Annotated in this window: 54 protein-coding genes and 4 tRNA genes (2 of these 58 cut by a window edge); 32 read left to right on the top strand and 26 right to left on the bottom strand. The window is 42.0% G+C overall.

Annotation, left to right across the window (positions count from 1 at the left end):
- A protein-coding gene (locus tag RMY64_RS10855) for an aspartate-semialdehyde dehydrogenase (RefSeq protein WP_322669675.1) crosses the window boundary here: on the bottom strand, positions 1-134 show its 5' portion. The gene continues 904 nt to the left of window position 1, outside the view; the window shows 134 of its 1,038 coding nt (coding positions 1-134); it begins with the start codon at positions 132-134; its stop codon lies off the left edge, out of view.
- Positions 135-1,008: 874 nt separating this feature from the next.
- Between RMY64_RS10855 and tig the strand changes: the two genes are divergently transcribed.
- The 4 genes from tig (at position 1,009) to RMY64_RS10835 (ending at position 5,858) form a co-directional block, all read left to right on the top strand.
- Entirely contained in the window at positions 1,009-2,448 is a 1,440-nt protein-coding gene (gene tig / locus RMY64_RS10850) for a trigger factor (RefSeq protein WP_322700019.1), read from the top strand.
- Between the two features lie 343 nt (positions 2,449-2,791).
- Complete coding sequence (gene clpP, locus RMY64_RS10845; RefSeq protein ID WP_104905916.1) at positions 2,792-3,490, top strand: ATP-dependent Clp endopeptidase proteolytic subunit ClpP; 699 nt, start codon at positions 2,792-2,794, stop codon at positions 3,488-3,490.
- A gap of 9 nt (positions 3,491-3,499) precedes the next feature.
- Positions 3,500-4,840 (top strand): ATP-dependent protease ATP-binding subunit ClpX, encoded by a 1,341-nt coding sequence (gene clpX / locus RMY64_RS10840; RefSeq protein ID WP_322669673.1) that lies wholly within the window; start codon positions 3,500-3,502, stop codon positions 4,838-4,840.
- A 97-nt stretch (positions 4,841-4,937) separates the two neighbouring features.
- Positions 4,938-5,858 (top strand): alpha/beta hydrolase, encoded by a 921-nt coding sequence (locus tag RMY64_RS10835; protein WP_322700018.1) that lies wholly within the window; start codon positions 4,938-4,940, stop codon positions 5,856-5,858.
- Positions 5,859-5,872: 14 nt separating this feature from the next.
- On the opposite strand, the gene RMY64_RS10830 is transcribed toward RMY64_RS10835, so the two are convergent.
- Both RMY64_RS10830 and RMY64_RS10825 read right to left on the bottom strand, forming a co-directional pair.
- A complete protein-coding gene (locus RMY64_RS10830) occupies positions 5,873-7,072 on the bottom strand; it encodes an FAD-dependent monooxygenase (RefSeq protein WP_322700039.1) in 1,200 nt (399 codons plus the stop codon).
- Positions 7,073-7,126: 54 nt separating this feature from the next.
- Positions 7,127-8,110 carry a GntR family transcriptional regulator gene (locus RMY64_RS10825; RefSeq protein ID WP_322687641.1) on the bottom strand — a complete coding sequence of 328 codons (984 nt, stop codon included), beginning with the start codon at positions 8,108-8,110 and terminating at the stop codon, positions 7,127-7,129.
- A gap of 285 nt (positions 8,111-8,395) precedes the next feature.
- Here RMY64_RS10825 and RMY64_RS10820 point away from each other — a divergent pair, with 285 nt between their 5' ends.
- The 3 genes from RMY64_RS10820 (at position 8,396) to RMY64_RS10810 (ending at position 11,816) form a co-directional block, all read left to right on the top strand.
- Complete coding sequence (locus tag RMY64_RS10820) at positions 8,396-9,136, top strand: dienelactone hydrolase family protein (RefSeq protein WP_322700017.1); 741 nt, start codon at positions 8,396-8,398, stop codon at positions 9,134-9,136.
- Positions 9,137-9,264: 128 nt separating this feature from the next.
- Entirely contained in the window at positions 9,265-10,167 is a 903-nt protein-coding gene (locus RMY64_RS10815) for a S1 RNA-binding domain-containing protein (protein ID WP_322700016.1), read from the top strand.
- A gap of 560 nt (positions 10,168-10,727) precedes the next feature.
- Positions 10,728-11,816, top strand: a complete 1,089-nt coding sequence (locus RMY64_RS10810) for a fatty acid desaturase family protein (RefSeq protein ID WP_322669670.1) — start codon at positions 10,728-10,730, stop codon at positions 11,814-11,816.
- A gap of 300 nt (positions 11,817-12,116) precedes the next feature.
- Here the strand turns inward: RMY64_RS10810 and RMY64_RS10805 are convergent, their stop codons facing one another.
- Positions 12,117-12,305, bottom strand: a complete 189-nt coding sequence (locus tag RMY64_RS10805) for a hypothetical protein (protein WP_322669669.1) — start codon at positions 12,303-12,305, stop codon at positions 12,117-12,119.
- A gap of 129 nt (positions 12,306-12,434) precedes the next feature.
- On the opposite strand from RMY64_RS10805, the gene RMY64_RS10800 reads away from it, so the two are divergent.
- The 3 genes from RMY64_RS10800 (at position 12,435) to RMY64_RS10790 (ending at position 15,408) form a co-directional block, all read left to right on the top strand.
- Positions 12,435-12,812: a hypothetical protein gene (locus tag RMY64_RS10800; RefSeq protein WP_322669668.1), complete on the top strand. Its 378-nt coding sequence runs from the start codon at positions 12,435-12,437 to the stop codon at positions 12,810-12,812.
- Positions 12,813-12,960: 148 nt separating this feature from the next.
- Positions 12,961-13,836, top strand: a complete 876-nt coding sequence (locus tag RMY64_RS10795; protein ID WP_322669667.1) for an SDR family oxidoreductase — start codon at positions 12,961-12,963, stop codon at positions 13,834-13,836.
- Positions 13,837-13,899: 63 nt separating this feature from the next.
- Positions 13,900-15,408: an HlyD family efflux transporter periplasmic adaptor subunit gene (locus RMY64_RS10790; RefSeq protein ID WP_322700015.1), complete on the top strand. Its 1,509-nt coding sequence runs from the start codon at positions 13,900-13,902 to the stop codon at positions 15,406-15,408.
- A 273-nt stretch (positions 15,409-15,681) separates the two neighbouring features.
- On the opposite strand, the gene RMY64_RS10785 is transcribed toward RMY64_RS10790, so the two are convergent.
- From RMY64_RS10785 to RMY64_RS10770, 4 genes are all read right to left on the bottom strand, one after another.
- Complete coding sequence (locus RMY64_RS10785; RefSeq protein WP_322669665.1) at positions 15,682-17,316, bottom strand: S8 family peptidase; 1,635 nt, start codon at positions 17,314-17,316, stop codon at positions 15,682-15,684.
- Positions 17,317-17,760: 444 nt separating this feature from the next.
- Entirely contained in the window at positions 17,761-20,463 is a 2,703-nt protein-coding gene (locus tag RMY64_RS10780) for a type I secretion system permease/ATPase (RefSeq protein ID WP_322669664.1), read from the bottom strand.
- Positions 20,412-21,194: a peptidylprolyl isomerase gene (locus RMY64_RS10775; RefSeq protein WP_099102542.1), complete on the bottom strand. Its 783-nt coding sequence runs from the start codon at positions 21,192-21,194 to the stop codon at positions 20,412-20,414. The genes RMY64_RS10780 and RMY64_RS10775 overlap by 52 nt, the downstream gene beginning before the upstream one ends.
- 288 nt (positions 21,195-21,482) lie before the next feature.
- On the bottom strand, positions 21,483-22,304 hold the full coding sequence (locus RMY64_RS10770; RefSeq protein WP_322669663.1) for a TIGR00297 family protein: 822 nt from the start codon (positions 22,302-22,304) through the stop codon (positions 21,483-21,485).
- Between the two features lie 402 nt (positions 22,305-22,706).
- Between RMY64_RS10770 and RMY64_RS10765 the strand changes: the two genes are divergently transcribed.
- A complete protein-coding gene (locus tag RMY64_RS10765; RefSeq protein ID WP_322669662.1) occupies positions 22,707-23,138 on the top strand; it encodes a VOC family protein in 432 nt (143 codons plus the stop codon).
- 56 nt (positions 23,139-23,194) lie between these two features.
- Here the strand turns inward: RMY64_RS10765 and RMY64_RS10760 are convergent, their stop codons facing one another.
- Positions 23,195-23,830: a triacylglycerol lipase gene (locus RMY64_RS10760; protein ID WP_322669661.1), complete on the bottom strand. Its 636-nt coding sequence runs from the start codon at positions 23,828-23,830 to the stop codon at positions 23,195-23,197.
- A gap of 510 nt (positions 23,831-24,340) precedes the next feature.
- On the opposite strand from RMY64_RS10760, the gene RMY64_RS10755 reads away from it, so the two are divergent.
- On the top strand, positions 24,341-24,904 hold the full coding sequence (locus RMY64_RS10755; RefSeq protein WP_322669660.1) for a hypothetical protein: 564 nt from the start codon (positions 24,341-24,343) through the stop codon (positions 24,902-24,904).
- 34 nt (positions 24,905-24,938) lie between these two features.
- On the opposite strand, the gene RMY64_RS10750 is transcribed toward RMY64_RS10755, so the two are convergent.
- The 5 genes from RMY64_RS10750 to RMY64_RS10730 all read right to left on the bottom strand — a co-directional run bounded on the left by RMY64_RS10750 (position 24,939) and on the right by RMY64_RS10730 (position 31,967).
- Complete coding sequence (locus RMY64_RS10750) at positions 24,939-27,257, bottom strand: VIT domain-containing protein (protein ID WP_322669659.1); 2,319 nt, start codon at positions 27,255-27,257, stop codon at positions 24,939-24,941.
- 86 nt (positions 27,258-27,343) lie between these two features.
- A complete protein-coding gene (locus RMY64_RS10745; protein WP_322669658.1) occupies positions 27,344-28,408 on the bottom strand; it encodes a tetratricopeptide repeat protein in 1,065 nt (354 codons plus the stop codon).
- Positions 28,409-28,476: 68 nt separating this feature from the next.
- Positions 28,477-29,184, bottom strand: a complete 708-nt coding sequence (locus RMY64_RS10740) for a 16S rRNA (uracil(1498)-N(3))-methyltransferase (protein WP_322669855.1) — start codon at positions 29,182-29,184, stop codon at positions 28,477-28,479.
- Positions 29,185-29,271: 87 nt separating this feature from the next.
- Positions 29,272-31,188 (bottom strand): sulfite reductase, ferredoxin dependent, encoded by a 1,917-nt coding sequence (gene sir, locus RMY64_RS10735; protein WP_322687633.1) that lies wholly within the window; start codon positions 31,186-31,188, stop codon positions 29,272-29,274.
- Positions 31,189-31,427: 239 nt separating this feature from the next.
- Positions 31,428-31,967: an outer membrane beta-barrel protein gene (locus RMY64_RS10730; RefSeq protein WP_322669656.1), complete on the bottom strand. Its 540-nt coding sequence runs from the start codon at positions 31,965-31,967 to the stop codon at positions 31,428-31,430.
- A gap of 391 nt (positions 31,968-32,358) precedes the next feature.
- On the opposite strand from RMY64_RS10730, the gene RMY64_RS10725 reads away from it, so the two are divergent.
- Entirely contained in the window at positions 32,359-33,300 is a 942-nt protein-coding gene (locus RMY64_RS10725; RefSeq protein WP_322669655.1) for an ADP-ribosylglycohydrolase family protein, read from the top strand.
- 75 nt (positions 33,301-33,375) lie between these two features.
- Here the strand turns inward: RMY64_RS10725 and RMY64_RS10720 are convergent, their stop codons facing one another.
- From RMY64_RS10720 to RMY64_RS10710, 3 genes are all read right to left on the bottom strand, one after another.
- Positions 33,376-34,383 carry a transposase gene (locus RMY64_RS10720; protein ID WP_322669654.1) on the bottom strand — a complete coding sequence of 336 codons (1,008 nt, stop codon included), beginning with the start codon at positions 34,381-34,383 and terminating at the stop codon, positions 33,376-33,378.
- 21 nt (positions 34,384-34,404) lie between these two features.
- A complete protein-coding gene (locus tag RMY64_RS10715; RefSeq protein WP_322669653.1) occupies positions 34,405-35,256 on the bottom strand; it encodes a hypothetical protein in 852 nt (283 codons plus the stop codon).
- A 140-nt stretch (positions 35,257-35,396) separates the two neighbouring features.
- Positions 35,397-36,056 carry an Npun_F0813 family protein gene (locus tag RMY64_RS10710; RefSeq protein ID WP_322669652.1) on the bottom strand — a complete coding sequence of 220 codons (660 nt, stop codon included), beginning with the start codon at positions 36,054-36,056 and terminating at the stop codon, positions 35,397-35,399.
- Positions 36,057-36,414: 358 nt separating this feature from the next.
- Between RMY64_RS10710 and RMY64_RS10705 the strand changes: the two genes are divergently transcribed.
- The 10 genes from RMY64_RS10705 to RMY64_RS10660 all read left to right on the top strand — a co-directional run bounded on the left by RMY64_RS10705 (position 36,415) and on the right by RMY64_RS10660 (position 43,775).
- Positions 36,415-36,487 (top strand) — tRNA-Arg (locus RMY64_RS10705).
- A 68-nt stretch (positions 36,488-36,555) separates the two neighbouring features.
- Positions 36,556-37,236 carry a group I intron-associated PD-(D/E)XK endonuclease gene (locus RMY64_RS10700; protein WP_322669651.1) on the top strand — a complete coding sequence of 227 codons (681 nt, stop codon included), beginning with the start codon at positions 36,556-36,558 and terminating at the stop codon, positions 37,234-37,236.
- A gap of 33 nt (positions 37,237-37,269) precedes the next feature.
- Entirely contained in the window at positions 37,270-37,848 is a 579-nt protein-coding gene (locus tag RMY64_RS10695) for a hypothetical protein (protein WP_322669650.1), read from the top strand.
- A gap of 374 nt (positions 37,849-38,222) precedes the next feature.
- Complete coding sequence (locus RMY64_RS10690) at positions 38,223-39,335, top strand: site-specific integrase (RefSeq protein WP_322700014.1); 1,113 nt, start codon at positions 38,223-38,225, stop codon at positions 39,333-39,335.
- A 232-nt stretch (positions 39,336-39,567) separates the two neighbouring features.
- A complete protein-coding gene (locus tag RMY64_RS10685; RefSeq protein WP_322700013.1) occupies positions 39,568-40,569 on the top strand; it encodes a site-specific integrase in 1,002 nt (333 codons plus the stop codon).
- 139 nt (positions 40,570-40,708) lie between these two features.
- Positions 40,709-40,861, top strand: coding sequence for a hypothetical protein (locus RMY64_RS10680; RefSeq protein ID WP_322700012.1), 153 nt, complete (start codon positions 40,709-40,711; stop codon positions 40,859-40,861).
- An 85-nt stretch (positions 40,862-40,946) separates the two neighbouring features.
- Positions 40,947-41,255, top strand: a complete 309-nt coding sequence (locus RMY64_RS10675; RefSeq protein WP_322700011.1) for a hypothetical protein — start codon at positions 40,947-40,949, stop codon at positions 41,253-41,255.
- A 222-nt stretch (positions 41,256-41,477) separates the two neighbouring features.
- Positions 41,478-41,723, top strand: coding sequence for a CopG family transcriptional regulator (locus RMY64_RS10670; RefSeq protein WP_322700010.1), 246 nt, complete (start codon positions 41,478-41,480; stop codon positions 41,721-41,723).
- 256 nt (positions 41,724-41,979) lie between these two features.
- Positions 41,980-42,129: a plasmid mobilization protein gene (locus tag RMY64_RS10665; protein ID WP_322700009.1), complete on the top strand. Its 150-nt coding sequence runs from the start codon at positions 41,980-41,982 to the stop codon at positions 42,127-42,129.
- Between the two features lie 83 nt (positions 42,130-42,212).
- Entirely contained in the window at positions 42,213-43,775 is a 1,563-nt protein-coding gene (locus RMY64_RS10660) for a VapE domain-containing protein (RefSeq protein ID WP_322700008.1), read from the top strand.
- Positions 43,776-44,747: 972 nt separating this feature from the next.
- Here the strand turns inward: RMY64_RS10660 and RMY64_RS10655 are convergent.
- On the bottom strand, positions 44,748-45,383 hold the full coding sequence (locus RMY64_RS10655) for a hypothetical protein (protein WP_322700007.1): 636 nt from the start codon (positions 45,381-45,383) through the stop codon (positions 44,748-44,750).
- Positions 45,384-45,508: 125 nt separating this feature from the next.
- Here RMY64_RS10655 and RMY64_RS10650 point away from each other — a divergent pair, with 125 nt between their 5' ends.
- Both RMY64_RS10650 and RMY64_RS10645 read left to right on the top strand, forming a co-directional pair.
- Positions 45,509-45,760 (top strand): hypothetical protein, encoded by a 252-nt coding sequence (locus RMY64_RS10650; RefSeq protein ID WP_322700006.1) that lies wholly within the window; start codon positions 45,509-45,511, stop codon positions 45,758-45,760.
- A complete protein-coding gene (locus tag RMY64_RS10645; RefSeq protein ID WP_322700005.1) occupies positions 45,753-46,262 on the top strand; it encodes a hypothetical protein in 510 nt (169 codons plus the stop codon). Before RMY64_RS10650 ends, RMY64_RS10645 begins: the two co-directional genes overlap by 8 nt.
- A gap of 128 nt (positions 46,263-46,390) precedes the next feature.
- Here the strand turns inward: RMY64_RS10645 and RMY64_RS10640 are convergent, their stop codons facing one another.
- A complete protein-coding gene (locus tag RMY64_RS10640) occupies positions 46,391-46,612 on the bottom strand; it encodes a hypothetical protein (protein ID WP_322700004.1) in 222 nt (73 codons plus the stop codon).
- Positions 46,613-46,618: 6 nt separating this feature from the next.
- Positions 46,619-47,950: a hypothetical protein gene (locus RMY64_RS10635; RefSeq protein WP_322700003.1), complete on the bottom strand. Its 1,332-nt coding sequence runs from the start codon at positions 47,948-47,950 to the stop codon at positions 46,619-46,621.
- A 76-nt stretch (positions 47,951-48,026) separates the two neighbouring features.
- Between RMY64_RS10635 and RMY64_RS10630 the strand changes: the two genes are divergently transcribed.
- Both RMY64_RS10630 and RMY64_RS10625 read left to right on the top strand, forming a co-directional pair.
- Positions 48,027-48,251, top strand: coding sequence for a hypothetical protein (locus RMY64_RS10630; RefSeq protein WP_322700002.1), 225 nt, complete (start codon positions 48,027-48,029; stop codon positions 48,249-48,251).
- 305 nt (positions 48,252-48,556) lie between these two features.
- Positions 48,557-49,465: a hypothetical protein gene (locus tag RMY64_RS10625; protein ID WP_322700001.1), complete on the top strand. Its 909-nt coding sequence runs from the start codon at positions 48,557-48,559 to the stop codon at positions 49,463-49,465.
- A gap of 307 nt (positions 49,466-49,772) precedes the next feature.
- Here RMY64_RS10625 and RMY64_RS10620 read toward each other — a convergent pair.
- From RMY64_RS10620 to nadA, 3 genes are all read right to left on the bottom strand, one after another.
- Positions 49,773-49,844 (bottom strand) — tRNA-Thr (locus RMY64_RS10620).
- An 87-nt stretch (positions 49,845-49,931) separates the two neighbouring features.
- Positions 49,932-50,017 (bottom strand) — tRNA-Tyr (locus tag RMY64_RS10615).
- A 126-nt stretch (positions 50,018-50,143) separates the two neighbouring features.
- Positions 50,144-51,115 carry a quinolinate synthase NadA gene (gene nadA / locus RMY64_RS10610; protein WP_322700000.1) on the bottom strand — a complete coding sequence of 324 codons (972 nt, stop codon included), beginning with the start codon at positions 51,113-51,115 and terminating at the stop codon, positions 50,144-50,146.
- A gap of 149 nt (positions 51,116-51,264) precedes the next feature.
- Here nadA and RMY64_RS10605 point away from each other — a divergent pair, with 149 nt between their 5' ends.
- Positions 51,265-52,185: a TIGR04168 family protein gene (locus tag RMY64_RS10605; protein WP_322699999.1), complete on the top strand. Its 921-nt coding sequence runs from the start codon at positions 51,265-51,267 to the stop codon at positions 52,183-52,185.
- Positions 52,186-52,316: 131 nt separating this feature from the next.
- A tRNA-Ser gene (locus RMY64_RS10600) sits at positions 52,317-52,401 on the top strand.
- A gap of 20 nt (positions 52,402-52,421) precedes the next feature.
- On the opposite strand, the gene RMY64_RS10595 is transcribed toward RMY64_RS10600, so the two are convergent.
- Positions 52,422-53,846: a hypothetical protein gene (locus RMY64_RS10595; RefSeq protein WP_322699998.1), complete on the bottom strand. Its 1,425-nt coding sequence runs from the start codon at positions 53,844-53,846 to the stop codon at positions 52,422-52,424.
- A gap of 134 nt (positions 53,847-53,980) precedes the next feature.
- Positions 53,981-54,982, bottom strand: coding sequence for a hypothetical protein (locus RMY64_RS10590; RefSeq protein WP_322699997.1), 1,002 nt, complete (start codon positions 54,980-54,982; stop codon positions 53,981-53,983).
- Between the two features lie 172 nt (positions 54,983-55,154).
- On the opposite strand from RMY64_RS10590, the gene RMY64_RS10585 reads away from it, so the two are divergent.
- The 3 genes from RMY64_RS10585 (at position 55,155) to RMY64_RS10575 (ending at position 56,491) form a co-directional block, all read left to right on the top strand.
- Complete coding sequence (locus RMY64_RS10585; protein WP_322668308.1) at positions 55,155-55,421, top strand: hypothetical protein; 267 nt, start codon at positions 55,155-55,157, stop codon at positions 55,419-55,421.
- Positions 55,418-55,876 carry a type II toxin-antitoxin system VapC family toxin gene (locus tag RMY64_RS10580; RefSeq protein ID WP_322668307.1) on the top strand — a complete coding sequence of 153 codons (459 nt, stop codon included), beginning with the start codon at positions 55,418-55,420 and terminating at the stop codon, positions 55,874-55,876. The genes RMY64_RS10585 and RMY64_RS10580 overlap by 4 nt, the downstream gene beginning before the upstream one ends.
- Before the next feature lie 168 nt (positions 55,877-56,044).
- Positions 56,045-56,491: a thioesterase family protein gene (locus RMY64_RS10575; protein WP_322699996.1), complete on the top strand. Its 447-nt coding sequence runs from the start codon at positions 56,045-56,047 to the stop codon at positions 56,489-56,491.
- Here the strand turns inward: RMY64_RS10575 and RMY64_RS10570 are convergent.
- Positions 56,484-57,671, bottom strand: partial view of a 2-succinylbenzoate--CoA ligase gene (locus RMY64_RS10570; protein WP_322699995.1) — the 3' portion only. 225 nt of this gene lie beyond the right edge of the window; 1,188 of the gene's 1,413 nt are visible here — the last part of the coding sequence; its start codon lies off the right edge, out of view — the gene reads right to left on this strand; the stop codon is at positions 56,484-56,486. The two genes, RMY64_RS10575 and RMY64_RS10570, sit on opposite strands and share 8 nt — an antisense overlap.

Raw genomic sequence — 57,671 nt, 5'->3', positions numbered from 1 at the left:
CGCCCCGCACTCCGCTCTGATGCCAATAACTTCAAGTCAGCAACCGGAAAATTACGACTTTCTAATAATTCCAGCAACTCTGTGCCTACTGCACCAGTAGCTCCTAAAATAGCTAAACGATAGGATTTCGACAAACTTGCTTCCTCCTTATTAAGAGACTTAATCTGCAATTTCTTGGAACAATGGACAATTTAGTTATATTTAAATAGCGATCGCAGTCTGGAAATACATTTTAAATAGGTTTAAATTTTTCTTTCATTTAATATATCTTTATATATTTAATACATTTTTTTATAATGTTGCATTTTAAAATAACGCCAATTTTTTCATCAATAACTATAACTATATATTATACAATAAACCGCTATTTATCAGAAAAAGGGAGATATCTGCATTTAGGGGTTTAACAAGCATCCTTCCTGTAAAGAAACAAATGTATTGGCTACAAACTTGTTTACCAAAGATGATGAATATACTACGAGCTAAATGCAAAAAGCCAGCACAACACAAAACTGAGCTATGTGGTTAAGTGACAGATGCACTCTCGTACCACACATAACTTAATAATAGCTAGATAATAGCTAGACTCAATACTATAACTTTAATTTGAGGTACTAACCACTCTTTGAGACCAGGATATCACGGCGTTAGCCCACTGAATAATTAATTCCCAAGTTTTAGAGTGAGTCGGGGGTGAAGAAGGGAATAGCGTATTAGGTTACAGGGTAGAGGTGACAGGGTAAGGGTTACAGATTATTTCCCTATCACCTCCCCCTTAATATCAATGCCCCATTAACCAAATTGTTATGAAAGTAAAATGTCAAGTCCTTGATAATTGGCAGTAAACTGGATCTTTGCCCCAAGACAAACATCCATCCTTGGATGTCACAAGACCTTTTGGCAAACTTCCATTGCCCTAAGAGACATCAAGCTATAAACGCAAACAATTATTTTATTGCGTTTTGTGTGTACTCGGAGTATAAAATACCAGAAAACTAGAGACGAAGCATGAAAGTTACCCAGGAAAAACTTCCCGCCAGCCAAATTGGCCTGGAAATAGAGATTACGCCGGAAATTACCAAGCAAACTTACGAACAGGTCATTAAAAACTTAGCGAGTACTGCCAATATTCCTGGGTTTCGTAAAGGCAAGGTGCCTCGGCCGATATTACTACAACGGCTGGGTACAACTCGAATCAAGGCAGCGGCACTGGAAGAACTAATTCAAGATGGCATTGAGCAAGCAGTCAAACAAGAAGCCATCCCAGCAATCGGTCAGCCGCAATTGCGCTCCTCTTTTGAGGATTTGATTAATAATTATGAACCGGGAAAACCCTTGACGATTTCGGCTGCTGTGGATGTAGAACCAGAAGTGAATCTAGTGCAGTACACTGATTTGCAAGCCAAGGCCGAAGAAGTCAAGTTCGAGCCAGAGCAAGTGGAGAACACGCTGGATAAGGAACGTCAAGAATTGGCGACATTGATTCCTGTGGAAGGACGTGCAGCTCAAATCGGCGATATTGCTGTAGTCGATTTTAAAGGTTCATTCGCCAGAGTTGAGGGCGAGGACGAAACAACAGAACTAGAACCGATTCCCGGAGCCGAAGCAACTGATTTTCAGGTTGAGTTGCAGGAAGATAAGTTTATTCCAGGCTTTATTTCGGGAATAGTGGGGATGAATCCTGAAGAAACGAAAGAAATTGCGGCACAGTTCCCAGATCCTTATGCTAATGAAGAATTAGCTGGAAAAGCGGCAACTTTTACCGTGACGCTCAAAGAACTGAAAGAAAAGGAACTACCAGAAGTAAATGACGATTTCGCCCAGGAAATCAGCGATTTTGAAACCTTAGAGGAGTTACGCGCTTCTTTGGTAGAGCGATATCAAAAAGAGGCGGACGACAAAACAAAAACCAATAAGCAGGAAGCCTTGTTAACGGAACTGCTCAAGCAGGTAGAAGTTGACTTACCAGCAACCTTGATTGAGCAAGAAGTGGATGCAATGCTAACGCAAACAGCAATCCGGCTGTCTCAGCAGGGATTGGATGTGAGAAAGCTGTTTACTCAAGATATTATTCCGCAATTGCGGGAGCGATCGCGTACTGAAGCAATTGAACGCATCAAACGCTCTTTATCCTTACGAGAAATCGGCAAACGCGAATCTATCGAGGTAACACCAGAAGAAATCGCAGCCAGAGTCACAGAACTTTTGGAACAGTACTCGGAGGAACAGGACGTTGATGAAGATAAACTGCGCTCAATCGTGGAAAACGAACTGTTAACCGAAAAAATCATCGATTGGCTCTTAGAACACTCATCAGTTGAACTTGTACCGGAAGGTTCATTGAGTACTGCGGAGGAAACGGAAGACGCAGAATCAGATGCTGATGCTGATGCACCTCAGACTGAGGAAGAAAACACCGAAACTTCTACAGAAGTTACAGAAGGATAATAAAAAATCCCACAACCATGAGTTCACCAGTTCTGAGTTAAAGTACTGGTGAAATGGGTAAGCTAAGGGATATGAGGGAGCAGAGAGCAGGGGAAAATAACCAATACCCAATGCCAATGCCCCATGCCCCATGACTCAGGGATGAAGTCAAAATAATTAAAGAATTAATGAATTTTCGGCAAATAGTGACACTTGTTATCACTTGAGCTTGATACTGTGTTACACGAGAGGAAATTATATGAGGCATAATGGTTAACACGTAGCTTATAAAAATTCCATTCGTTGAAAAGGCAGCATCTGCTGCTAAAACATTTGTCCTAAATAATTCTCAAAGAAAGCTTGTATGCTTGAATCGCAGTCGGGAAATTCCCCAATCAGCAACTTAAGTCGAATAAACATTAACTCCCAGTTAAGCAGCCCTAGCAACATCGTGCCGATGGTGATAGAGCAATCTGGCATGGGAGAAAGAGCTTTCGACATCTACTCCCGCCTGCTGCGAGAGCGGATTATCTTTTTAGGAACGCCAATAGACGATGCCGTAGCCAACTCAATTGTGGCTCAGTTGTTATTCCTAGACGCCGAAGACTCAGAAAAAGACATCCAACTGTATGTTAATTCTCCTGGCGGCTCCGTCTACGCAGGGATGGCAATCTATGATACAATACAGCAAATTCGCCCTGATGTTGTTACCATCTGTTTTGGATTAGCCGCGAGCATGGGGGCATTTTTGTTGACAGCAGGGGCTGCCGGTAAGCGAATGTCTCTGCCCGACTCCCGGATTATGATTCACCAACCACTTGGTGGTGCTCAAGGTCAAGCCATTGACATTGAAATTCAAGCCAGAGAAATTCTTTACGTTAAGGCTAAGTTGAATCAGCTAATGGCTCACCATACTGGTCAACCCTTAGAAAGAATAGAAGCAGATACTGAGCGCGACTTTTTTATGTCGGCAGAAGAGGCAAAAAACTACGGTTTGATCGATCAAGTCATTTCCAGGCAAAATCTTCCCGTAGCAGGGGAAAACGTCACCATTCTGAAATAAGAGGCTGGTATGGTTAAGTACGACTCCCATTTAAAATGTTCATTTTGTGGCAAGTCTCAAGAGCAGGTGCGTAAGTTAATCGCAGGGCCGGGAGTCTACATCTGCGATGAATGCGTTGACTTGTGTAATGAAATACTAGACGAGGAGTTGCTCGATACCAGTGGTGCGGCAGCACAACCAGCGCCAAGAGCAGAACCACCTGAAAAACGGCGTACCCACTCTGCTAGTATTTCGTTTAATCAAATACCCAAGCCAAGAGAGATTAAAAAGTATCTAGACGAACACGTTATTGGTCAAGACGAAGCGAAGAAAGTGCTTTCAGTCGCCGTTTACAATCACTACAAGCGGCTGGCGGTGATTCAGTCTAAGGCCAGTGGCAAACCTGGGGCGGATGATGCAATAGAACTGCAAAAGTCCAACATCTTGTTAATCGGCCCGACTGGTTGCGGCAAAACTCTCTTAGCACAAACCCTAGCGAAAATCCTGGATGTACCCTTTGCCGTAGCCGATGCGACGACGCTGACGGAAGCTGGGTATGTGGGAGAAGATGTGGAAAATATCTTGCTGCGACTGTTACAGGTGGCAGATTTGGATATAGAGGAAGCGCAACGGGGAATTATTTACATTGACGAAATTGACAAAATTGCTCGTAAGAGCGAGAACACGTCAATTACCCGCGATGTTTCTGGCGAAGGCGTGCAGCAAGCCTTGCTGAAAATGTTAGAGGGAACGATCGCTAATGTACCACCCCAAGGAGGGCGCAAGCATCCTTATCAAGACTGCATCCAGATTGATACAAGTAATATTTTGTTCGTCTGTGGTGGTGCCTTCGTAGGCTTAGAAAAGATTGTAGATCAGAGAGTTGGCAAAAAAGCAATCGGTTTTGTACAACCGGGAGAAGGCCAATCTAAAGAGAAACGGGCAGCAGACACGCTTCGCCATCTAGAACCGGATGATTTAGTAAAATTTGGCCTGATTCCAGAATTTATTGGGCGGATGCCAATGGTAGCAGTAGTAGATCCGCTAGATGAAGAAGCACTAATGGCGATTCTCACTCAACCACGCAGCGCGCTAGTGAAGCAGTACCAAAAACTGCTGAAGATGGATAATGTCCAGCTAGATTTTAAAGCAGATGCTTTACGAGCGATCGCTCAAGAAGCTTACCGCCGTAAAACTGGTGCGAGAGCATTACGTGGTATTGTTGAAGAATTAATGCTGGATGTAATGTATGAGTTACCATCCCGTAAGGATGTGACACGCTGTACAGTTACAAGGGAGATGGTCGAGAAGCGATCGACTGCCGAACTGATAATACATCCGTCTTCACTACCGAAGCCAGAATCAGCTTAATAGTCATTAGTGATTGGTCATTAGTCATTGGTCAAAAAATAAGGAATAATAACCATATACCAGGGACTAATGACAACTGACAAAGGACAAATGACTAATGCCTTATATTAATGTTCGTGGCGTTGAGCATTACTACGAATGGGTGAAAAAACCATCCGGTTCTTTGGTAAAACCAGTGATGGTTTTCATTCACGGTTGGGCTGGTTCGGCTAGATATTGGCAAAATACTGCTGATGCTTTATCAGAGCAATTTGATTGTTTACTCTACGATATGCGGGGATTTGGCCGTTCTGGTGGGAAGCCAACCATAGCCGAAGCAAGTGAAGCTGTTGCCGAATCGGAATCCCCCCAGGAAGAATCAGAGGCAATTAAAGAGTTAACCTATGAATTAGAGGAATACGCTGATGATTTGGCAGCTTTGTTAGATGGGTTGTATCTCCAGCGTGTTTATATCAATGCTCACTCGATGGGCGCTTCTGTTGCCACTTTATTTTTTAACCGCTATCCCGAACGAGTAGAACGAGGAATTTTAACTTGTAGCGGCATTTTTGAGTACGACGAAAAATCTTTTAGTGCTTTTCATAAATTTGGTGGTTATGTAGTAAAATTCCGTCCCAAATGGTTAAGCAAAATCCCATTTGTTGACCGGATGTTTATGGCCAGATTTCTGCATAGTTCCATACCACATTCTGAACGGCAAGCTTTTTTGGAAGATTTTCTCGAAGCAGATTATGATGCGGCTTTAGGAACAATTTTTACTTCAGTCAGTAAGGCTCAATCTGAAGTGATGCCGCAAGAGTTTGCCAAGCTGACAGTGCCTACTCTGCTTGTGGCGGGGGAGTATGACAAAATTATTCCAGCCGAGATGGGGCGTCAAGCGGCTGCATTGAATGACAAAGTGAAATTTGTGATGATTCCTAACACAGCACATTTTCCAATGTTGGAAGATGCGCCAACCTATATGCAACAGGTACAAGAGTTTTTGCAAATTAACACCCCACAACCACAAGTAGGATAATTAAGAACGGTTTTTTAGACAGTTAAGTGTACCTGTGTGATACCTTGACGCATTTTATATTGTCGTTTTAACCAAGACTTTTTAATTATTTTACGGAGCAAGGGAGCAAGTTGAATCAACAGCGATCGCAGCAGTGCATTTTTTCGCAGTAGTTCGCCTTGTTTAGCTTCTTCTAACTGGAGTTGCTGGGCGCGGATAATTTCTGGCTGACGTTCCGCTTGGATGTGCGATAGTGCCATGTCAATATTCTGGTGTCCAGCTTCTTTTTGCAACAGTGGCACAAGATGATTAGCAGCGACAATCACATCACGGAATGCGAGATTAATTCCTTGGGCACGGACGGGAGACATTGGGTGTGCAGCGTCACCTAGAAGTAATACCCCTGGTGCGTGCCATTGGGGACAATAACCAACCACAACAGAGAGCCGAATCGGAGATTCGATGGTGTCTGCATGATTACGGAAATGCTCTGCTAGCCATGAGGGTGATAGTGAGGCAAAAATCTCTGCCCAGTTGGCTTGTTTGGAGTCAGTGTTTTCGGTTGCTGACATCACCCAAGCCAGATGTAGTTTTCCTGATTCTGCTCCGTGAAAGATGGTAAATACGCGATCGCCATTTACAATAGTACGAAACACATTATCGGCTGCAAACTCAGGGCTGGCGGCAAGTTTAAACCAGAGAATATCAATATTTTTAGGCTGACGTACCAATTCCAATCCTATACGTTGTCGCACAAGAGAATTTCGACCATCTGCCCCAATCACTAAGTCAGCTTTAAGTTCTCTGCCATCGCTTAGTACTACACCTGCGACACGTTGATTACTCCACAGTAAATCTTTGACTGGAACACCTTGGATAAATTCAAATCCATCATTGGTTTGAGCTGACGAAATCAGTGCTTTTAGTAGTGGTGGTTGTGAAACCAGTGTACAGGGTTGGGTTGCTCCCATTGGTTCATCAACTCGAAACAACTGCTTGTCCCCGATAATGAATTCCCACGCGTCGAGTTGCCGATGGGGAATATCCTCTAACAACGCCAATAGACCCATTTGCTCTAGAGCATCTAAGCCACTGGGCATTAATCCTTCGCCGCGAAATACACGATGAAAGTCTTTTGCTGCTTCAATTAACGTTACAGCAATACCACGTTTTACAAGGAGCAGCGCAAGGGTTACACCTGTTGGGCCTGCGCCCACAATCACAATCTGCACTATCCCATCCCTCCTGTATCAGTTGCTCTCAAAGATGTTGGTAGAATTATCTTGAGATTAACTTAAACCCAGTTCTCGTTTTAGCAAGTTAATCGAGTTAGCGCCGATATAATTTTCCACCTTAATCAGCTTTGGTGGACGAATAATATCTTCATCAGAGGCTTGCACGGCTGCTTGTACTGCCGCAAAACTAGCTTGGTCGCTGATGATGACCTCAGCCCGCTTAACCATTGCTTGAAGTTTGTAAGCATCTTTTGGCTGCGAAGTCATCACCAATAGTTCATCGCCCCGCAAACCGTGGAGGATGACTTCTGCGGCTCTTGCAATCCCGGAACTGAGGCTAACTATCCCAACACAGTTTTCTTTTGGTAGGGTTTTCAAGAGGTTGAGTTCTTTGCTGTAGTCGTAAATATCCAGAGGAATCACCCGTGCAGCTTTTGGAGCTGCGATCGCTTCTACATTACTGATAAAATACCGACTGGTAACTACTGTGGCAGAGGTAGTTTTATCTAGCACAGCTGTTAATTCTTCCATTGCTACCAATTGCACTGGAATTTTTAGCGATCGCTCTAATTCATACACCATCAACTCACCAGCACCCATATCATAAGATGGAACTGCAACCAGTACCCGCGCACTACAACGCAAGCGCCAGTCAATTTCCGCTAAAAATAGCTCTCTAGCTTGGTTCAGCGTACATCCTTGAGAAAGCAACTCGTCAAGTGCTTGCTGGACAACTTGATATGCATCAGGATTTTGTTTGAGAATTGGTGATTGCAGCCTACTACCGCCCTCATGACCTTGGGCGCGAACATAAATACCCGAACCAGCCATACTTTCAACAAATCCGTCTTCCTCTAGTTGACGGTAAACCTTACTTATGGTATTGCGATGTAATCCCGTTTGCATTGCCAGCGCCCGTGTGCTTGGTAATTTGTAGGCTGGGGGATATTGTCGAGAAGCGATCGCAAATCGGATTTGATTAAACAGCTGGGTTGATGCGGGAATTTCGCTGTCTGGCTGAATACGGAATTGAATCATCACCAAACCTCCTGAATACTAAGTGCTGAGTGCTGAGTCTTGAGTGCTGAGGTTTGAGTCTTAGGTGTTGCTTTCCTACTCAGCACTTTTAACTCAGCATCCCCGGATAACTAGTTGATTTATTACATACAAGATTAGTTATTTACATATAAATTTTTTCTAAACTCAATTTCTAATGCTCTCACTACTGGGAACTGATAATTTAATTAGAAAAAAGCTGGGCATACTGGCATAGTTATATCAAATAAACACACGGTTAATCACACAGCACTGGTAAAAATTATTATGACAGAGCAAGCAACAATTACCACAACGGTTAATCTTTTGCAAGATAATATTCAAGTGTCTGCTTATCTAGCAGAACCAAAAGAACCTGGCTCTTACCCAGGAGTTGTAGTATTACAAGAGATTTTTGGTATCAACGCTCACATTCGGGAAGTTACAGAACGGATTGCCCAACTTGGGTATGTAGCGATGGCACCGGCACTTTTTCAACGGATTGCTCCTGGCTTTGAAACCGGATATACACCCGAAGATATTGAAACGGGCAGAAGTTACGCCATGCAAACTCAAGCCTCAGAGTTATTGAGCGATATTCAACTAGCAATTGACTACCTCAAAAATCTGCCCCAAGTGAAAAAAGATGGTTTTGGCTGTATTGGTTTCTGCTTTGGCGGTCATGTCGCATATCTTGCAGCCACCTTGCCAGATATTAAAGCTACGGCTTCCTTCTACGGTGCTGGAATTACCACTCGCACGCCGGGAGGCGGCGCTCCTACTGTTACCCGCACCAGAGAAATTTCAGGCACTCTCTATGCCTTCTTTGGTAAAGAAGATGCTAGCATCCCAGCCGAACAAGTAGATGAGATTGAAGCAGAGTTAGAAAAATATAAAATTCTTCATCATGTGTTTCGCTACGATGGAGCTGATCACGGATTTTTCTGTAACCACCGTGCCAGTTATAATCCTAAAGCTGCGGCCGATGCTTGGGAGCAAGTAAAACAACTCTTTGGTCAACTAAACTGAAGCATACGCAGCCAAGTTCGTCATTGGTCATTGGTCATTGGTGAATAACAAAGGACAAATGACAAATGACAAATGACAATCTAAACTTCAGTTGCACCATATCAAATAACAACTAATCTTCAAAAGTCATGAATTCCGAATCGAAACTTTCTCAAACAGCCAATTCGCCCTTTACAATGGACGATTTTGCCAAAGCACTAGAAAAACACGACTACCAATTTCAAAAGGGACAGCTTGTAAGTGGCAAAGTTTTCCAACTTGACCATGATGGAGCTTATGTGGATATTGGTGGCAAGTCGTCAGCTTTTCTGCCACGCGATGAGGCTTCGTTGAGAGCAGTTACCGATTTATCGGAAGTGCTGCCATTGCAAGAGGAAATGCAGTTTTTGATTATCCGAGATCAGGATGCAGAAGGGCAAGTCACCCTTTCTCGAAAGCAGTTGGAAATTCAGCACATCTGGGAACGACTGGCCGAAATGCAGGAAAATGCTCAGACTGTGCAAGTACGAGTTATGGGTGTGAATAAAGGTGGTGTAACCGTTGATATTCTTTCTTTGCGGGGATTTATCCCGCGATCGCACTTGGCAGAGCGTGATAATTTAGATGCACTCAAAGGTCAAAATCTGACCGTGGGCTTTTTGGAAATTAATAAAAACACCAACAAACTCATTCTTTCCCAGCGTTTAGCAACTCGTTCTAGCAACTTCAGCTTATTAGAACTAGGTCAACTGGTGGAAGGTAAAGTTACTGGCATCAAACCTTTTGGTGTATTTGTCGATTTAAGTGGGATGAGCGCCCTACTTCATATCAAGCAAGTAAGCCAGAAATTTATTGATTCTTTAGAAAAAGTATTTCAAGTTGGTCAGCCAATTAAAGCTGTAATTATTGACTTGGATGAAGGTAAAGGCCGAGTTGCTCTTTCTACCAGAGTTTTGGAAAACTTCCCTGGCGAAGTGCTAGAAAATTTCGATGAGGTGATGGCTTCAGCTGAGGCGCGTGCTAATAGAGCTAATAACAAAGCGTCTGAATAGTTTTGAGATGGGCTGCTTGCACAAAGTATAAATAGTGCAATTGCACCTACTGTATATGGGATTAATGGGTGAATACTGCCCAAAAATTAATCAAAAATTCAAATTGTGGGTTATTTTATTACTCCCCCTGCATCTATAAAGATGTGGGGGGATTGAAATTGGGAAAACTTTTAACAAACTTACGTTTTTTTAGTACTTTTTCAAGCTAATATATAGGGTTTTTAGTAAGCATTTTATTGATGAGAAAATAAAGACTAAAGCTATTACTAAAAAAACATTACCTATTAAGAGAAACTTGACATCCTAATAGCCTATAGCTAGTAATATGGTTAAAACAATAATTTTAGTTAGCTTTAGATAACTTTCACTTTTAACCACATAAATTCTTCTGAGTAAAACGTGTAGGCAATGCCAAAATTATGCAAGAGGTCTACCGCAGAAATATTGTGTGTTAGGATTTAAATACTTACCTACTTGTGAATTTAATTATTCCAGTTGAAAAACGCTACGATTTACCGCAAAACTTTACCCAGTGAAATTATCTAACTGAAAAATTATTTATGAATGTTACTACAGATCGGACACTTATTCACCAGAAAATATATGCGAAAGAATTACGTTCTCTGATACCACCTGAAGCATTTATTTCCGATCCAAGTAAGTTAATTATCTTGTTCATTAATCTGGCAATTTTGATATTAGGCTGGATGATAGCAGCTCGGCTAGATTGTTGGTTGCCACATCTTTTATGGCTTTATCTACCTTTAAGCATCATTATGGGCAATAGCGTTCTTGTCTTACTATTGAGTTCTCACGAGATGATGCATGGTAGCGTAATTAAAAACGCCCGGTTAACTTATATCATTAGCTTTCTAGGGCTAACAATTGGGTGGATGCCACCAACGTTGTGGAAAGCAGTTCATAATCGAGTACATCATAATCACACTAATGATTTAGGCGACCCAGATCGTAATTACTTGTATGAACAATCTTCAACCTGGGGAAAATGGATTCAGAACTTATTTGTGCCTTCTACTGAAGTCAATCCTATATGGTTCATAGTGGGAATGACTTCTGCTTGGGGAGTACATACTTTTCGCAATGTGACATCTGTGCTATTTTTCAATCATGAATCCGTCGATTATGTTCCTGCTGCATTTACAGTCAGTCCGAAAGATCGTCGAGCGATCGCAGGGGAATTATTGATGATGATCGTGATTCATCTGAGTATCCTCATCTATCTCCAATTTGACCCCATAAAGCTCATACTTGGTTATTTTTTACCGATTGCAATTGGTTATGCCGGAGTAATTTTTTATATTTATACAAATCATTTACTTTGTCCCATGACTAGTGTGAACGATCCACTAATTAATAGTATGTCTCTCCGGGTTTACAAAATATTTGACTTGTTGCATTTAAATTTTTCTCATCACACTGAACATCATATTTTCCCAGGAATGAACTCGGACTATTATGTGATGGTTAGGGATTTGTTAGAAACTCAATATTCTGAAAAGTTTAATTTATTGGATGCTGGAGAAGCTTGGCATTTGCTGCTGAAAACTCCCCGGCATTATAGAGATGAAAATACTCTTACAGATTGGTCAGGAGAAAAGTCTGTCCCCTGCCCTACAAGCGACAATTAAAAAGGTTTCTTGCGAAAATATTTTGAGTTCATAACTTTTAAATCGGACTACTACTCCCCTACATCAACAAAGATGTGGGGAATATTTTTTGTAAAGTTGCACTTGTAGTTGCCTATGAAACACTTATTTTATGAGGTATTCTCACCTCAAATACCATCACTTCTGATGCTTCCATCAGGCATTCACGTCCAGCAAGCGAACTCTTGGTAGCTTAACTCCAGTAAAATCTCTCTCCCCAGCAGCATATCGCTGCAACAACTCTTCGGCATTCATACTTCAACCCCTTCATTCCCTTTGAAATTACTTCTCTTTATCCTTATCTAATGCTTCCTGGATTGCACGACGACAAAATTCTGGAGAATCATCCTTGGTGGATAGTTCTTCCTTCATAGTTTTTGTGACACGTAAGTTAAGACGCTCACTTAAAGGTTCTTCCCTCTCTGATTTAAATGGTTTTAAATTTTCTGGATGACCTTTAGGGTTAGGCATTTATGTAGAAATATGAATATAATTTGAATCACTGGTAGGCAGCAGATTAAATTGTTTTTTGGTGGTTGCTACAACTTGCCGGAAGTACAACCACCAATATCCAATTTCAAAAATGGACACTACTATTTTATGTTCACGCGTTCCGAACTTGAAATCAAGACTATTAAAGAATTACGCGACTTGTGTCGGAGATACGGCATCAAACCAACTGGAAATGCAGGATACAAAACCTCGTACATCGTAACTCTGATGGCATTTCCACTTTTAGCGCTGCAACAAATGAAGCAAGGTAAAGGGTTAAAATTCCCTAACTTTAACGCTATTCAGGTCATCAGTTCTGCTATAGATGAGATGAATTCACCCACAGATGAGCAAGCAGCACTAATTCGGATAACTTTAGAGGGCAGGAAAATGAGCTATCCTGACCGATACGACCAGGAAAACCTGCTAAATTTGCACAAGGCTAAGATGTCGCTTGAACAAGCTATTGACTTGTTGAGCCAGTAAAACTAATCCTATTATTCTATCCCCTGCATCTACAAGGATGTGGGGGATCATTTTTAGAGTATTAAAATAAATAAGGTGTGACTATATATCGAGATATCGAGAATTTTGACAATTATAAACGCTGTAACTATTCAATTTAGGTATTTGTATGTTTCTGGTAACTGGAGCAACGGGAGGCATTGGTCGCAGAGTTGTGCGACTTCTACGACAACGAGAACAGTCTGTGCGGGCATTTGTCCGCCTTACCTCGCGCTACAGCGAGTTAGAACATCGGGGTGCAGAAATCTTCATTGGTGACTTGCTAGAGGAAAAAGATATCCAGAAAGCTAGTCAGGGTGTGCGGTATATTATCAGCGCCCACGGTTCTGATAGCGATGCCCTATCTTTAGATTACCGTGCCAATATTGAACTCATCGACCAAGCGAAAGCCAATGGCGTAGAGCATTTTGTCTTCATTTCTGTACTGGGAGCCGATCGCGGTTATGAAGATGCTCCTGTTTTTAAAGCTAAACGAGCAGTAGAGCGATATTTGGCAGCTAGTGGCTTAAATTACACTATTTTGCGCCCAGCTGGATTAGCATCTAACTTGCTGCCACTAGTAGAACGATTTCGGGAAACGGGATTGTATCTGCTGGTTGGCGATCGCAAAAACCGTACCTCAATTGTCAGTACTGATGATTTGGCAAGGATAGTAGTGGATTCTGTGACAGTTGAAGGCGCTCGCAACCAGATTTTACCCGTTGGAGGGCCAGAGATTTTATTACGAGAAGATATTCCCCGGATTTTTGGTCGGATTTTCGCCAAAGAACCAGTAATAATTAACTCACCCCTATTTCTGATTGATGGGTTACAGAGTGCATTAGGTTTATTTAATCCCCAAACCCAAAAAGCTTTGGGAACTTTTCGTACATTGCTAGCAAATGAATTTTTCTGTACAAAAGATGAAATTGCCAATTTAGAGACGATTTTTAACTTCCAATTAGAGACATTAGACAGTTTTTTGCGGCGCTATTTAGCAGTTTGAATAGTCATTAGTCATTAGTCATTGGTCATTCGTGAATAATCAAGGACAAATGACAAATGACAAATGACAAATGACAAAGGACAAAAATATATGGTAAATGCTGCTCAAGCACGTCAAACAAAAGAGCGATTCGCTAAACCGGAGGAACAACTTACTTATGAATTAGGGAAGGCCGTACAGGAATTGCCACCCCTGTACACTAGATTATTAGCGGGAACGATGAGTGCCATTGTATTTGGAGCGATCGCCTGGGCGTACTTCTCGCAAATAGATGAAGTAGCAACAGCACCGGGGGAATTAATTGCTTCTACACAGGTAAGACCGGTGACATCTTTAGGTGGAGGGTCAATTGTCGCTGTTAAAGTGCAAGAAGGCGATCGCGTTACTAAAGGTCAAGTTTTGATTCAAAAAGATCCAGACTTGCAAGTAACCGATGTTTCCCGCCTAGCTAAATCTACCAGATTGATTCAAGACGATTTACAACGTTTGGATGCAGAACGCACCGGAGCTAAAACTACTGGGACGAAACTGCAAGATGAACTTTTAAGTTCCCGCCTGCAAGACTACCAAGCGCGTCAAGCAGCAGCAGAAGCAGAAGCAAATCGTCAAATAGCACTCATCGATCAAGCTAAAGTCCGCTTGAGCAGATTGCAAGATAACTTAGTTAATGCTAAAAGCAGCTTTGCGAATGCTCAAACCAACCTTGTGAATGCAGATAGTATCCGAATTAAAATTGAAAGTAATTTAGCCCTTGCTCAAGAAAGGGAAAAAAGCCTACGCACTCTAATTACTCCTGGCGCTGTGCCTCGTGTCGATTACCTAGATGCTCAAGAAAGATTAACTCGTGCAAAGACAGAAATCACTAGATCGCAAGATGAAGTCATCAACGCCCAGAATAGAATCACAGAGGCTCAAGATAAAGTCACATCATTAGAAAAAGATATTGCTGCTCAAGTCCAGGAAATTCGCCAAGCACAACAAGCTTACAACGCTGCACGCAGTCAGGCGCAGCGTGTAGCATCAGAACGCCAAAGCGAAATTTTGACGCAGTATAATAAGCGTAAAGAAGAACTGACAACTGTACAAGGTCAATTAGAGCAGGCGAGGAAGCAACAAGCTTTAGAAACAATTGAGGCTCCCGTAGCCGGTACAATTTATAAAGTCAAAGCCACCAAGGGGCCAGTACAATCGGGTGAAGAATTGCTGTCAATTTTGCCGGAAGGTGAAGAAATGCTTCTAGAGGTGAAAGTTCTCAACCGCGATATTGGGTTTATTCGTCAAGGAATGAAGGCAAAAGTGAAAATGGCAACTTTTCCCTTCCAAGAATTTGGCATTGTGGATGGCGAAGTTATGCAAGTCAGTCCAAATGCAATTGCTGATAAAGAATTGGGTTTAGTTTTTCCGACGAGAATTAAGCTAAATAAACACGCGGTAAATGTTCGAGGTCAAGAAGTAGAATTTACACCAGGGATGGCTGCTACAGGTGAAATTGTCACTCGGAAAAAGTCAATTTTGACATTCATTACTGAGCCTGTGACACGGCGATTCAGCGAGGCATTTTCTGTTAGGTAGGAAAGTCTGTTAGATTAGCTACAAGTAAGGGTTTAGCATTGTTCATTGGTGTCAACTTAAGCTGAAACTCCTTTAAAACCTCGTTTCCAGCCTCTGGCTGGAAATGCACTTCAATTGGGCTGCTGCCGCCAGCAAGAGAGGCGGAGCCTCTAGGACGGCATTCCCAGTCGGAGACTGGGAACGAGACACGGGCAGTATTGAACTTAACTGCAAATTGCTATAATTTTCAAGCTATACCCAAAAATTTTATTTTCTATACCGATCTATTTGTTTTTACATTCCCTCTAGTAGTTTGACAAAATCTGGATTATTCTCATCCTGATTGCTATTCACATTGATGCTACCCAGAATCTTCTCATAGCTTTGAAATTGCGACCATAATTCTGGATTTGTTGATATTTTATTACCTTCGGCTGATATCAGATATTTTGTGGTTTCTGTAATTGCTTGACCAATTACAGGGTTAAAATCAGAATTATTCCAACTATTGATATTTTCTGGTGTTAGATATCTTGTAGTTTCTGTAATTCCCTGACCGATTAGAGAACCAAAATTGGAATTATTAAAACTATTGATATTTTCTGGGGTTAGATATCTTGTGGTTTCTGTAATTCCCTGACCAATTAGAGAGCCAAAATTGTAACTATTAAAACTAGAGTTTGTCGTTTGTGTGTTATTTCCTGCGCTTTCTGCAATCACCCGACTCGCTAGAGAACTGACATTAGAAATTTTAAAACTAGAGCTTGTAGTTTGCGTACTATTTTCTGCGGTTTCTGTGACAATCTGACGTACTTGGGCATCAGTCAGGTTAGAGTTAGCACTAAGCATCAGGGCAACGATACCAGCAACGTGGGGAGCAGCCATAGATGTGCCGCTATAAGTTGCATATTGATTATTCGGAACTGATGAATAAACCTTGACTCCTGGAGCTGTGACGTAAGCGATTGGATTTGTTCCAGAGCGGTTAGAGAAGTCAGCCAAATTATTATTCTTATCTACTGCCCCAACGGCAATTCCCGACTTGGATGCATAGCGGGCGGGATAGTCTGGTGATGAGTCACCATCATTACCTGCTGCCATGACGACAATCACTCCTTTACTGCTGGCGTAGTTAATGGCTGACTCTAAAGTGCGATTGGAAGATCCGCCTCCTAAACTCAGGTTAATCACATTAGCTCCATTATCTACAGCGTAGCGAATACCTTTAGATATGGAACTATAGGAACCAGAGCCAGAGCTATCTAAAGCTTTGACAGGCATAATCTTGGCATCGTAGGCAATACCAGTGACACCGTAGTTATTATTTTCTCCTGCGATCGTGCCGGAAACATGAGTACCATGACCGTTGTCATCTAGGGTGTTGTTATTTTGATCGGCAAAGTTCCAGCCGTAAGTATCATCAACATAGCCATTGCCATCATCATCTATACCGTTACCTGCAATTTCCTTGCTATTCGTCCAGATATTATTTTTTAAATCTTCGTGGTTGTAGTCAACTCCAGTATCTACAACAGCGACAACAACGCCTTTACCTGTATATCCATGTGCCCAAACTTCCGGTGCTTTAACTAGGTCTGCTCCCCAATTATTGCCACCGAGATCGGGAACATCAGCAAAGGTATTTTGACCAATAGCTCTAGCCACTGCTGCTGCTCCATTAATCAAGCCATAACCATTAGTGGAGTTATAATTTTGAGTGTTAAAAGCATTATTAGTAGGGTTATTGCTATTTTTCGATTCATCGTTATTTCGCAACTGCACATCAGCATCGGCTGAGTTATAGCTACTACGTCTGCTGAAGTTGAGGCTGTAGTTATCTTTTGTATTAAAGCTATCTAATGAGGAGATTGAAGTGGTATTTAGCTGTTTATTTGACAATATATTGTTATTAACATCATCAATGTGCATAAATTTTTTCTCAAAGATAGCAACCGTTTTTTGACAGTTTGAAGCTTTGAAACCTTGACAATCAAAAGATTTCAATGGGTGAATAAACTTCATTCTCAATAATTACTATGGAATCTAATAACAAAATGCTAATTTTATTACCAAAAAACATTATGAAAATTACGGTTTTTATTAAGAGTAACTTTATCGAGTACATCTTAAATATTTTAGTTGTATTAATGGAGACTAAAGCAAAAATGATAATAGGATGCTATGACTCCTTTTGTTACTCTTAAAACTGCTGCGATCGCTAGCTATAAAAGTTATTTACACCACACAGACTGGAGCATCAACAAAATAAAAATAACGAATGGAGTTATGCTCCATTCGCCAAAGGCTATGCTTAAGCCGCTTTGCAAAGGTTTCTTTTTTATGTAGCTACAAGCTTTGAGTTAGTTAAATCTATTAAATGTTTGCTTGCTGTCGCTGATATAATGACCAATACAAACCCTTTTGTTGCAACAACTGTGAGTGAGTACCACGTTCGGCAATCACGCCTTGCTCTAATACCAAAATCAAATCAGCACGTTTAAGGGGAGCAAAGCGGTGAGCAATCAGAAACACGGTACGGTTGGCGGAAATTTTTTGCAGGTTTTGCAGTACTTGTTGTTCAGTTTCACTATCCAAGGCACTAGTAGCTTCATCCAAAACTAGAATCGGCGCTTGGGAAAGAAATAGCCTTGCCAGAGCAATGCGTTGTCTCTGTCCGCCAGATAAAGCTGTACCGCGTTCGCCAACATTGGTTTCGTAACCGTAAGGTAATTGACTAATGAAGTCGTGTGCCACGGCTAATCTTGCCGCTTCTACTACTTGCTCTGCGGTAATGTCAGGACTACCGAGAGTGATATTTTCCAAAATAGAACCATTGAATAAAAAGTCTTCTTGGAGAACTACACTAACTTGTTGCCGCAGTGAGGCTAAATCGGCACTTTTTATATCAAAACCATCAATCAGGATGCGTCCTGATTCAATTTGATAGAGGCGTTGTAATAGTTTAGACAGAGTACTTTTCCCAGAACCGCTACGTCCGACAATGCCAACAAACTGCCCTGGTTCAGCACTGAAAGAGATTCCCCGCAGAATTGCTTCAAAGTTCGGGCGGTAGCGGAAAAATACTTGCTCGAAGGTGATTTGTCCTTTCAGGGGTGGCAAAACTAAGCCAGTTCCCAGTTCAGCTTCTGGGGAGACGTTGAGAATATCACCAATGCGATCTACAGAAAGTAGCACTTGTTGAAGGTTTTGCCACAACTGTACTAAGCGCAAAAGCGGGCCTGTGACTCTACCAGACAACATTTGAAATGCAACAAGCTGTCCAATTGTGAGCTTTTGTTCGATGACTAACTTGGCTCCATACCAGAGAATCAGCATGGTGGACAAATTAGTGAGAAAGTCACCAATGTTGCTGCTGATATTGGAGGTGGTAGAGGCTTTAAAACCTGTGCGAATGAAGCGGGCAAATAAGCCTTCCCAGCGATCGCGGGCTACTGGTTCGGCTGCATGGGCTTTAACGGAGTGAATTCCCGTCACTGTCTCTACTAGAAACGATTGACTATCGGCACTCCGGTTAAAGGTTTCGTTGAGCCAGTTACGCAGAATTGGTGTTGCAACTATCGTCAATGTGGCAAATAGCGGCAGTACTGCTAAGGCCACAAAGGTGAGTGGAATATTATAGTAAAACATCAATGCCAGGTACACCACAGCAAAGATGCTATCTAGAATTACAGTTAATGCTGTACCTGTGAGAAACTGACGAATTTGTTCGAGTTCCTGGACTCTTGCTACTGTGTCTCCGACGCGTCGCGACTCAAAATAAGCTAATGGCAGACGCATCAGATGGCGAAATAGCTGCGCTGATAAACTCAAATCCAGACGGCGAGCTGTATGGGTAAAGATGAATAGGCGCAGAATACCCAGTACGGATTCAAATATGGCTACGCATAAAAGTGCGATCGCCATCACATCGAGAGTCGGCAAACTCCCCTGCACCATCACTTTATCAATGACGACTTGGGTAATTAGCGGTGTTGTTAACCCCAAAAGCTGCAAGGTAAAAGATGCTAACAATACTTCTGTGAGCAATCCCTTATACTTCCAAACTGCTGGGGTAAACCAACTGAGGTTAAATTTTTCTTGCTGGGATATCAGTTCTACTTGCCACAATTGTCCATCCCAAGACGCCTCAACTATGGACTGCGGCAAGCTTTCACAAGTCCGTTCGGGATTTAGAGGATTAGCGATAATTAAGCGATCGCCTTTAACTCCATAAGCCACCACCCAGGATGGACTCTGGGGTGAGTCAGAATTCCACAGCAATAAAGCTGGAAATGACAACTGTCGCAACTCACTCCAACTCACTTGTAACCGCCGCAACACTAACCCTAACTTTTCTGCTGCTTCCACAACCTGTTTTGGGCGTTGTCCTCTAAGTTGACGCTGCACCCATTCCAGTTGCACAGAATTTTCTAACTGTTGCGCCACCATTGTTAAACAGGCAGCAGCGGTATTCCAACTGGCAACAAACGGATAAATTGCAGCGATCAGATTGGCGGCTGGGAGTCCTTTTTGTGGTTGGAGGCTGTGGGGGCTGGAAGTCCCGTCTGAGGCTGAAGTTACTGAAGGAGTGCTAGAGAAGGAAAATGTTTCCCTTTGTCCCTCCATCTCTACTGGTAACGCTTGCCAAAATTCCTGAATTTGTGGATGAGAAAATTCTGCCCACAGCGCAGTATCCCAATAAACTACTATCACTTCTTTACTAGCAGCTACAGCTTTAAAATCCGCAGACAGCTTTTGGAAGTCGCCAAACCAATCCCCTGCATCTAGGGCGGCTATTGGTTTACCAATGCCTTCTTCTCGCAAGCGGACTTTCCCAGCCACAATTAAGAATTGATAACCGCGAACATCGTTTGACCAGATTTTTTCTCCAAGACGATACTGGCGGGTTTGGCACTCATTTTCCAATCGGGATTGTTGTTCGGGAGTCAGCCAGGATAGCGGTGGCTGATTCCAAGGCAAAGAAGCTAGCACTTTTAATCGTAAAGATTCATTATCCAGAGTTTTTAACTCACTTGTAACTTGACTGTCAGTTTTTGAATTTTCTCTGCTAGCCATTTTTCAAACAACTCATTTTGTAGTGCTTGCTGTAGTTGAGTATCTTCTAAAGACGCTGGTAGAAATTGTTCTACTCGAAACAAACCATAAGGCCCTTCTCCTTGGGGAGAGTCTTTGCCAACGATTTCTATTGGGCCTATCAATTGTCCAGGACTGGCCACATCAATAGCTGCCCGTAATATATCCGGCATACTACCTCGGCTGACGATTCCCATCATGCCATTCACAATTCGGTCATCTGAAAGGGAATACTCTTTAGCTAGTTGCTCAAAACTACCTCCTTCTTCTATTTGGGTTTGGAGTTCGTCTGCCAATTCTCGATTGTCAACAACAATCCGGGAAAGTACTACCCGATCCAAAAAAATCTTGCGTTCAATAAAATATTCTGGGAGTTTTGTTTGTGTCACTACAGCTTTCAGCTTTTCTAACTTGTAACCAAAAGCAACCGATGTGTGAAAAGTAGCGTAATCCGTATTATTTGTCTTTAACCATTCTTGAAAACTTTGGGGGTCAGTGAGTTGATTTTTTAGTCTAAAGTCAATTATTGACTGTTCAGTTATTGCAGTGCCAATTTCAATATCATCTCGTGTTCGGATTTCTTCCTCAATTACGTACTGCCGGAGAATATCTCCAATGAACTGTCCCAATTTTCCAGACGCTTGCAGGTACTTTACTGCTTGCTCTATAGAAATTATTTGGTCATTAATTGTCAAAAATGATAAAGATTCCATGAACTAATTATGTGAAAATGGTTAATCACTTATAGTACTTTTTTATTAAATCATATAGAAATAATCTGGTTATTGATGGATAAATATGATAAAGATTCCGTGAACTAATTACATCTAAATGGTCAAAAAATTATATAGCTAGTAAATAAAATAATTTGCCACGATCACTTTTACAGTCTAACGGGGACAAAACAGGATTGAAAATATCATTGATAGCGTAGTAGTAACGGCAGATTAGTTATTTTCTAGCAATGCCCCACTTAAATAGAGTAATTATTTCTTTCCAGTCTAGTTAATGAAACTTATCCATGTCCAAGCAAGTAGTACAGATGCGATCGCACCGATTAATGTATTAAAAATATTTACTACTTCATTGGTCAGCCAGGTATACTTAGATTGCAGTGTTGCACCAATCACACTTTCTAGGTTGGTGGCAATAAATGCTGCCAGCACACACCAAGCGACTCCCAATAGATCGATTAAACCAACTCCCCAACCCACAAATGCGATCGCTACAGAAGCCACAATCCCAGCTAAAGTTCCCTCCAAGCTTACTGCTCCTTCTGTGCCACGAGGTACTGGTTGGAGTGTGGTAATCAAAAAGGTGCTTTTACCATAAGCTTTACCAACTTCACTAGCAGTGGTATCAGCCAGCTTGGTACTGAAACTCGCTACATAGGCTAGCAATAATAGGGACTGGAGACTTGTACTGAGCGAAGCCGAAGTATTGGGGATTAGCGACTGGGGATTAGATACGAAGAATCCCGAATTTATTATTCCTACTCCCAAAGCACACAGCGCCCCAGTCAAAGCCGAACCCCAGACATTTTCTGGGCCTCTTGCCCCAGAACGCTTTTCGGCAATTCCTTCTGCCTCCTTCTGCGCCATCCCGATGCGGGTAACGCCAGAACCAACCAAAAAATAGAACATTACTACTGCATATCCTTGCCAGCCTAATGTTACCCAAATTAAGATGGCCAAAAACCAGGCGTGGAATAATCCAGCAGGGGTAAGTAGCTTTTTGGGAGCAATCCAAGCTAAACCCAATAAAATTGTGTTTAATACTACTGCTACTAACCAGGGATTTACAGAATCTATTGAGGATAACATCAGCAATTAATCATGAGTAATTTTGTCTGAATATCAACAGAATAACGAATTTGTGATGCTTAGTGCTTTATTTTTGCAACCTCTCTAGGTAAAATAATATGTTTGTATTATTAACTAAATTGCGTAGGCATCATTCTGAAAGCTGAGTGTCAAACCATCAATGGTGTCTTAGATTTACGCTGCAATGATTAAACAAAATGCAAAACTTCTTTTGAGTTAGGTAAACTCTTCTCTGTAGCCGCAGAGTACAGTGGCGGAAGTATTACTCAGTCCCCAATCTTAGTAATAAGGATAAAGAATATAAGTTAATGTCAATAAAAACTGTGTCCAAGTTAACCACAATCAAAACTTAATAGCATAAATTGTAGATAGCATAAATTACTAGTATTTTTCACATAAGCTATGAGCCAAACTTTATTCCATTTAGCTTTCCCTGTAACTGACATTGCCCAAACAAAAGCATATTATGTAGATGGTTTGGGCTGCATTCCTGGTCGTGAAAACCACCATGCCCTGATACTCAATCTCTACGGTCATCAATTAGTGGCTCATGTCACAAAAGAACTTTTGACACCGCAACAAACTATCTATCCCAGACATTTTGGGCTAATTTTTACCCAAGAACGTGACTGGCAAGACTTACTACAAAGGGCACAACAACAACAGCTACTTTTTCGTGAAGAAACCAAAAATCGCTTTATCGGTTCTCCTCTTGAGCATCGCACTTTCTTTTTAGAAGATCCCTTTTATAATCTCATGGAGTTCAAGTATTATCGTCATCCAGAGGCGATTTTTGGGAGTTACGAACATACGCAAATTGGCGATAGGACTTAAAAAATTAAAAATTAAAAATTAAAAATTAAGTAATGCAAGTCTATCAAGCATCCTGGTTACTGACTGGATTTTTTATTCAGCAAGGGTAGCTTAATAGGCTTTGCTAAAGCTGCTGTGACTACTGCTAAACTCCTGGGGTCTGTTACCATCCAACGGTGTAGAGCAACTGGTACTATTACTTCGCTTCCTACGGAGATTTGTGAACTATTCGCTGGGACAATCATTAAATCATAAGGTGTCCAGATAGATGTAAAATCTAGCTGCCCCAACATTACAACATCTGAATTTAAATCCTTGAGAAAAATGCTGTCAGGGCGCATTTGTAGGCAACCAAGACGCCAAGAACCATAAGCAACCACAGTTCCATGATGGGGCGAAGAGATCGTGATAAACCGCTGCACGCGGTTAATTCCTCCCAATCTCTGAACATAGTAACGGCTGACAATTCCTCCCATGCTGAAGCCTACTAAATCTAGGCGTTGTTCTGGTGCAAAGGTAGCTGTAACATAATCGGCTACCTGCTTTGCCAATTCATCAAGACCCACATTACCATTATTGGGAACGAGATCCAGGCTATATACAGACCAACCCCGTTGTATGAGGTATGCCCTCATTTTATGGAAAACTGCCTCTGTATCGACAATGCCGTGTATTAACAAAACGGGATTGCGTTGTTGATTTTCAATGTTCATTTACAAAATCTAACTGAATTAAAGGGTGTATTTCACTTTTGTAGACACATCCTGCTCTACAAACTGAAGCTATTGCTTTTCGGATTCGATATTGTTGCAAACAAAACTGAAATGCTTCCAAAGAGAATTTGTATAAAGTTTTACAAATTAATCCGTTCGTCTGCCAATAGGCTATGACACTCTTCTTACTGGGTGAGAGCAAACTGCTTATTTAACTTCAATTGGGTATTTAACAAACAAAGAAATGTTAATTATTGTAAAGCTTGCTTTCAGAATCTTGCTCTTAGCTACAGTAAAATTTAATAATTAATTCTCGGTGTGTGCAGGTTGCAAATGCTTGCAATAGAACATTTGCCCTGTGGTTTTACTACAATGTTAATTAAGCACAAGCCTATAAGGGTTGTCACCAGAGCGAGGTGACACTAAGTAGATAATGTAACATTTTGTCGTAATTTTTAACAATTACGGTCGAGTTCAAAATATAAAAGGTAAAAGGCAGGAGTAATTGTAATGGATTTTATCAAAAAGTTAATTTCGGGTATTCAGGGTTTTCTTGGCGGTATTCTGGGTTTCATTACTGGATTGTTACCAGGGAAGAAGAAAAGCAACGGCTACTTCTTAGAATTGGACGAAGCCAAAGATGCTGCCAAAGATGCTGCTAAAGAGGTAGCATCGAACGCAAAGAAAGTAGCAGAGACAGTTACATCGACAGTTGCATCGAATGCTAAGAAAGTAGCAGAGACGATTACATCAGAAGCACCAACTCCATCTAAACCAGATTCATTGAACGGAACAAAAACTGCTGCGGCTAAGAGTAAGGCTAAGGAGAAATCAGCTAAAAATCCCAAACCAGCCGATGTTCAACTAGTCCAGACTGCTGAAGGTCTGAAAGTTGAACCGGGCAAAAAAGAAAAAGCCGCAGCCGCCAAAGTCCTCAAAGAGGAGCCAAAAGAAACTACCTTTGCACCAAAATATCTTGCTCCCTCGGCTACTAGTTCTAATGGTCGTCGTCGTCCAGGGGCGAATATGAGTGCTTATCTAGACATGGCACGTCAGATTAAAACACCTAAATAATTTATAGAGACCGTAAATTTACGGTCTCTATAGATTAAGCGTGAAGATGCAAGGTTAAGATAACTTTGCCAGTTGTAGATGGGGGAACTCTCCAAAGTAAGAGCGATCGCTTAATTTTCTCCACTACAACTGAATCTTTGAGGGTGGAGGTTTCCTCATCCAAAACTACCCGTTCTACCCGACCTTTCTTGACGGTGAACTCAAAGACGATTTCACCACTGAAGCCTGAAGGAAAGTTTAGTTGCTGAAGGTGTCGGGTTAGATCAGCAATTTCTGTGTCATCCAAGCCAGTAACGCTGATGATCTCTAACTGATGGTTGATGGCTGCGTCTAATATTTCATCTTGTGCCATCTCCTCTAAATCAAAGTTCAAAGATATCTCGACTTCTTTGGCTACTGGGGATTGTGGCGATCGCTTTTGCCGAAGAAAATCTGGAGCTTCTGCTGAAGCTGGCGCTGATAAGGTTAAGAATTCCATTTGATCCGCAAAACCACCAGCCGGAGCATTGCCAAACACTCCTTTGTAACTAACTGCTTCAGGCATTTCCACTGGCATTTGCATAGATACATATTCGCTTCCTGGTTCAACCCGCACGTCATCACTGACGGCAACAAAAGCAGTGTATTGAGAAAGTAGTTGATAAGTTAAGGCTGTTTCTGTCACCGCTTCTACACCAGCTTTAGTTTCAAAGCTCACCATCTGATTCATCAAGTCTTTGATGCAAGCACGTCCCCATAACTGGGCTACAGCAAGATTTCCTGTTTCTTCAAATTTGAGGTGAAAAGTTTTTTCGTAGTCTTTACCGCCCGCAGCAACGCCGGAAATTTGCAGATTACCTCCGACTTTATCTTGCTTCCGACCAAACAACACTAATGGTTGTTCGCTGAATAAATCAGGCGCTATTGCTGGGTAAATAACAGGCGATTCTGTCTCACCCTGCCAAGAAATTTGAATATTTGTGAGTACGGGGTTGTTAATTTGCCTGTAAAACTTTTCGGCAACTTCTTCTGTGGGTTCATCATGACGAATGATTTGGGATATTCCCCGGCCAATTTCGGCGATGCGATTTAGTAAGAAACGGTTGACTGAACTACCAGCACCAAAACTGTAAAGGCGATTTCCTGGTTGGAGGTGCTGTTGTACTTCTGCTAAAATCTCATTTTCGTTGCCGATATAGCCATCAGTTAAGAGTACAACACTGCGCAATCTTCCGACTGGTGTAGGGAAATTTATGGCTGTACGAATGCCACTGAGCATTTCTGTGCTGCCATCAGCTTGTAAATTGTTAATGTAAGCGATCGCTTTGGTACGATTTTCTGCTGTATTCGGTAGAGGTTTTTTTGATAACTGTCTGACTCTATTGGAAAAATCGATAATTGTGAAAGTATCGTTGGGATTTAACCCATTGATAAATCGCCGCATTAATTCCTGACACTTCCATAACGGATCGCCAGATTGTGAACCGGAAGTATCCACCAAAAATACAACATCTTTAGGGACAATTTGATCCGTGGAATATTCCAAAGCTGGAATCAGATATATGGCAAAATGTCCGCCGCGATCGTCGGCTTGGCTTAATACTGTGCATTGAGTTTCTTTACCAGAAACTTGATAGCGGAGAATTAAATCTTTGTTGGGAATTGTATCTTCTTTGGCTAATTGAATCCGTACAATTTGACCTGAGTGTTCAATTTTTAATTGATGGGAAGGAGAACGCACTTCACAAATTGGTAAACCTGCATCAATTTCGACTGTGACATTAATATTGTGACGCGATCGCATTCCTTCTAAGACTACAGGTGGTGTAATGCGAGAAGCATCAGGAACTCGATCTGTATCACCGCTACCATCTATCGGCGTTCCCGGAATATATCTTGGTCCCACCACCATCGGGAAAACAAATTCGTAGTTTCCCGCCTCAAATTTTAAACTTTCGGTGTAACGAATTGTAACATCAATTTGTTCGCCAGGTTTGATGTTAGCTAGAGATTGGGTAAAAATGTTGTCTCGTTCCTGTTCTAGTAGTCCGGCGGTGCGTCCTTCTTGTTTGGCTTGTTCATAGATTTGTTGTGCTTCTTCACGTTTTTTAATATTACCTTTGATGATGCGATCGCCTATTTTGATTTCCATATCATCCACCGCCGCCTCATCAGGTAACGGAAAGATATAGACTGCTTCTAAAGGCTGCGTGAAGGTATTTTCAAAGCTTTGAATGACATCAACTCGTGACAAGTTACCTGCAATTTTTGCTAGAACCTCTGTATGCTTGAGTGGAAAAACTAGTTGCTCTCCTTGAGGCGATTGAACATACAAACCGCCTAAATGTTGTTTTTTAGCACTTACTATATTCATAGAACACTCCTATTTGATTTGTGAACTTACTTTTTAAAGTAGGCAATAAGTAACTTAATTACGAATTACGAATTACGAATTACGAATTATTTAACAAACACCAGTCCACTATACAAATGAAAAGCTGAATCCCAATTAGTCTGTTCTCGACGAAACAAATCGATGTGAGACTTGATATGACTCAACATTTCTGTTTGATCTAATGTTGTATCTGCAAAAGGCGTGAAATCTGACCAGATTTTGACTTGAGGTAGTTGCTGGTCAATCCAACTTGATAAACTATTCCAATTAATTCTGATTGTATTTTGGCTAGCTTGAGGAATGATTTCTAAACCTTGCTGGAATTCATAGCCATTATCATAAAGTCGGAGAATAGAACGCCTACCAGGTATGTGTAAATCACAAAACTGAGCATAGTCTTGTGTTTGGGTTTTCCATTCCAGTTTACGGCGAGCATCAACATCTACAACTTGTTCAAAAATGGGCAAAAGTCCTACTACTCTCGCTGTGACTTCTGACCAGTCAAAGGTGAGAGAACCAAGTTGATTGACTTCGTTTCGGCAAACAACAGTAGCTTGTGGGGTAGATGCTTGGAAATGTTTGACTTGATAAACTTGAATTTGCTGAATTTGCGCTATTGTTGCCCAAAAGCAAGGAATACCAGCCTGCTGTAGCTGTTTGCCATAAAATTTTAGTTCTCCTACTTGGCCAGTGCGGTACAATCTCCAGCCACGACTTGGGAGTATTAATCGTGCAGTGTAGGGGTCTAGCTGCATAATCTGGGCGAATTTTCGAGACACTTCTGTTTTCAATTCGTTACTGAGTGGCTCTAAGACTAGTACGCCAAGTTCGGTGTTATTTGGTTCAGATTTTGCTTGGGAAATAGCTCTTTGTCTTTCTTCTAGCTCCATTTCTTGTAGGCGTCGCAAACCTTGGCGTGCGAGCGTTACTATTTTGGCGTTCCTTGTATCTCGCAGCAATTGCCGATAAATTTGTTCTGCATCTTGGCGCTTTTGGGATACTTCATGGAGCCGACCGAGATAATATTGTACCCAAGGATTTTCGGGTGATTCTTTTTGCAGCTGTTTGAGTAATTTAGCTGCTGTTTGATAATCTTTATGCTCAAAGGCGATCGCAACTTGCTCAATCATCACTTACTCTAAATACACGCTGGAGTGATGTCTCGCGCAAAAGTAATTTTGCGTGAGCTATAAATCATTTATACTTCACAACTTGCGGTAATCAAGGATAATGCTACTACTGGGGCTGTAACTGCTCTCAGGATGCGGCGACCAAGGGAAACGGGTTGAAATCCGGCTGATTTGGCATTCTCTACTTCTTGTGTTGTCCATCCCCCTTCTGGCCCAATAGCAATGACAATCTCCTCAGAGATGCTACTCAGCACTTTGTTTAAATGGGGATACTCTCCGCGAGCCTCACAAATATAACGGTGACTTGTCTGATTCGCGGTGACAGCAGTATTAAAAGCAACAGGCTCTAAAATTGTCGGCACGAATGAGCGTTCTGATTGTTCGGCGGCTTCGGCTGCGATACGCCGCCAGCGTTCGAGCTTTTGAGGACTAGGATGAAGTAAAGTGCGATCGCTCAATACTGGTGCAATACAAGTTACTCCCAACTCTGTACAACACCGCACTACTTCATCAAATCCATTGCCTTTGGGCAACGCTACCATCAGGATAATTGATACAGGTAATTCTGTTTCCACCAAAAGCGCTTCTAAAACCCGTGCTTGTTCCCCTGCTAGCTGCGCTAACCACCATTTTCCTCTACCATCCATTGCAATAAAGCGATCGCCTTCACGCAAGCGCAACACACGCCCCAAATAATGCTGCTGTTCTTTGGTGAGTAAAATTTGCCCTTGTTGAAATTGGGAGGGTGCGATCGCAATTCTTTGCAGTTGAGACATGGGATTTTGGAATTTCAAGAATATCAAATCAAAGATGGACACAGATAAATCCATCTGTGTCCATCATGGTTTAATTATTTATTCGGCTTACGAAAGATTCTGGAAGTAAACCTCTAGCGCTTCAGTAACTAACTGAGTCATCGGCTTACCTTGACTTTCTGCTACTTCTTTCAACTTGCCATAAACCTCTTCTTTCAAATTGACCCGATGACGCGATTTGTTTGCACCATTAGCTGTTTGCGGTTCGTAGCTAGCAGCAAATTCGCGGATGGCATCAAAACCAACGCGATCGCAAAAATCACCAAACTTTTCTTTCGATTTGCGAGATTTCTTAAAGTAGACAAAAATTGGCTCTAAGAAGGTTTCCAAGTCATTATGGTGCAGCTTTTCTATGTAAGGTTGCGCCAGTCGAGTTTGATTTGCCGAACCCCCTAACCATAATTGGTAAGATTCTGGGGCGCTACCGACAAAGCCCAATTCTGCTAAGTAGGGACGAGCGCAACCGTTGGGGCATCCAGTCATCCTTACCACAAAATGCTCTTTTTGTAAACCAACTTTATCCAAAAGGGCACGAACTCTTTCCAAAATACCCGGTATTGCTCGTTCTGATTCCGTGATTGCCAAGCCGCAAGTAGGCAAAGCCGGACAAGCCATTGCATACCGTACTAAAGGTTCGATTTTACTGGGGTCGTCTACGACACCGTGACGGCTGAGAATGTCTTGAATAGCTTGCTTGCTATCTGGTTCGATATCGTAAAAAATCAGGTTGTGGTTGGCACTCAGGCGGATGTGTAAGTTGAACTGCTCGACAATTTCCCGCAAAGCGGTTTTCAGTTGAAACGAACCTTCATCTTTGATTCGACCATTGTCAATGGAAATTCCTAAGAATAGCTTGCCATCACCTTGTTCATTCCAGCCGAGGAAGTCGTAATATTTAAACTCTGGCAGTGGTTTGAAGGCTTCAATTGATTTACCGAAATATTCTTCAACTTGAGTGCGGAATTTTTCTAAGCCCCAATCGTTGATTAAATATTTTAATCTGGCATGACGACGGTCGGTGCGATCGCCATAATCTCTCTGGGTAGCAACAATCGCTTTTACTATGTCGTAAACGTCATCCTTCGCCACATAACCGATGGGATCTGCTAACCTAGCGAAAGTTTCTTCTTTACCGTGGGTTCTACCTAAACCACCACCAGCAAAAATATTAAATCCTTCTAATTGCTTCTTTTTATTGGTAATCACTACCAACGTCAGGTCTTGAGAATACAAATCAATCGAATTATCCCCTGGCACTGTCACGCAAATTTTAAACTTGCGAGGCATATAGTACGTGCCATAAATCGGTTCTTCGTTGTCATGAATAATTGTGCCATTCCCATTGCGCTGTCGGGCTGCCTTCACCTCTGGGTCTTCTTCAGCACTAATTGCTTTTTCGCCATCTAACCAAATTTCGTAATAAGCGCCTGTCTGTGCTGTCAGCAAGTCAGCAATATTCTGGGCATAGTCCCAAGCATACTGATACTCTGGGCGATTCTTAAAAGGGGCTGGTGGTGCCATCACGTTGCGGTTGATGTCGCCGCAAGCTCCCAAAGTCGAACCCAGGTTCTTGACAATCGTGGCAATTGCTGATTTAAGATTCTTCTTTAAAATTCCGTGCAGTTGGAAACCTTGACGCGTAGTTGCTCGTAACGTGTGGTTGCCATACTCATCAGCTATTTTATCTAAAGCCAGATATAGCTGCGGCGGTACTAAACCACCCGGATTTTTTGTCCGCAGCATAAACTGGTAATCTTTTTCCTGTCCCTTGGTGCGGTTGTCGCGGTTATCCTGCTGATAAGAACCGTGATACTTCAAAAGCTGTACCGCATTTTCAGTAAAATGGGTAGTGTCTTGAAGGATTTCAGTTGCTACAGGTTCACGCAAAAAATTACTATTTTCCTTGATCCCTTCTACTTTGGAAGGCTTACGGCTAGCGATGGGGGAAGGAGCAGATTTAACCATTAGACTTGTATAGTATTCTCAATAAAGCATTAGTAGACGCCGAATCAGCACCCTTCGGCTAGTTTATCCCCGGTAATCCGGCCGGAATAATGAGGAATATTTTAATTTTATCACGGCAAAAGCTGGCTTTGTCAGTGATGTAATACTTAACAAAACCAGCTTTTTGGAGTAGTGAGTGAAGAAGTGCTGAGTCCTAAGTACTAAGTAAAGTATAAACTGACTGAGGACTCAATAATTTTTTATTTGAAGCGATAGCCAAGACCACCGTTGATGGTAACAGCAGAAGCATCACTATTTTGGTAGGCACCAAGTCCTACTTTAGCGTTAGTGTAGACGAGGAAGTTATTAGCAACTTCCGATTCAACACCAGCACCTACCACTACTGAATCTTTGTTACCTATAGGAGTTGGTGAGCCATCTTTCTCTACAAAAGAATAACCACCAGTTAAATAAGCATTAGTTCTATTAGCGATAGGCACATCCACAGAAACTTCTGGGATAATGGCACTTGTTTTATCACTCCAGAGGACATTACCGCGTGCAGAAAATGGCGTAGTTCCTAATTTCACGCGACCTGTAACATTACCACCAAATGTGGCATCATCGTTGATACCTTGTCCGCCACTGGTAACGCCAGCGGCAACACCAGCACCAACATAGCTAGCATCAGTACCCTTTTTAGTTTCAGCAGAAGCTTGACCAGCTGATAGAACAAAAGGAGCAACTATTAAGGAAGACAATGCAGAAATTGTCACGAAAGACTTGAGTAAGCGTTTCATAATTTTTACCTAAATTTGTATTTTTTACTTGTATATTCCAGGTCGAAAATAAAGTGATAATGTTCCAAATGATTCCCAATTTTTATTAAAAAATTGTTGTGGTTAATGTATAACGCTTACAGGATAACTATCCCTTAAATTGATAAATAAGCTGTTATAATTACATCTCAATGTCTTTACATTCTGTCTGTTTGTTCCCCCAATAGACGCTTTTAAAACTGTCACAATATTTGGAACTAAAAATAAGTCGGGATATGGTAAATAAAATACCCGATTAATAATTTTTGCCTACCTTTTCACAGATGATGAAGTAGGCTGTAACATCTGTTGCAACAAGCTATAGAGGGAATCTATAAAGTTAATTTTGAGCAATTCTTGTGGAGATTGAATAATGCTAACCGTTACAAAAACGTTATCTGGTTTGATGGGTTTATGTGTCGGTGATGCGTTGGGTGTGCCGGTGGAGTTTACTAGCCGTGCTGAACGAGTAAAATCTCCAGTGACAACGATGCAAGGTTATGGCACATGGAATCAACCACCAGGAACTTGGTCAGATGACAGTTCCTTAAGCTTTTGCTTGGCAGAATGCCTTTGTCGGGGGTATTCGTTGGATGCGATAGCCAATTCCTTCTGGCGCTGGTATAAGGAGGCTTACTGGACTCCCCGTGGCGATGTCTTTGATATTGGTCAAACTACCCACACAGCAATTATGCGCCTGAAACAGGGAGTTGTTCCCCATCAGGCCGGTGGTAAGGTTGAAAATACTAATGGCAATGGTTCTTTAATGAGAATCTTGCCGATGGCTTATTGTCACAGAAGCTTAACTTTAGCCGAATTGCTGGCGCGGGTGCATGATGTTTCGGCAATTACTCATGCTCATGCGCGATCGCAAATGGCCTGTGGCATTTATATTAGTATTGCAGTGGCGCTCTTGGAAGGGGCTGACCCGCAAACAGCTTATCTACAAGGATTGCAAGATATCCAAACAATTTATTCTGTCCGAGAATTTTTATTAGAGAAGCCGCATTTTGGCAGAATTTTCAGTGGTGAGATTGCCAAGGTACCAGTGGAAGAGATTAATTCTAGTGGCTATGTGATTGATACCTTAGAATCATCCCTGTGGTGCTTGTTAAATAGTTCGTCTTATTCTGAAGCGGTGTTAAAAGCTGTCAACTTAGGTGGAGATACCGATACTACTGCTGCTGTCACCGGTGGGTTAGCGGGAATTTACTATGGCGTGGAAAATATTCCTAAACAATGGATGAACCAAATTGCTCGTAGACAGGACATTATTTACTTAGCAGAGCGTTTTGCAAGGGCTGTCTACACTTAGGTTAGGAGTTAAAAGTTAAGAGTTAAGAATTATGAAACTCTAAACTCCTAACTCCTAACTCCTAACTTCTAACTCTTAAACCGTAGACAAAGAATAGACCTGACCATCAATTAGCAGTCGTGTAATGCCCTTAGCTTGGAGATGAGTCCGAGCCTTATGCAGCATTTTACTATCAGGAACTTTAATCACGCGATCGCGTTTAGTAGAAAAACGCTTGGCGACGCGATGGTTATCAAACACCGGCAGAGTTCTTTGCTGGGTTTCCAGGCTGGGAATTTGTCCCAAATCACCAAAGTCTTTCAGAGGACGGGTAATTAATTCTGAGGAACGGTCAATTACCAAATAGCAAGTTTTGGGCAAATTGGCTATCGACAGTGGTAAAACTTCAACTGATGCTTCACCTGGTCTTCTTCTTGTAACTAAAGGTCTTTGCTCATCCAGGTCATCATCATCAAAGTCTTCTTCCTCAAAGTCGTCATCCTCTAAATCATCATCATCTAAATCATCCAAATCTTCGGATTCGTCGAGCAAATCTTCGCCCAGCATGTGCGCGATAACAGCCGCTCCTGGATGTTCATTCTTTAGGGGTGGGATGGGGATGCTGACTATTTCCGGCGGCTTTGGCTCTGGAGTTTCTAATTTATCTGCTGTGACTCGGAGTTTCGGTTTTTCCGCAGCCGAAGGGCGTCGCCGCACCCGTCTACTAGCGGCGATTGACTCCGCCGTTTCCTCTGAGTACACTTCCTGCTCTACACGAATTATCTTACGTGGTAGTGGCTCAACCTTTGGCACTTCCAAGGGTTGGCTTTCGATGGGTGGAACTTCTATCTCCGGCTCTGGTTCTGGTTGACTCAGCAGTGGTAACTGCTCGTAGCTCACCTGTGCCCTTCCTTCAGGAGTTCTCGCAGCCCGCTTTAAGGAGACTAAGTATTCATACTCATCTTCTGGCAAAGTGCTTTTGAGCAGGCGACTAATTGTCGAATTACTCACACCATAGCGGTCTGCCAAAGTTGAGGTTGTTTCAGCAGTCTCTCGATATAACTTAAGAATTTCTTGCTTGTCAGAGTCTGTTAGTTTTCTCACGGTAGATACCAAAAATCTTTACTAAGCTCGTTTACGTCCGCTGGTACGCCGCGTTCGTCTTAGTGATGCGTCATATTCTAAGGCAGCGCCCATACCAAATAACACTCCACTAAACACCCAAAACACTTCTAATATTTCTCCACTTTGATAATTGGGGCCTTGGGCATATTTAAACCACATATCTGCAATGTAGAGCGAAAAGGCCGCCGCTGCAATCATTCGCCAAGACTGGGAAACTCTTCCCCCCCAAAAGGCTAGTAGCAGAGTGGTAGCAATAATTAACAAAACTACATCGCTAACTACGTAAAACCAATTCAAAATAGCGACTAGCAGTTCTGAGGGTGTTTCTTGTTGCATAGAAATCCACCATGCCAACAAACTACCGAACACTGCAATTGCTAATACAATTAGCCACTGCCATTTTTCCAGATTGATTCGCCTGGAAGCCACAGCTAAAATCATGCCTGCGCCAAGTAATAGATAAGTCAGTACAAAAAATATATCGCCCACAGACACATCCGGTTCATCTTTTAAAACTATTTCGGTATAGCCGAAAATTATCCCTCCAACGAAATAAGAAAGCATACCTAGCCCAATTAAGAGCCAAACATTCCGGCCACTGACGATTTGCGGACTCAGCCAGTTCCTCAAGCATAAGATACTGGCACCCAAATAAGCTAAAGCTTCAAAAATATTTGTGCCAATCACATACCACTCGGCTCGGCTTTCTATGCCATCGGCTCCAGGAACTTTGGCACTAAATAACAAAAAGTATAGCAGTGCCAGTACGGCCCAGCCAATATTAGCTAAGACAATGTTCTGAGTAGTGAAAATTGATTTAGAAAGGAACGAATTCTCGTAAGAGTTACTCATAGGACTTGACTATGTAGATGCACTCTGGCAGTATTTTGAGTTAAAGGACTGTATATCTAGCAGTGTGTCTATCAGGTAATACACAATCGGACACCAAAAGCAAGTGCCAGTGGCAGGAATTTTGTGAAAAAATTTCCCTGCTACTGCCATAGTTTACCCAGTGGCGATTGATTTAGCCAAGTGATAAACAGCGATCGCTCGGCTTCTGGCATATCTTCTAGCTTATAAATTACTTGTTTGGTAAAATTAGCATTGCCAAAATAGGCTTTTCCTAATCTATGCAGTTCTTGTAACAGGATAACTACATGATTTTCTTGCCAATCAGGTATTTTGGCTGTTGGCAAAGGATTAGTAGATACCAGATATTTCACTGCTTCTAAAGAAGATGCTTGGGGAAATTGTTTTTGCTTGAACACCTCCGCAATATCTTTTTCAAATAATGCAGCTTGTCTAGCACCTAAAAACTCTTCAATGTCGATAGAAACACCCTGCAACAGCAAAATACCGGCTTGGATTAAAATCGCCGTTTTGCCATGATTACCTGTGTCACTATCTAGTTGCTCTAAACGGATTTTACCCCAAACACTAAAGCGTTCTGGTTCCTCCAGCAAAACACAGGCTTTACCTCGGTTATCCGTTAATTCTCTCCATAAGGCTCTAGCTTCTTCCTCTTGACTAGCTTTGAAAACACTAATCAAGCGGAAAGTCTGCCCTTGATAACTAAGAATCGGCACCTGCTGATCCTTTTTTGGGTGCTGAATGCTTGATATTTCAACATCCTGCCGTTTGAGAATAAACATGGCACTAGCAAATAACTCCTCACAGGGGCACTCTTAATATGGAATATATAATGGCATTTGGCAGTATCGCCAAGGCTGAAATTACCTAGCATACTGTAGGAATGAGCCTCGCGATCGCCAGATTCTTCCCGAAGGTAGCCGCCCAGAGGACGTTAGCGCTAACGGGCAAATAACCCCTTGACAACACAATATATCTAAACCAATACCCCATCTGTTTCGTTTTCAGTGTAGATTGCACTAACTAGCGACTAGCATCTTAGCCTTGCTAGTGGTAAATCTGCAATTTTCGATTGCTTCTTGTTACGTCGAAACGATATAATAGTTAAGATGACTCTTTTGGGAGCCATTATTTTGTTTTGGGCGCGTAGCTCAGTGGATAGAGCAATTGCCTTCTAAGCAATCGGCCGCAGGTTCGAACCCTGCCGCGCTCGTTTTAACTCAATATGAACCTTCAAGCACCGTGAAGTGATATGATGATTTCCGAGTTTGAGGTTCGTTATTGCTGCATCATACCAAGAACAAAGGCGATATTGCTGCTACGAAAGCGATCGCCGATCTAACTTTAAAAGGATACTTAATTCTCACACCATTTGTTTGTGAGCATTTATCTTTTGATTTTGTTGCCTACAAAGACGATAAATTTTACAAAATACAAGCTAAATACGCGGGAGATAATAGAGTAGTCAATAAAACTATTTGGGTAGATAAAAATGGTACTCATCAGAAGAAGTATAAAGTAAATGACTTTGACTTTTATACTGTTTATCTGCCTGATATAGATAAAGTTGTTTATCCATCAATTAACTTTAATGGTTGCTACATAACTACCCAGATACCTAATTCAGCTACACCGTTTTACTGGTGGGAAGATTTTACAGACTTAACTGAAGCAGCATCTAAGCGAACCTACAAGGACTTTGGCGTTGATTTAACAACCAGAAAGGTTAACCCAGACTCTAGAATTCATACCAGAAAAGTAGAAAGACCATCGAAAGAAGAACTAGGAAAACTAATTTGGGAAAAGCCAACTGCACAAATTGGGAGAGATTTTGGCGTGTCTGATAAAGCTGTAGAAAAGTGGTGTAAGGCTTATGGAATAGAAAAGCCACCTAGAGGGTATTGGGTGAAGAAAGCTTATGGAAAAGTGGAAGGACAGTTAACAATCCATGACGAAGATTGAAACTTCTTGAGTCTGCTCAAAAAAACTAAATAAATGAAAACTTTTTTATATACATCAGATATTCCATCTAATCGGAGTGATGTTTTAGACTCTCTTAAGGGACTTGCGATACTGAATTTGACTAGATATAGTTGGGAGCCACCTGATAAGGCGGTTCTGGAATACGGCATTGAAGCAAAAGAAGTTTTTTCACTGACAGCCGGCTGTCTTATCATGAGCTTTGACTCAGGGCTAGTTATTGGATATGGAAGTCAACCATCAAAAAACTCAGTTATTATCTGGGTTGAGAAAAACGAGGCTGCTGAAACAAGTGAAGAACTAGCTGAAGAAGATAAGGAACTTTATCCAGTAGATGCAAGAGATGCAGTATACAGTAATAATTTTTGGGCTAGGTTTGTAGGACAACGTATATCAAATATAACTATTTTAAAAAGAAGCTACAGCAGCGCACTATACGCAGATATTGCAAATGAAATTGGATTACTGTTTGAGGTAGAAGATGGGAGTAGATTTATCGCTTCTCACGGATTACATGACGATTCGGATGACTTTTCAGTAATTCAGGAATCACAAATTGATAATGAAATTCGTAATCAGATCCAAGGACTTTAGAGGAGAGAGTGAAAAAAGGGTGTTGTTGAAGACTAAGATAAATATTTCTGTGGCTTATACTGAGCCTACAAAATCATAGCCAAATCATAGCCAAAAAAACAAGCTGGATATCCCAAATTCTAACCTGATAGTCAAAATCATAGTCAAAATAGTCACAAATACAAGTAAGATAATTAGCTTTTCAACATTTGAATTCCTTCAAAAGCCTGAAGCCCTTGCTTTTACGTTGATTATTTCATCAATCTAAAAAGCCCGTGACGAGGATTGAACTCGTGACCTCACCCTTACCAAGGGTGTAGCCTAACGGCTGATGATGTAGCTTAGATAAGACTTAAGAAGCCTTAAACGCAAAGCTTAAGTCAAGTTTAAGGCAGATGAGAAAAATAGAACCATCTCGGAATAATCAAGGAAGTATCCAGTTAAGATTCAGTGTTAACGGTAAGCGTTATGGTTTTAATCCTGTCCCCGGTGGTAGATTTGATAACAAGAGAGACTTAGATATAGCCCAAGCGATCGCTACACAGATTCAAAATGATATCTTAGCCAGAAACTTTGATCCGACATTAGACCGCTACCGATTAGCCCCTAAGCCGAGGGTAGCTAACGCTGATATTCAACATCAAAGTCCTAAATCCCTATTAAGCTTATGGGACTACTGGGTAACTTCTCTTAACCTTCCTGTTGCTACCAGAGAACATCACTACAAAGCTATTAGACAACAGATAGTTAAGGCTAACCCAGACTTGATAGACACCACATGGTTAACCCAGTCCGACTTAGCAGCATCGACTTTTAATCAACGCTTAGGGTATTTGAAAAGGTGCTATCGCTGGGCTGTATCAAAAACCCTGGTAACTAGTAACCCTTATGACGAGCTAAAAACCCGTAGGGTGTATACCAAGCCGCTCAAGCCCTTTACTTCCAGAGAGATTAAAGTGATTATCCGGGGCTTTGAAGAGTCAGCTATGCACTACGCGCCTTTTGTTAAGTTTTTACTGGCTACAGGTGTTAGGACATCTGAAGCTATTGGGTTACGTTGGTGTCATGTGGACTTTGACCAAGGGTTTGTAACCATTCAAGAAAGTCTCTCTAGAGACTGGGCTGGTAATGGTTATCAGAGGGTTAGAAAGGAGACTAAAACAGGTAATAGTAGGCATCTGGCAATGACTGAGGAACTACGGTTATTCTTGTGGTCAATCAAACCTCCTAAACCTGACCAAGATTCCTTAGTATTTACTACGGTTCAAGGAAAAACGATAGATGATGGTAACTTCCGAGAGAGGTACTGGGTTAAGGTACTAACTAAAGTCGGCATAGATTACCGAAGACCCTATACAACTCGGCATACTACTGCTAGTCATGCCATAGATCAAGGAACCCCGGTTACTGGGGTGGCATATTTACTAGGGCATAAAGACACCCGAATGGTTATGCAAACTTATGGTCATCTGGTTAACCGTCCAGATTTACCTAAAATACTTTTTTAACCCCCTTTGTTCATCTTAAGTAGCTGAATACCCTCTAGTATTTCTAGAGGGTTATTAGTATTATATTTTAGTATTTTTATATACTAATGAGTAAAATATTTTAAGTATTATCATAATGATTAGGTTCACCCATAGTGCTGACCCAATAACCTTTTTAGTCAATAAATACTATTACATTTTTGATAAATATAAGATATTCTAAGTAGCGTATAACACATTGAAGACTTACTCAATGAACGCTAGTGAGCATACAGGGCATATTTTAGGGCTGGCTGAAGCGATCGCCAGCCGCATTGAGAAGGACATTCAGGCGGGGCATTTTGACCCCATACTAAAAAGTTATTTAGTCCCTAAAGCTGACCCAAGTAAACCCAAAACCTTCCTAGAACTCTGGGATCTCTGGGTAGGTTCATTAGACTTACCAGAACACACCCTAGCTAATCATTACCGATGGACTAGGGTTATGATTGCCAAGGCTAATCCTGGGTTAACGGATACCAGTTGGTTAACTAAGTCTGAGCTATCAGCCCGGACGTACAAGGATCGCCTGAGTCTTATTAGGTCTTGCTGTAAGTGGGGGCTGGCTAAGGGGCTGATAGCAACTAACCCCTATGAGAACATCAAGCTACGAAAAAGCGCTTCTAAAGAGATTAAGCCCTTTAGCTCCCAAGAGATTAAACAAATAATCCAAGGATTCAATGACCTATTTCCACATTACACAGACTTTGTAATATTCCTACTGGCCACAGGGGTCAGGACTTCGGAAGCGATCGGGCTACGTTGGAGTCATTTAGATTTCTCAAAAGGAGAAATAATCATTAAAGAATCCCTACCTAAAGACCCTAGTGGCAACGGGTACACAAGAATCAGGAAAGAAACTAAGACAGGAAATATAAGATACTTATCAATACCTGATGATCTTCGATCTTTACTTATGTCTCTTAAGCCTCACAAAGTAGACCTAGATGGTCTGGTTTTTAAAACACCTGAAGGTTGCATTATTGATGCTGATAACTTCCGATCGCGGTATTGGACGTTAGTACTTAAGCACTGCCAAATACCCTATAGGAAACCCTATACCACTAGACATACTATGGGTAGCCATGCCATAGAACAGGGCATACCTGTTACAGGTGTAGCGTACCTTTTAGGTCATAAAAACAGCCGTATGGTAATAGAAACCTATGGGCACATGGTTAACCGCCCAGAGTTACCGGACATCCCTATCGGCTGAGGTAACTAGGGTGGTTGGGAACAGCCCAATGGTTACTTAAGTAGTATTAGTAACAAAAACACAAAAAAATCCTTTGGATTACTGGTGTAGTCATAGACTAAATAGACTAATATGAATGTATTAAGTTCAGAAAGGGTAAATGAAGCACATAACGGTTAGGCTGACAGAGGAAGAATACCAAAGGTTACTAGAAGCTCAGTTGGCATACAGTAACGCCCAAGGTCAGACGATCTCACTCAACGCATACATCAAAGCAAAGATCCTTCCAACTGCTAACCTATCCGAACAGTAAGCTTTACCCCCAAAACAAATACCAGAGGCAGTTAACGGCTACCCCTGGCAATCAAAATGATTTAAATCTTAGGAACTATCTTACCATGTCTAACTTAACAGTACAAGCTCCAGTCGATGCTCCTTTGGTCAACCTGTCTGAGTCAGTTGCAACTGAGGAAATCAACTCATCTAACACATATCATGTCCCTGTGGTATGGAAGCAGGTTAAGAAACTCATCGAAATGATGAAGCAGGTCGGTGTGGAGTGGGATGGTACTATCAATCACTTAGACTCATTCCATGTGAAATACAGAACAGCTTTTGACGTAGATTTATATTGGGCTTGGCGCGATTTGACCCCTAAGAAATCACACAAACGTAGTTCTTTAGTTTATGCCCCCTATACTGAGTAAGACTACAGTAGCTTTAAGTCCTGAGCATAAGAAAGCCTTTTGAGGTGATTGCTCAGGACTTAATGGGCGATAAATAGGCCCATCTAAAAATACCAGAATAATCATAAAGGGGTTAACCCCTAGTGCCACTTTTTACTAAAATATGCCAGTTAAGTGCTGACGCTAAGAGATAGATGTGGTATCATTAAGACATACCAACCAAGGGATTAGACAGATACTACTATGGCTAATATGACCCTGAGATTACCTGATGACTTGGATCTACAGCTTAAAGCACAGTCACAGGATAAGGGCATCAGTAAGCATCAGTTGATACTAGACTTACTGGGGGCAGGATCAGGACTACCATTAGAAGACCCAGAGCTACCCCAGGACACGTTAAGGGACTTACAGAGCCAGATTGACCAGCTACAGAAAAAAGTAAAGGTGTTAGCAGAACACGCGGGATATCCCTTTGGGACTTTCTAATACGTCTGGGGGGCTTAGGCTGTCTTAGTATCTTGTGAACTTTCCTTAAAAAAGAGACTGAGATATTAAGACAGGGGATACTGCCCCATCACATAATCACTACTTCTATAACCATAGAGAAAAATCTATGAAAACCATAGGATAGTTCAATGGTTACTTTTTAGCCTAAAATCCACCTCAAAGGCTGAAACCCTTATTCTACTGTAACTATTTAGGACATGACAAAGTACGAGTAAGAACAATAAGGCTTACTCAAATGACTAGAACATCAAAGGTTAACTTCCGGGCCACTGAACAGGAAGTGGCAAAGATTAAGGAACTGGCTAGGGCGGCTGGCTATTCACAGTCAGAATACATTCGGTTAGCTGCCTTGGGTTTTCCAGTGCAACCAGTACAAACCAAATAGGGCAACCAGTTCGCAGCTAGTTACCCTAAAGTTCAATATTCAGTTCAAACAAACACAGGGCTAATGCCCAAGGATTCAAATAAATGTCTTATATAGATGATAGCGCACTTTCAGATACTCAGTCAAGCTTTGATGATGATGATCATAGTGGCATAGATATAGACTCAGATGGGACTACTGAGTTTAAGTTAAACATAATAAAGAAAGCTGGCATTCTTGGTACTGATATCCCATCCGGTGCGGATATGTCCAGATGTGCTGATCCTAAAGACAAGAATAGGGTTAGCGGGGCTAGAAAAATGGCTAAACAGATGATCAAGGGGGCAGAAGATAAGCCCCAGATGTTCTGGAAACTATTTGAGGCGGTATACTCCGGGGTTAGGTTTAATAGCTGGAAACAGACCTATGAAGTAGGGGGTGAAGCGGTTAGCTGGGATTCTATCATGTGTAGGTTTGAGGATGCGGTATGTAGCCGCAAAGGTTCTGAAGCTTTCCTTAAGTCTAGGAGGAGAGACTTTGAAAGTAGGGTAGGTTTCAACCCAGTAAAAGAGATGCTAGATGGCTATCATAAGCAGTTCACTCAATGGGTTGAACTTGAGGAAGTAGCCACAGAAGATGATAATAGCGGCTTTGTGGAAACAAAGGCGGGGGATATTATCAAATGGAATGAGCAAGTATTTACCCCATTTCCCCAGTGGGATGAACTAGCTTTCATTTTATTTGGTACTAAAGATCCCCTACATCAGAAAATGATTGAAGTGTTCTTAATAGGTGCGGCGGCTAGGGCAGTTGAGCCGGGGGGAAAGCTAGATACCATCTTAGTATTGAAGTCCGATCAGGGGTTAGCTAAAACTAGCTTTTTTAAGGCGCTCGGTGGTGAGTATTTTGTTTCCATAGAGGATGTTACCTCGGTTGAAACAACCAGACTATTGCAGAAAGGTTGGATAGGTGAACTAGGGGAACTAGAGGGGATTACTAGGAAGTCTGATGTGGAAAGTCTAAAGCATTGGGCTACCAAGGAAGAAGACCATCTTAGGGTTATGCACACAGAAGACATACCAGTAAGACCTAGACATATTGCCTTTGGGGGTACTTGTAACTCTGAAGAGATCCTAAAGGATACCACAGGGAATAGAAGGTTTACCATTATTCCTGTAACTCAGGCAATCCCCCTAGATTGGTTTAGACAGCATAGAGCGCACATCTTGGCTACTGCTTACCATAAATACCAAGAGCATATTAAAGTAGATACCCCTTGGTGGTTTACTAAAGAATGGGAGATTAAGTCAGAGGCTCAGAATATTAACTTCATGGAAAAGTCCCAATATGAAGATACTTTAGTATTACTACTAGCTTCATTGGAGTCTAAGTTTACCCGCAATGGGTCATTGGGTAATGTCGAGGGTATTGGCTTTACCCTACCGGACATTATGGAGGGTCTTGGTATTCCTCTGGGCGCTCAGAAGCTAGGAAGACAAGATGCCAAGATTAGTAAGTTACTTGAGGGTTTAGGGTATCAGAAAAAGAAAACCAGGGTGTTTGGTTTAAGTACCCCTATTACCCAGTGGGCTAAACCAGAAGTAGCTAAGGATGGGATTAAGCACATGACTAAACAGCAAATATTAGAGATTAAGCAAACCCTGTAACTCATAGTTAATATCTAGACCGACCCTCAAGGCTTCCCTTGGGGGTTATTAGTTCTCTATCTTTAGGTGATTGTAGGGGGTTGGGAACAAAGATAGAGAACATCCTTAAACCCTTTATAGGGTAAGGGTTGTAGAGATTACCTCAACTGCTTTGTTCTCAACCTCTAAAAAGATAGAGAACAGCCTTAAATGCTTGCGGGATAAGGGTTATATCCATATTTGTTCTCTATCTTTTATAAAAGAGAGATATTTAATATGAAAAGCCCTATTTTCTATGCGACTTTAGAAAACAGAAAGATCGAGAACATCGAGAACAACTTATTGAAACCCTTGCTGTATATAGGTTTAACCCTGTTCCCAACCTTTTGATTGAGAACAAAGATAGAGAACATCGAGAACAATCAGGCATCTCTAAAACGCACAAGGCAAACAGTGATCACCCAGCGCTAGCCAGTAACCCCCTAGCCCCTCTGGTATGCCTTAAATAACCACCGGGGGCTTTTCATGTAGTAACCGGACAATAGGGCTACACTAGTACTAATAATCACCCTTAAATCCTATGGGACTTTTTTAATACCTGTATTAAAGATAAGTTGTTAACAATCGGATTATTTACCCTAGCGATCGCTGGGGCATCCTGGCAAATAATAACCCCCTTAAGCCAACCTAAGCTAATCTCAGTAGATGAGCCAACCCAGGGCCAAATAGGATTTAAATATCAGCAGTATGGGGTTCTCTGGTCAGCAGTTACGGACTGTACGCGCCCTGGTTGGATTACAAAGACGGATAGTAACACTTATCAATATCAGGAAGCCACAGACGAGTCAAGGGTCAACATAATCCAACAGTTATGCCATGCCGAGGATTTAGATTAGGTACTAAATAAATGAGAGTCCGATTGCTAATCACCACACAAGAAAACCCCGGCAAGTATAAATACTCATCGGGGTTAACTATGACTTACTACACGCTTTAAAAACCGCCTGTTAGACTCTGGATGATAAAGAGGTCATCAGTTGTCAGGCTGTCGATATGGGGGGTTTCAATGGCATTTTTAGACTGTTCAACCAGTTTCCTAATCAGCATTACTTCAGTTTGCCAGGTATCAAGGAATGGGGCGGCTGCCAGCTTGGTTTCATCCTCAAATAAGTCTTGCAATAGGTAATCTAGCCAAACAATATTGTTATCAAAAGGGTCAAAGTCAGCCATTAAAGTAACTAGGGCTTCATGAAGTTCTCGACTGTTTTTATAGGACTGACCACGCCATATTAAACCGCCATTACCAAAGCGATGAGTAGTTGATTCAACCCCTGTTTGAGGATGGGAAATCAACTGAACAACCAGCGCGAGGTACTTAGCAACCAAGGCATCATCCCCGTACTCAAGTCGGTAGTTAGTCAGATAGATACTGACCTGTTCAGATGTTAGAGTTCCGAACTTGATAGCAGTATCGATAAACTGCCCTAAGAACTTCATAGTTGCTTTTCTTGACTCAGCCTTGACGCGCTTCTCATCGGCTGCCTTTTGTCGCTCGGCTTCCTGTTCAGCCTGTAGCTTCTTAACAGTTGCTAAATGTTCATCAATATATTGTTGCCAGTTGCCAGACATTTGTTTTTACCTACTTGATTTATTTGTCCATCTACTAAAGAGAATGTCAAATACAAAAATCATCTGAAACGCCTAAAACTCATAAAAGATGTATTTGACTAAATCAGGTAAATAGGATAACTAAAATGAAAACTAAAGCATTATCATTTCGGATTGAGGAAAGTACTTATAACTGGCTGGCAAGCTTGGCTGAGAAATCTAAACTACCAATCTCAGAAGTAGTCAGAGAAATACTTAAGGTCAGTCAGATGACTCAGGGGACTAGACGCGCCTATGGTGAATGTTTAGAGTATTTGGCATCAGTAGAAGCTGATGATTTCTTAGTCGGTCTAGACGCGCTTGTAGAGGCTATTAAGGAGGTCAAGACCAATGGCTAGAAAGACTACTTGCCCTATCTGTGCGCTGAATGCTGAGGCTAGGCAAAGCTTTGCGGCTAAGGTCAGCATGGGGCTACCAGCAACCGCATTAGTTGATTACCTGATAACGCTGGGGGTTTATGTAACACCACAGCAGATTTACAGCCATAAAAAGCACAGTAAACCCCAGAAGCCCCAGGCAACCTACCAGGATACCTCGGTAGCCCCCAGGCTGACCACCAATGTATCAGCAGATGGCTTAACCACCGATGACAGACAAGAGAGGCTGCTAGCGATCGCTCTAGAGGCTGTGGATTCACTAGCCGCCCAGTTTAATGCTGATAACAATCTCAGGGTAGCCAGGATGCTTAAGGAAATGGGGGAATGGGCCAGCCAGTTAGTAAAAGACAGGATGGCCAGGGAGACTATACCAGACCCAAATATTAGTATCCAGATTCAGCTTGCCAGTCTAGAGGAAAAACTAGGGCTACCAGAAAGTAACAACACCGAGTCAAGCTACTAGAGGTATAAGTTTTATTTATCGAAAGTTTTCGATCCTTAGTGAAATATTTCGACCTATGTCAACCTACCCAGTCAAAAACCCTATGGTTTATATCACCATAGGGTTTAACCGTATATGTTCAGAAGTATTTAATCCGGGTCAACAGCTTGCCATAAGATAGTACGAGCGTTGCCGTCTGACTCTACATAATCTACTTCGTAGGTATTACCGTCTTTCAAGGTAACTTCAAAGACCTCTGCGTCCATATAATCATCGTCATCTAACGGACGCACTTCTACGATATCTTCTAAAGACTGTATTTCTACTTGGGAGCCGTCAGTTAGTGTAAACGTTACGTCTAATGTTTTCATATAATATTAACCTTGACTCCCTTGCTGCTTACTATATTGTAACCTGTATTGATTAGCCTTGTCTACCTTGTCTAACCCTTCCCTGAATAGCTTTTGGGCTTCCTGATGGGTTACTTCTCCCTTAGCTACCCTACGGTTTAGTTCACCCAAAATCACGTAGGATTCCCTACGGTATATTTCAATCCACGATCCCGGTCGAAAGGTATCAGAATGCCAACGTCTACCGGAATCACCAAACTCAGGTAATCTATAGCTCCTTAACTTGAACTCGCTAGCGTCTACGTCAATACCCTTAGGGTGATTAGTTAGGTACATCTTTTTATTACTTATGTCGTGTAGCCCCCCAGGTAGCACGACAAATGATCTCTGATCCTTATCCGCAGGGTTTAATACCCAATCCTCAACCGTTCTACCTGATTTAGTCTTTTTTGTTTCCCTACTCAGGATAGCCTGTGTCCGTGCCTTAGCCTCATCTAGGGTTATTTTACCCGACTCATAATCTTTAACAACGGTATCTAAAGGTACTTTAGCCCACTGATGGACGTGGTGTTGCTGCATCTTGCCATAACCTTTAGGAGTTAGGGTCTTGTCTACCCTGCCATGATACGTAGGGAGCCAGTCGGGTACAGAGCTATCTTTAGTCTCTACTTTGGTCATATACTTTGCTAACCCGTCAGCTAGTTGCACTGGGGTCATAGAAGCCAGTCGGGGCGATAACGATGGAACACCATAAATCCTATCCCCAAGATACTCATGCATATTGGTGTTCCGGTTGAGAACTACCTGTTTACCATCTACTTCCACTGAGTACTCAAAATCCTTAACTTTCCGGGTCTTAAACCCACCTTGAGCTTTGGCTAGCTCTGGCTTACCACCCCAGATGGTTAATCTGTCTCCTTTGGTGCTCAAGTGGTCAGGATTAGCCGCTAAATACTTCCCAGTAGCCGGGGTGGCCTGCGATCGCTCATTTAGAGGCTTCCCTACCTCCTTAGCTTCCTTCTTAGCCTTAAGTACCTCTTGTAACCGTCTACGCTGATCCTGGTTTAGCCCTTGATAAAGTTCTAACCGAGCCTGATAGACGTTGGCTGCATTCTTGGCAGCCTTAAGAGCCATAGCCTGCTTAATCACCTCAGCACGGGTCAAAGGTTTAGCATTCTGCGATCGCTCAAAACTTAAGCCTTTTTCCTTGGCTCCTTGTTTACCTCTAGTGGTACTTGAGCGCCTACCTGTAGCTGCCTTGGGTGCATCAGGAGTTTCAGCAAAACGTCCTTTATTACCCCTTGGATGTTTATGAGGATTCCAGGTATGGATTTTACCCCCACGGATTACCTTAGCCATCTAACATATCCCTCCATTTGAAGGGATTTAGTCAACTCTGAGTTGACTGTTTAGTTAGTAAAGTAGGGGGTTACTTATGGCTAAACTAAAACAGGCAGGTATCAGGTTTGACCTGGAAACGTATAAATGGTTAGAGGATGAGGCTGAGAAGACAGGCACACCGATTAGTGCCCTGGTTAGGGCGGGTGTAGTCCTTCTGATGGCTGAGAAAGCGCTAATGACTCAAATGAGGTCACAGATAGAAAGCCAAGGTGTTACTTACCCATCCATGAAGCGACCAAAGCAGCTAGTAAATAAATAGCGGGTAAGTGAGTAGCACATATGTCACACTGGAACTCCCCAGATTATTTATGAGATTTTATCATAACACACACTTTGGTATACCTCTTGTCATAGTAAGAGTTTTAATAGTATACTTGACTTAGAAGTATACCGGATAGCCATGACACCAGTTAACTTTGTGGTTAGGGAGTTTCCCCAAGGGGTTTTTCTATTCTGGACTAATGAGGCAGGCAATAGGCAGTTCATTCAGATAACACACACAAACAGTATACCCGTATAGCTAGCAGGGATTATAGAGGTTTACTACACCATAAAGGTATACCAATGTCACAGAAAGTTTTATCAGTTAAGGTTGATCCTGAAGATTGGGAGTGGTTCAAAGAAGTGTCCAGGGCGTACAGGACTCAGGCAGAGGCATTTAAGGCACTAAAACAGGTATACCAGACTACGGTAGAAAAATCGGTAAAAGTCTTTACAGGCAATGAGGTATACCAAAGTGTGTGTGTGTTTAGGTTAGGGGACAAGCTACCGCCTCAGTGGGAACTCAAATCAGCCATAGAGGAAACCATCAAAAATAGGAAGTGGTATGTATTCCCTGACGATCGGGTAGTTGCTATTATCCAGAAGTCCGCTAACGGATCTAAGAAGTGGCTAGAGGTGGCCGCTGAGTATCCTGATGAAATCTGGCATGAGGCTAAAACGGATAACAAGTTTAAATATCAGCCTGTTACTACCCTTAATGGAGCTTTAGGCGAGTACCAGGATAGGTTAGCTAAAATGCAGCAGCCAGCGATCGCCCTGGCACTGGCTAATGGCTGGCAAACAACCAAATGGCACTGGGATTTATCTGATTTGGTTAGAGAGGCTGAGGATTATTTACAAGTGGTAAACCAATCAGAACCTATTCAGACACAAGAGGTATACCAAAGTGTGTGTGATACTTCAGAGTCCCTATTAGGTTCTCAGATTACGCAGGAACCCTTGAGACTTTCCAAAGACGCTTTAGTGGAAAGATTAGCTCCCAAACACGTCTCTTTATCCACTGCTAATACTGATGAGGGGAGAGCCAACATACGTAGAGAGTTACCAACCACTTTACATGGCATCAAGGCTGCTAAGATACCTAAGTGGACTGCTGAGAGAGATCCTGAAGGGTTAACCTGGGAGCCTACTGACGATACTAGGGAACATTGGGTTATTAGTATGACAGTGACTAATAAATCACAAGGTTAGAATATGCGGCATCAATCATAATGATACCCCCCTGACCATCCAAACACAATATGAAACTCTAGAGGCTAGCCTGATTCAGTTCAGGGCTAGTCTTTCTGATTTAGACCCTGACTACCAAAAAGTTACTTCGGCGCTTAAGGAACTCAAGCGATCGCAGGTTGCCTATAACTTAACCAAGTACGGGGGATGAGAACACTGAGTTTAAGATTTGCGATAGTTATAGCTAACAGCCCTTAGACTGTCCTATGCTTAAGGCAGTTTTAAGGCAGATTAAGTCAGTTTAGGACTGCTAAGTATCTCTGGAAAAAGCCCGTGACGAGGATTGAACTCGTGACCTCACCCTTACCAAGGGTGTGCTCTACCACTGAGCCACACGGGCAAAATGTAACTTTGGTTTTTAAGTTGTAAGTTACAATGCTGGGAGCTTTGCTCTTAACCCAGTCATTATAACTTATAACTTCGTAAGTGGTGGGCCGGGCTGGATTTGAACCAGCGTAGGCGCTAGCCAACGGATTTACAGTCCGTCTCCATTAACCACTCGGACACCGACCCGATTTGTCTCACGATTTAAAATCTTAGCATCATGTTTGACAAATTGCAAGTAATTAGAAAAAATAACTTGCGGGTAGAGATCGCAACAAAACTGCGTCTCTACCATTTGTATAAAAAAAATACTGGTTACACGCTCATCTCCAGCATTCGTTGCATTGGTCGCAGTGCAGCAAGGCGAATATCCTCTGACATGGTAATTTCGGGAGTACGATTTTTCATTGCCCAGTAGAGCTTTTCTAAGGTGTTTAACCGCATAAACGGACATTCGTTACAAGCGCAATTATTCATCGGCGGTGCAGGAATAAAATGCTTGTCAGGAGCTAATTTTTGCATTTGGTGAATGATTCCCGGCTCTGTCGCCACGATAAATTCTTTGGTGGGGCTGTTTTGACAATACTTGAGTAAAGCGGCTGTGGAGCCAATAAAGCTGGCGTGGCGCAATACACTACTTTCACATTCTGGGTGTGCGATCGCCTCTGCTTCGGGATGGGCAATTTTTAACTGAACAATTTTCTTTTCCGAGAAGGTTTCATGGACAACACAGCTACCTTGCCATAGCACCAAATCTCGTCTGGTCTGTTCCATGACATACCGCCCCAAATTCCGATCTGGGGCAAAAATAATCGGCTGTTCCTTCGGTATCTGCTGCACAATTTTCACAGCGTTGGAGCTAGTACAAATAATATCGCTCATCGCCTTGATATCAGCAGAGCAGTTGATGTAAGACACCACCAGATGATTTGGATGCGCTGCTTTAAAAGCTGCGAATTCGTCTGCTGGACAACTGTCGGCTAAAGAACAACCAGCATCCAAATCTGGTAAAAGTACTAATTTATCGGGATTAAGGATCTTTGCTGTTTCTGCCATGAAGTGAACACCAGCAAAAACAATTACATCCGCATTAGTTTTTTCGGCGGCTCTTGCCAGTTGTAATGAATCCCCAATAAAGTCTGCAATATCCTGAATATCTGGCTCTTGATAATAATGCGCCAGAATAACAGCGTTGAGTTCTTTTTTGAGACTCTGAATCGCGGCAAACAAATCTAGTGGTACACCCAGTTGGGTGTTTTCTCGTTGAGCTAGTGCAGTAGTAAACACAGTTTAGGGGTGCTTTATGTTGCAAATGTATGTCCTGTGGATTCAATTATAGTAGTTTTTACCAAAAATAGTGGACGGTTGATATTTTGGGGTTGTGTCCAAATCGGGCTGAGTTTCATATCCTGGAGATAGACGGCAAGGAAAGTGGCATGACCAGTCAGAAAACTCAATCGATAAACCTCAAAATTGCTGTAGTTGGAGATATTCACGACCAATGGGAAGTGGAAGATGGCGTTGCACTCAAGCATTTGGGTGTTGACTTAGTGCTGTTTGTCGGGGATTTTGGCAATGAATCCGTGGAAGTGGTCAGAGCGATCGCTTCTCTTGATATTCCCAAAGCAGCCGTGATGGGCAACCACGATGCCTGGTTCACCGCCACCGAATGGGGACGTAAAAAGGCTCCTTATGACCGCTCTAAGGAAGACTGGGTACAGGAACAACTCGATTTATTAGGTTCGTCCCATGTCGGTTACGGTAAGCTGGATTTTCCCGCTTGGAATTTAACTGTAGTGGGGGGTCGTCCCTTTACTTGGGGTGGCCCAGAGTGGAAATTCGCGGAAATCTGTAAAGAACGTTACGGTGTGACGAGTTTGGAAGAATCCGCCGATCGCATCTTCAAAGCTGTTAAAAGTGCCGCTTACGAGACAATTATATTTTTGGGTCACAATGGGCCTAGTGGGTTAGGCGATCGCCCCGAAGACCCCTGCGGCAAAGACTGGCACCCAATTGGCGGCGATTTTGGCGATCCAGATTTGGGCGAGGCGATTTCTCAAGCCTTGACTGCTGGTAAAACCATTCCTCTGGTGACATTTGGTCACATGCACCGAGATTTACGCCATACCAAGAAGGTGCAGCGCAAGCCCATCTTTAGAAGTCCAGAGGGGACAATTTACTTAAATGCGGCTAGTGTCCCCAGGATTGTGGAAAATGACGGCGAGAAGTTGCGTAATTTTTCCATTGTCACCCTAGAGGCGGGTGTGGTTTCGCAAGTTTCCTTAGTTTGGGTGGGGAATGACTTTCAGGTGGCTAAAGGGGAAATTTTGTACGAGCGATCGCGTATTGTGTCGTAGACATTCGCATCCAGTAGTGCAATCTGCGTAGATAATAGGGTATAGTATGATCTGTCAAGTTTAGTGCTAACCAACAAAAGCGCCTAAATAGCGTTTGAAACTAGGATAAGCACAAGTTTGACAGATTTACTGGAGAGGTGGCAGAGTGGTCGATTGCGTCCGACTTGAAATCGGATGAGGCTAAAACCTCCGGGAGTTCGAATCTCCCCCTCTCCGTTTTTAGATAAAGTAAAAATTTAAAGAATTAGAGGTTGATCTGAATTAATCATAAAGTCATCAAACTCTTGAAAGTTTTCAAATTGTAGTTTTTTGCCAAAAAGTTCGGCAAAGTTTGCAAGAGCTAGAGTTGTTAACTCTGGCTTATTAGAGGTTAATCCCGCATCTATTGCAGCAAAGCAAGCATCAAATTCTACACAACGAGCCTGAAAGTTTGCTTCAAAAAGATGCTCAAATTCTGCTTGTTGTTCTGCCATAACTTTACAAGCTGCTTCGCAGATAGCCTCTACTTGTTCAGCTTCTTCCTCTGCCAGATGAGCCTGTTTGAAAATAGTGGCAGCAGATTGATAGATACTCGCAGCAATAAGATACCCTGCTATACTTCCTACTATTGCACCAACAGGGCCAAAAATAGCTCCTGCTGCTGTGCCTGCATACAGACTATATGTAGTGCAGGTTCCAGTCTGACCAACTCTTTCTATTAACTCCTGAGTTGTAATTTCTCCTTTTGCAAAACTGTAGACTGAAGCACCAACATCAATAACACCAGCAGCAACCGTAACTGCAACATTAGATTTGGCTAATGCTTTAACACCTAGCTTAGTAGCTCCATACCTTATTAGCGTACCTCCTATACCTGTAGTACCACTACGCACACCAGATTTACCTGCATCTTTAACAGTGGAAACAATTGCGTCTTCAACAGTATTTTCCCCTTTAAAAACAGTTATGCTGTTTTTCACTGCTGAAATTACTCCACCAACTATGAATCCTGCAACTGCTGCATTAGCTCCTGTAACGGCTGCTTCCTTAGCAACATACTTTGCTTCGGTGATAGCTGCGTAGATATCAGGATTTTCAGCAGCCCAAAGATTTTCCTTATAAGATGTACCATCGGATTGGATTTTCCCAGCTTTAAGTCTATCCGTAGTATTTTTAGCTGTATCTGCATATTCCTCTGCTTTGAAAGTTCCTAATTGTGAACGTTTTTCAGCTAGTTGCTTTACTTTTTCAGCATTACCATCAGGTACTAGTTTCTGCATTCCCTGATACTTTTGATTGCTGACAGCATGAGTTAGGTGACTAGCTTTGTCCATAGACTTAGCTTGAACTTCCTCAATAACGAGATTACCCTTCTTAATCAAAATATCAGCAACAGCGTGAGGTTTACCCTCAGCAGCTGTTACAACTGCCTTGAGTGGGGAATTGTTTAAAGCAGCATCTGCATTGAATTTAGCAGCTTCTATATATTCAAATAGATTACCTTGTGAAATCTTAGGGTCAACTGCTCCCAGTTTTTCAGCAGCAATTCTGAACAAATCCATCCCCTGCTGTATGGCATCGGTTGCTGCTGCATTTTGTTGAGCTTCTACAGCACCGTGAACACCAGATACAAAAGATGTTGCAGAATAAAGTACTTCTTGACGTTGGACTTTTTTATTCATTTTTGACATCCATAAATTCCAGCTTTTACTAAAAAACGCTAGGCCGAAAAAAGAAAACTCCCAACTAGAAAGCTTTAGGTAAGTTAGGAGTAATAGACACTACAAATTCTGACTTTTGAGCAATTATTGACAAATTAGGATTCATCTAAAAATGACTGTCCTTGCTTTAAAGCTTTAGTGGAGCTTTCATCCAAAGCACCATCTTTGGTGAGTAGTGGAGTTTCTAATAAAAGCTTTAGGACTTGAGCAAACTGAACTAGCAGATGAACTTGACGTTTTTGCAACTGGTTATATTTAGCGTAGTTCGTACCTGAGTCAATAATTATACTTTCCAGACCATTTAGTTCGGCTGTCATAGCTGTTGAAAGTCGCATGATGACTTCATCAAATTTTTTGGCTACTTTGTTGATGGCATCTAAAACACTAATAGCTTTTTCCATTTCTTTTGCCACCTTATCTGCTTCTGCCTTATAGCTGCGAGCCTTCGCTAAATTTTCAGTTGCCTTTGCTGCCATTAACATACCACCAACAGCAAAGATTGGCCCAGCTACAATTCCACCGAGGACAAACATACCTCCTGCCATGCCCCATCCACCGGCAACAAGTGAACCTCCGCCAAACCATGCCAGAGTAGCATTAGTGGCGGCAGCACCTGCAAGCGTACTAATCGCAGTCCCTGTTGAGGCTGAGGCAAACATTACAGCCCCTCCATAACTGGCAATTCCTGCCAATGCTCCTGCTCCGATTGCACTAGCTCCTCCTAGTACCACTTCATGAGCTTTTAATGCGATATCTTTCATTTGAGCTAATTCATCTCTAGTAAAATTAGCTGCATTAAACTCACTTGTATTTGCTTGTCCTGTTAGCTCAACGTTTTTTAGTTGCTCATAAAGCTTGACAAAACGACCTAGCTGCTCATCCCATACTTCCAGCTTGAGTTGCCCCAAATGCTCTAGAGTCTCAGTTGTTACTTGTCGTGAAGAGTTTAATTTCAGTTCTGCACGCTTATAAACTTCCTGTGCCTCACGCTGTAGGTTCTTGGCTTTTGAGTGAGCCGAGGCAGCATCTACTCCTTTTTTAGCTCCAAATAAGCCTGCTCCTAAAGCGGCAGCACCGAGAATCAAAGGTAAAACCATATTTACTTTATTAATGAAATACTTGTACTTATAATTCCCAGTTTTAAGACGATAATCTTTATACTCATTTAGTCTGTATATACTACATTCATAAGTAGCGATCGCTCCCTAACCTCTCCCCCTACTGCCATCGTGCTACCATTACCAATAAATTCTTTTGAGAGGTCAATCAATGGCTACCATTCATGCGCTCAATATACCTGATGAGTTATACGAACAACTACAACACTTAGCTAAAGCTGAAAATAACTCAATTGATGCTCAAGTTATTACAATATTGCAGAACGCTTTGCAGGCAAAAACACAGCCAACGGAAGAGGAAAGGCGAAAAAATGTCCCAAAACTCCTAGAGGAAATTAGTCGCCGTCGCCGCTTGAATCCAGCAGACTTTGGATTACCTGATAGTACTGAACTAATTCGAGAAGACCGCAATAGATGAGCAGTCCTCTTAGATGCGTGGTAGATACCAGTGTGTGCATCAAGTATTTTATTGCTGACCCACTAACTGCCAAAGTTAATCAACTCTTCGGTCATCTCGCCAATCCACAGACAGAAATTTTTGTTCCAGACCTTTTTTACATTGAGTGTGCTAACACGTTCTGGAAGTATGTCCGTGCAAGAATGTACACTGCTGCTGAGGTTCAGACAGATTTAGCTACTCTGAAAGCTTTTCCGTTGCGTGTTGTTTCAACAGCCGATTTGATGGCAGATGCAGTTACTATAAGCTTGAGTTATGGAACTTCTGCCTACGATGCCTCTTATGTTGCGCTTTCACAGCAGGTAGGTGCTACTTTGCTGACTCTCGACGGTAAGCTGGTGAAAGCCCTAGCCGCTTCGTCTTACAATGTTTGCTCGTTTAATGACTTTGAGGTTCCGCCGTTGGAGTCAATGTAAAAGCGATCGCTTTTCCTCACCCCAAAGCATTAGATAAGACTAAACATCTTGATACAAACTCAGAATTGGGAGAATAGAATTTTTCTCACCGATTTACTTAGTTGCAATAAAATTAGTTTGTAGAGTAGGCAATAATCCTGCTGTTTTTTTAATATTCAATTGTCAAAAATGCCTTTTACTTATAACCGCACGGTTCGTTTTCAAGATACTGATGCTGCTGGGGTAGTTTATTTTGCTAATGTTTTGGGTATTTGCCATGAAGCTTATGAAGAATCTTTAGAAGCATCAAGTATTAATCTCAAAGATTTTTTTACTAATCCTTCTGTAGCTTTTCCCATTGTTCATGCTAGTGTCGATTTTTTGCGCCCTATGTTTGGTGGGGACAAGTTACTGATTAGTTTAATTCCCCAAAAGATAGGTGTTGATAAGTTTGAAATTACTTATGAAGTAACAGTGGGTGAAGTGATAGTTGCTAAGGCTATTACTCGCCATGTTTGTATTGATGCCAGTAATCGAAGTAAACAGGAATTACCTGATGAGATAGTTCAGTGGTTGGAGACGAACCGCAGAGACGCAGAGGGCGCAGAGAGAAGAAGGTCGAGAGAGATTATGTGATGGGATTTTGGAGGAATTCTGTGGCTATTTGTTGTAATTGTTGGCGGTTAATTTTACCTTGCGAGTTACGGGGTAAGTTTTGCTGAGGAATCCAATATTTTGGGATTTTAAATTTGCTGAGTTTGTTTTTGAGTAGGGTTTGAATTTTTAAGGCAGAGGTATCTGATTTTTTGGGAATGTAAATTGCTGTTAAGGCTTGTCCCCACTGTTTATCTGGGATGCCGATGACACAAATATCAGCAACCATTTGAGTTGATTGTATAGCTGATTCAATTTCTGCTGGATAAATATTTTCGCCACCTGTAATAATTTTGTCGCTGTTACGTCCGACTATATTTAAATGTCCTTGTTCGTCTAAAAAACCTAAATCATCTACTTGGAAATCAGTTTGATTTTCTCTGGTTATCGGATAGTAACCACGGGCTAAAGATTTAGCATAAATTGTGATATTTCCGATTTGATTGTAATTTAAAATTTTGCCTTGCTGATTGCGAATAGTTACTTTTGCATGGGGAAGAATTTGACCACTGCTTATTTTACCGCCTAGAAAATCATCTGGTTTGAGGGTAGCAATTTGAGAGGCGGTTTCTGTCATGCCATAGGTAGGTGCTAACCGGATGCGATGAAATCTGGCTTTTTCTAGTAGTTCGTTCCATGCTGGCGCACCTCCCAAAAGTACAGTATTAAATTGGGATAACCATTCAGTTAATTCTGGATTTTCTAGAATACGTTGTAACTGTGTTGGTACTAAAGATATGAAAAATTCTGATTGTTTAATATTGAACATTTCTCCTGTTTCTACTGCTTTGAAGGGTAGAATAGCTAGTTTACCTCCAGTAGTGAAGGAGCGCATAAATTGCATTAAACCGCTCACGTGATACAGGGGTAACATGCAAAAAGAATTGACTTGCTTTAGTTGAAAGTATTCTGTAAATCCTTGTATAGATGCTATGAGAGTTTCCCAAGTATGGATGGCAAATTTAATTTGCCCCGATGAACCACCTGTGGGAATCATAATCAGTGCTGAGTGCTGAGTGCTGAGTGCTGAGTGAGAGACGCAATTAATCGTGTCTGTATTTGGGATTAGAGGAGTGGGAGAGTGGAGTAGTTCTCCCCAAATGATGTCTGGCTGTACTAAATCAAAGACTTGTTGCCATTCTTGTGTTCCCCAGTCGGGGTT

The sequence above is a fragment of the Nostoc sp. DedQUE08 genome (genome assembly GCF_034530895.1).
Lineage (GTDB): Bacteria > Cyanobacteriota > Cyanobacteriia > Cyanobacteriales > Nostocaceae > Nostoc.
Note: the sequence above shows the minus strand (reverse complement) of the source record. Positions and strands in the feature narration are given on the sequence as shown.

Coding starts and splice junctions, on each gene's coding strand:
- tig (WP_322700019.1), top strand. CDS start 1,009: ATGAAAGTTACCCAGGAAAAACTTCCCGCCAGCCAAATTGGCCTGGAA.
- clpP (WP_104905916.1), top strand. CDS start 2,792: ATGCTTGAATCGCAGTCGGGAAATTCCCCAATCAGCAACTTAAGTCGA.
- clpX (WP_322669673.1), top strand. CDS start 3,500: ATGGTTAAGTACGACTCCCATTTAAAATGTTCATTTTGTGGCAAGTCT.
- RMY64_RS10835 (WP_322700018.1), top strand. CDS start 4,938: ATGCCTTATATTAATGTTCGTGGCGTTGAGCATTACTACGAATGGGTG.
- RMY64_RS10825 (WP_322687641.1), bottom strand. CDS start 8,110: ATGATTCAATTCCGTATTCAGCCAGACAGCGAAATTCCCGCATCAACC.
- RMY64_RS10820 (WP_322700017.1), top strand. CDS start 8,396: ATGACAGAGCAAGCAACAATTACCACAACGGTTAATCTTTTGCAAGAT.
- RMY64_RS10815 (WP_322700016.1), top strand. CDS start 9,265: ATGAATTCCGAATCGAAACTTTCTCAAACAGCCAATTCGCCCTTTACA.
- RMY64_RS10810 (WP_322669670.1), top strand. CDS start 10,728: ATGAATGTTACTACAGATCGGACACTTATTCACCAGAAAATATATGCG.
- RMY64_RS10805 (WP_322669669.1), bottom strand. CDS start 12,305: ATGCCTAACCCTAAAGGTCATCCAGAAAATTTAAAACCATTTAAATCA.
- RMY64_RS10800 (WP_322669668.1), top strand. CDS start 12,435: ATGTTCACGCGTTCCGAACTTGAAATCAAGACTATTAAAGAATTACGC.
- RMY64_RS10795 (WP_322669667.1), top strand. CDS start 12,961: ATGTTTCTGGTAACTGGAGCAACGGGAGGCATTGGTCGCAGAGTTGTG.
- RMY64_RS10790 (WP_322700015.1), top strand. CDS start 13,900: ATGACAAATGACAAAGGACAAAAATATATGGTAAATGCTGCTCAAGCA.
- RMY64_RS10785 (WP_322669665.1), bottom strand. CDS start 17,316: ATGCACATTGATGATGTTAATAACAATATATTGTCAAATAAACAGCTA.
- RMY64_RS10780 (WP_322669664.1), bottom strand. CDS start 20,463: ATGGCTAGCAGAGAAAATTCAAAAACTGACAGTCAAGTTACAAGTGAG.
- RMY64_RS10775 (WP_099102542.1), bottom strand. CDS start 21,194: ATGGAATCTTTATCATTTTTGACAATTAATGACCAAATAATTTCTATA.
- RMY64_RS10770 (WP_322669663.1), bottom strand. CDS start 22,304: ATGTTATCCTCAATAGATTCTGTAAATCCCTGGTTAGTAGCAGTAGTA.
- RMY64_RS10765 (WP_322669662.1), top strand. CDS start 22,707: ATGAGCCAAACTTTATTCCATTTAGCTTTCCCTGTAACTGACATTGCC.
- RMY64_RS10760 (WP_322669661.1), bottom strand. CDS start 23,830: ATGAACATTGAAAATCAACAACGCAATCCCGTTTTGTTAATACACGGC.
- RMY64_RS10755 (WP_322669660.1), top strand. CDS start 24,341: ATGGATTTTATCAAAAAGTTAATTTCGGGTATTCAGGGTTTTCTTGGC.
- RMY64_RS10750 (WP_322669659.1), bottom strand. CDS start 27,257: ATGAATATAGTAAGTGCTAAAAAACAACATTTAGGCGGTTTGTATGTT.
- RMY64_RS10745 (WP_322669658.1), bottom strand. CDS start 28,408: ATGATTGAGCAAGTTGCGATCGCCTTTGAGCATAAAGATTATCAAACA.
- RMY64_RS10740 (WP_322669855.1), bottom strand. CDS start 29,184: ATGTCTCAACTGCAAAGAATTGCGATCGCACCCTCCCAATTTCAACAA.
- sir (WP_322687633.1), bottom strand. CDS start 31,188: ATGGTTAAATCTGCTCCTTCCCCCATCGCTAGCCGTAAGCCTTCCAAA.
- RMY64_RS10730 (WP_322669656.1), bottom strand. CDS start 31,967: ATGAAACGCTTACTCAAGTCTTTCGTGACAATTTCTGCATTGTCTTCC.
- RMY64_RS10725 (WP_322669655.1), top strand. CDS start 32,359: ATGCTAACCGTTACAAAAACGTTATCTGGTTTGATGGGTTTATGTGTC.
- RMY64_RS10715 (WP_322669653.1), bottom strand. CDS start 35,256: ATGAGTAACTCTTACGAGAATTCGTTCCTTTCTAAATCAATTTTCACT.
- RMY64_RS10710 (WP_322669652.1), bottom strand. CDS start 36,056: ATGTTTATTCTCAAACGGCAGGATGTTGAAATATCAAGCATTCAGCAC.
- RMY64_RS10695 (WP_322669650.1), top strand. CDS start 37,270: ATGAAAACTTTTTTATATACATCAGATATTCCATCTAATCGGAGTGAT.
- RMY64_RS10690 (WP_322700014.1), top strand. CDS start 38,223: ATGAGAAAAATAGAACCATCTCGGAATAATCAAGGAAGTATCCAGTTA.
- RMY64_RS10685 (WP_322700013.1), top strand. CDS start 39,568: ATGAACGCTAGTGAGCATACAGGGCATATTTTAGGGCTGGCTGAAGCG.
- RMY64_RS10680 (WP_322700012.1), top strand. CDS start 40,709: ATGAAGCACATAACGGTTAGGCTGACAGAGGAAGAATACCAAAGGTTA.
- RMY64_RS10675 (WP_322700011.1), top strand. CDS start 40,947: ATGTCTAACTTAACAGTACAAGCTCCAGTCGATGCTCCTTTGGTCAAC.
- RMY64_RS10670 (WP_322700010.1), top strand. CDS start 41,478: ATGGCTAATATGACCCTGAGATTACCTGATGACTTGGATCTACAGCTT.
- RMY64_RS10665 (WP_322700009.1), top strand. CDS start 41,980: ATGACTAGAACATCAAAGGTTAACTTCCGGGCCACTGAACAGGAAGTG.
- RMY64_RS10660 (WP_322700008.1), top strand. CDS start 42,213: ATGTCTTATATAGATGATAGCGCACTTTCAGATACTCAGTCAAGCTTT.
- RMY64_RS10655 (WP_322700007.1), bottom strand. CDS start 45,383: ATGTCTGGCAACTGGCAACAATATATTGATGAACATTTAGCAACTGTT.
- RMY64_RS10650 (WP_322700006.1), top strand. CDS start 45,509: ATGAAAACTAAAGCATTATCATTTCGGATTGAGGAAAGTACTTATAAC.
- RMY64_RS10645 (WP_322700005.1), top strand. CDS start 45,753: ATGGCTAGAAAGACTACTTGCCCTATCTGTGCGCTGAATGCTGAGGCT.
- RMY64_RS10640 (WP_322700004.1), bottom strand. CDS start 46,612: ATGAAAACATTAGACGTAACGTTTACACTAACTGACGGCTCCCAAGTA.
- RMY64_RS10635 (WP_322700003.1), bottom strand. CDS start 47,950: ATGGCTAAGGTAATCCGTGGGGGTAAAATCCATACCTGGAATCCTCAT.
- RMY64_RS10630 (WP_322700002.1), top strand. CDS start 48,027: ATGGCTAAACTAAAACAGGCAGGTATCAGGTTTGACCTGGAAACGTAT.
- RMY64_RS10625 (WP_322700001.1), top strand. CDS start 48,557: ATGTCACAGAAAGTTTTATCAGTTAAGGTTGATCCTGAAGATTGGGAG.
- RMY64_RS10605 (WP_322699999.1), top strand. CDS start 51,265: ATGACCAGTCAGAAAACTCAATCGATAAACCTCAAAATTGCTGTAGTT.
- RMY64_RS10595 (WP_322699998.1), bottom strand. CDS start 53,846: ATGAATAAAAAAGTCCAACGTCAAGAAGTACTTTATTCTGCAACATCT.
- RMY64_RS10590 (WP_322699997.1), bottom strand. CDS start 54,982: ATGGTTTTACCTTTGATTCTCGGTGCTGCCGCTTTAGGAGCAGGCTTA.
- RMY64_RS10585 (WP_322668308.1), top strand. CDS start 55,155: ATGGCTACCATTCATGCGCTCAATATACCTGATGAGTTATACGAACAA.
- RMY64_RS10580 (WP_322668307.1), top strand. CDS start 55,418: ATGAGCAGTCCTCTTAGATGCGTGGTAGATACCAGTGTGTGCATCAAG.
- RMY64_RS10575 (WP_322699996.1), top strand. CDS start 56,045: ATGCCTTTTACTTATAACCGCACGGTTCGTTTTCAAGATACTGATGCT.